44 protein-coding genes and 2 pseudogenes (2 of these 46 running past the window's edge) are annotated in these 57,671 nt (G+C 57.8%); 11 read left to right on the forward strand and 35 right to left on the reverse strand.

Features of this window, described 5'->3' with window-relative positions; translation table 11 throughout:
- On the reverse strand, nt 1-1,579 hold the 5' portion of the coding sequence (locus tag LJX92_RS12555; RefSeq protein WP_003191057.1) for an ABC-F family ATPase. It extends 8 nt beyond the left edge of the window; only the first 1,579 of its 1,587 coding nucleotides appear in the window; it begins with the start codon at nt 1,577-1,579; its stop codon lies beyond the left edge, outside the window.
- A 341-nt stretch (nt 1,580-1,920) separates the two neighbouring features.
- Between LJX92_RS12555 and LJX92_RS12560 the strand changes: the two genes are divergently transcribed.
- Nucleotides 1,921-3,630 (forward strand): polyurethanase, encoded by a 1,710-nt coding sequence (locus LJX92_RS12560; RefSeq protein WP_228309837.1) that lies wholly within the window; start codon nt 1,921-1,923, stop codon nt 3,628-3,630.
- 45 nt (nt 3,631-3,675) lie between these two features.
- Here LJX92_RS12560 and LJX92_RS12565 read toward each other — a convergent pair whose 3' ends face one another.
- Nucleotides 3,676-4,911: an MFS transporter gene (locus LJX92_RS12565; protein ID WP_228309838.1), complete on the reverse strand. Its 1,236-nt coding sequence runs from the start codon at nt 4,909-4,911 to the stop codon at nt 3,676-3,678.
- 154 nt (nt 4,912-5,065) lie between these two features.
- Between LJX92_RS12565 and LJX92_RS12570 the strand changes: the two genes are divergently transcribed.
- Entirely contained in the window at nt 5,066-5,878 is an 813-nt protein-coding gene (locus LJX92_RS12570) for a class I SAM-dependent methyltransferase (protein WP_228309839.1), read from the forward strand.
- 189 nt (nt 5,879-6,067) lie between these two features.
- On the opposite strand, the pseudogene LJX92_RS12575 reads toward LJX92_RS12570, so the two are convergent.
- From LJX92_RS12575 to LJX92_RS12600, 6 genes and pseudogenes are all read right to left on the reverse strand, one after another.
- Nucleotides 6,068-6,544 (reverse strand): annotated as a pseudogene (locus LJX92_RS12575) (NAD(P)-dependent oxidoreductase); the annotation flags it as partial.
- Nucleotides 6,545-6,560: 16 nt separating this feature from the next.
- Entirely contained in the window at nt 6,561-7,574 is a 1,014-nt protein-coding gene (locus LJX92_RS12580; protein ID WP_148854547.1) for an alpha/beta fold hydrolase, read from the reverse strand.
- A 248-nt stretch (nt 7,575-7,822) separates the two neighbouring features.
- Nucleotides 7,823-11,665, reverse strand: a complete 3,843-nt coding sequence (locus tag LJX92_RS12585; RefSeq protein ID WP_228309840.1) for an Ig-like domain-containing protein — start codon at nt 11,663-11,665, stop codon at nt 7,823-7,825.
- Nucleotides 11,666-11,774: 109 nt separating this feature from the next.
- Nucleotides 11,775-12,197 carry a YqaA family protein gene (locus LJX92_RS12590; protein ID WP_148854357.1) on the reverse strand — a complete coding sequence of 141 codons (423 nt, stop codon included), beginning with the start codon at nt 12,195-12,197 and terminating at the stop codon, nt 11,775-11,777.
- 211 nt (nt 12,198-12,408) lie between these two features.
- Nucleotides 12,409-12,666: pseudogene (locus tag LJX92_RS12595) on the reverse strand (IS110 family transposase); the annotation flags it as partial.
- A gap of 94 nt (nt 12,667-12,760) precedes the next feature.
- On the reverse strand, nt 12,761-13,147 hold the full coding sequence (locus tag LJX92_RS12600) for a TIGR03067 domain-containing protein (protein WP_228309841.1): 387 nt from the start codon (nt 13,145-13,147) through the stop codon (nt 12,761-12,763).
- A gap of 338 nt (nt 13,148-13,485) precedes the next feature.
- On the opposite strand from LJX92_RS12600, the gene LJX92_RS12605 reads away from it, so the two are divergent.
- Both LJX92_RS12605 and lpxO read left to right on the forward strand, forming a co-directional pair.
- A complete protein-coding gene (locus tag LJX92_RS12605) occupies nt 13,486-14,823 on the forward strand; it encodes a Wzz/FepE/Etk N-terminal domain-containing protein (RefSeq protein ID WP_103735219.1) in 1,338 nt (445 codons plus the stop codon).
- Between the two features lie 264 nt (nt 14,824-15,087).
- Nucleotides 15,088-15,987 (forward strand): lipid A hydroxylase LpxO, encoded by a 900-nt coding sequence (gene lpxO / locus LJX92_RS12610; protein ID WP_032875099.1) that lies wholly within the window; start codon nt 15,088-15,090, stop codon nt 15,985-15,987.
- A gap of 19 nt (nt 15,988-16,006) precedes the next feature.
- Here lpxO and ligD read toward each other — a convergent pair whose 3' ends face one another.
- Together ligD and LJX92_RS12620 are read right to left on the reverse strand one after the other, a co-directional pair.
- On the reverse strand, nt 16,007-18,526 hold the full coding sequence (gene ligD / locus LJX92_RS12615; RefSeq protein WP_228309842.1) for a DNA ligase D: 2,520 nt from the start codon (nt 18,524-18,526) through the stop codon (nt 16,007-16,009).
- A 24-nt stretch (nt 18,527-18,550) separates the two neighbouring features.
- The gene (locus tag LJX92_RS12620; protein WP_005788504.1) at nt 18,551-19,390 is read right to left on the reverse strand and encodes a Ku protein; all 840 of its coding nucleotides are present in this window, start codon (nt 19,388-19,390) and stop codon (nt 18,551-18,553) included.
- Between the two features lie 184 nt (nt 19,391-19,574).
- Here LJX92_RS12620 and LJX92_RS12625 point away from each other — a divergent pair, with 184 nt between their 5' ends.
- Entirely contained in the window at nt 19,575-19,889 is a 315-nt protein-coding gene (locus tag LJX92_RS12625) for a hypothetical protein (RefSeq protein ID WP_078821416.1), read from the forward strand.
- A gap of 12 nt (nt 19,890-19,901) precedes the next feature.
- Nucleotides 19,902-21,059, forward strand: a complete 1,158-nt coding sequence (locus LJX92_RS12630) for a PQQ-dependent sugar dehydrogenase (RefSeq protein WP_228309843.1) — start codon at nt 19,902-19,904, stop codon at nt 21,057-21,059.
- 62 nt (nt 21,060-21,121) lie between these two features.
- On the opposite strand, the gene LJX92_RS12635 is transcribed toward LJX92_RS12630, so the two are convergent.
- Both LJX92_RS12635 and LJX92_RS12640 read right to left on the reverse strand, forming a co-directional pair.
- Complete coding sequence (locus LJX92_RS12635; RefSeq protein WP_032875113.1) at nt 21,122-21,601, reverse strand: DUF1348 family protein; 480 nt, start codon at nt 21,599-21,601, stop codon at nt 21,122-21,124.
- A gap of 56 nt (nt 21,602-21,657) precedes the next feature.
- The gene (locus LJX92_RS12640) at nt 21,658-22,209 is read right to left on the reverse strand and encodes a TetR/AcrR family transcriptional regulator (RefSeq protein ID WP_005788500.1); all 552 of its coding nucleotides are present in this window, start codon (nt 22,207-22,209) and stop codon (nt 21,658-21,660) included.
- Between the two features lie 125 nt (nt 22,210-22,334).
- Here LJX92_RS12640 and pssA point away from each other — a divergent pair, with 125 nt between their 5' ends.
- The gene (gene pssA, locus LJX92_RS12645) at nt 22,335-23,678 is read left to right on the forward strand and encodes a CDP-diacylglycerol--serine O-phosphatidyltransferase (RefSeq protein ID WP_223018254.1); all 1,344 of its coding nucleotides are present in this window, start codon (nt 22,335-22,337) and stop codon (nt 23,676-23,678) included.
- A gap of 69 nt (nt 23,679-23,747) precedes the next feature.
- Here the strand turns inward: pssA and efeO (LJX92_RS12650) are convergent, their stop codons facing one another.
- The 4 genes from efeO (LJX92_RS12650) to efeU are packed head-to-tail and all read right to left on the reverse strand — an operon-like array spanning nt 23,748 to nt 27,967.
- Nucleotides 23,748-24,566, reverse strand: a complete 819-nt coding sequence (gene efeO / locus LJX92_RS12650) for an iron uptake system protein EfeO (RefSeq protein ID WP_078821413.1) — start codon at nt 24,564-24,566, stop codon at nt 23,748-23,750.
- Between the two features lie 24 nt (nt 24,567-24,590).
- Nucleotides 24,591-25,895, reverse strand: a complete 1,305-nt coding sequence (gene efeB, locus LJX92_RS12655) for an iron uptake transporter deferrochelatase/peroxidase subunit (RefSeq protein ID WP_228309844.1) — start codon at nt 25,893-25,895, stop codon at nt 24,591-24,593.
- 13 nt (nt 25,896-25,908) lie between these two features.
- A complete protein-coding gene (efeO, locus tag LJX92_RS12660; RefSeq protein WP_228309845.1) occupies nt 25,909-27,111 on the reverse strand; it encodes an iron uptake system protein EfeO in 1,203 nt (400 codons plus the stop codon).
- A gap of 10 nt (nt 27,112-27,121) precedes the next feature.
- Entirely contained in the window at nt 27,122-27,967 is an 846-nt protein-coding gene (gene efeU / locus LJX92_RS12665; RefSeq protein WP_032875131.1) for an iron uptake transporter permease EfeU, read from the reverse strand.
- 168 nt (nt 27,968-28,135) lie between these two features.
- Between efeU and LJX92_RS12670 the strand changes: the two genes are divergently transcribed.
- Entirely contained in the window at nt 28,136-29,155 is a 1,020-nt protein-coding gene (locus LJX92_RS12670) for an AraC family transcriptional regulator (RefSeq protein WP_228309846.1), read from the forward strand.
- A 725-nt stretch (nt 29,156-29,880) separates the two neighbouring features.
- On the opposite strand, the gene LJX92_RS12675 is transcribed toward LJX92_RS12670, so the two are convergent.
- From LJX92_RS12675 to LJX92_RS12750, 16 genes are all read right to left on the reverse strand, one after another.
- The gene (locus LJX92_RS12675) at nt 29,881-30,405 is read right to left on the reverse strand and encodes a hypothetical protein (protein WP_032875136.1); all 525 of its coding nucleotides are present in this window, start codon (nt 30,403-30,405) and stop codon (nt 29,881-29,883) included.
- Nucleotides 30,406-30,696: 291 nt separating this feature from the next.
- On the reverse strand, nt 30,697-32,112 hold the full coding sequence (locus LJX92_RS12680) for an efflux transporter outer membrane subunit (protein ID WP_122734224.1): 1,416 nt from the start codon (nt 32,110-32,112) through the stop codon (nt 30,697-30,699).
- A complete protein-coding gene (locus LJX92_RS12685; protein ID WP_148853190.1) occupies nt 32,109-35,288 on the reverse strand; it encodes an efflux RND transporter permease subunit in 3,180 nt (1,059 codons plus the stop codon). Before LJX92_RS12685 ends, LJX92_RS12680 begins: the two co-directional genes overlap by 4 nt.
- 15 nt (nt 35,289-35,303) lie before the next feature.
- Complete coding sequence (mexE, locus tag LJX92_RS12690) at nt 35,304-36,545, reverse strand: multidrug efflux RND transporter periplasmic adaptor subunit MexE (RefSeq protein WP_078821430.1); 1,242 nt, start codon at nt 36,543-36,545, stop codon at nt 35,304-35,306.
- Nucleotides 36,546-36,723: 178 nt separating this feature from the next.
- Complete coding sequence (locus tag LJX92_RS12695) at nt 36,724-37,620, reverse strand: LysR substrate-binding domain-containing protein (protein WP_032875145.1); 897 nt, start codon at nt 37,618-37,620, stop codon at nt 36,724-36,726.
- An 85-nt stretch (nt 37,621-37,705) separates the two neighbouring features.
- On the reverse strand, nt 37,706-39,049 hold the full coding sequence (locus LJX92_RS12700; protein ID WP_228309847.1) for a TolC family outer membrane protein: 1,344 nt from the start codon (nt 39,047-39,049) through the stop codon (nt 37,706-37,708).
- Nucleotides 39,050-39,071: 22 nt separating this feature from the next.
- Nucleotides 39,072-40,589 (reverse strand): DHA2 family efflux MFS transporter permease subunit, encoded by a 1,518-nt coding sequence (locus LJX92_RS12705; protein ID WP_228309848.1) that lies wholly within the window; start codon nt 40,587-40,589, stop codon nt 39,072-39,074.
- Nucleotides 40,586-41,653 (reverse strand): HlyD family secretion protein, encoded by a 1,068-nt coding sequence (locus LJX92_RS12710; RefSeq protein WP_032875154.1) that lies wholly within the window; start codon nt 41,651-41,653, stop codon nt 40,586-40,588. The genes LJX92_RS12705 and LJX92_RS12710 overlap by 4 nt, the downstream gene beginning before the upstream one ends.
- A 29-nt stretch (nt 41,654-41,682) precedes the next feature.
- The gene (locus LJX92_RS12715; protein WP_032875157.1) at nt 41,683-42,498 is read right to left on the reverse strand and encodes a DUF3050 domain-containing protein; all 816 of its coding nucleotides are present in this window, start codon (nt 42,496-42,498) and stop codon (nt 41,683-41,685) included.
- A 46-nt stretch (nt 42,499-42,544) separates the two neighbouring features.
- Nucleotides 42,545-43,504 carry a fatty acid desaturase family protein gene (locus LJX92_RS12720; protein ID WP_032875159.1) on the reverse strand — a complete coding sequence of 320 codons (960 nt, stop codon included), beginning with the start codon at nt 43,502-43,504 and terminating at the stop codon, nt 42,545-42,547.
- A gap of 10 nt (nt 43,505-43,514) precedes the next feature.
- Nucleotides 43,515-44,342 (reverse strand): SDR family NAD(P)-dependent oxidoreductase, encoded by an 828-nt coding sequence (locus LJX92_RS12725; RefSeq protein ID WP_032875162.1) that lies wholly within the window; start codon nt 44,340-44,342, stop codon nt 43,515-43,517.
- Nucleotides 44,339-45,481, reverse strand: a complete 1,143-nt coding sequence (locus tag LJX92_RS12730; protein ID WP_032875165.1) for an acyl-CoA dehydrogenase family protein — start codon at nt 45,479-45,481, stop codon at nt 44,339-44,341. Before LJX92_RS12730 ends, LJX92_RS12725 begins: the two co-directional genes overlap by 4 nt.
- Nucleotides 45,482-45,484: 3 nt before the next feature.
- Complete coding sequence (locus LJX92_RS12735; protein WP_032875168.1) at nt 45,485-45,928, reverse strand: type II toxin-antitoxin system RatA family toxin; 444 nt, start codon at nt 45,926-45,928, stop codon at nt 45,485-45,487.
- 15 nt (nt 45,929-45,943) lie between these two features.
- Nucleotides 45,944-47,203, reverse strand: a complete 1,260-nt coding sequence (locus LJX92_RS12740; protein ID WP_228309849.1) for an aspartate aminotransferase family protein — start codon at nt 47,201-47,203, stop codon at nt 45,944-45,946.
- Complete coding sequence (locus LJX92_RS12745; RefSeq protein ID WP_416309139.1) at nt 47,200-48,216, reverse strand: SDR family oxidoreductase; 1,017 nt, start codon at nt 48,214-48,216, stop codon at nt 47,200-47,202. Before LJX92_RS12745 ends, LJX92_RS12740 begins: the two co-directional genes overlap by 4 nt.
- Nucleotides 48,217-48,446: 230 nt before the next feature.
- Nucleotides 48,447-49,175 carry a helix-turn-helix domain-containing protein gene (locus LJX92_RS12750; protein WP_228309851.1) on the reverse strand — a complete coding sequence of 243 codons (729 nt, stop codon included), beginning with the start codon at nt 49,173-49,175 and terminating at the stop codon, nt 48,447-48,449.
- Nucleotides 49,176-49,848: 673 nt separating this feature from the next.
- On the opposite strand from LJX92_RS12750, the gene LJX92_RS12755 reads away from it, so the two are divergent.
- The 3 genes from LJX92_RS12755 (at nt 49,849) to LJX92_RS12765 (ending at nt 54,519) form a co-directional block, all read left to right on the forward strand.
- The gene (locus LJX92_RS12755; RefSeq protein WP_032875176.1) at nt 49,849-50,649 is read left to right on the forward strand and encodes a hypothetical protein; all 801 of its coding nucleotides are present in this window, start codon (nt 49,849-49,851) and stop codon (nt 50,647-50,649) included.
- A gap of 1 nt (nt 50,650) precedes the next feature.
- Complete coding sequence (locus LJX92_RS12760) at nt 50,651-53,116, forward strand: DEAD/DEAH box helicase (RefSeq protein ID WP_228309852.1); 2,466 nt, start codon at nt 50,651-50,653, stop codon at nt 53,114-53,116.
- Between the two features lie 203 nt (nt 53,117-53,319).
- Nucleotides 53,320-54,519, forward strand: coding sequence for a hypothetical protein (locus tag LJX92_RS12765; RefSeq protein WP_228309853.1), 1,200 nt, complete (start codon nt 53,320-53,322; stop codon nt 54,517-54,519).
- A 181-nt stretch (nt 54,520-54,700) separates the two neighbouring features.
- Here the strand turns inward: LJX92_RS12765 and LJX92_RS12770 are convergent, their stop codons facing one another.
- The 3 genes in view from LJX92_RS12770 to LJX92_RS12780 are tightly spaced (at most 53 nt apart) and all read right to left on the reverse strand, a layout consistent with a single transcriptional unit that may run on beyond the window.
- Nucleotides 54,701-56,434, reverse strand: coding sequence for an ATP-binding protein (locus LJX92_RS12770; RefSeq protein WP_032875185.1), 1,734 nt, complete (start codon nt 56,432-56,434; stop codon nt 54,701-54,703).
- A 9-nt stretch (nt 56,435-56,443) separates the two neighbouring features.
- Entirely contained in the window at nt 56,444-57,457 is a 1,014-nt protein-coding gene (locus LJX92_RS12775; protein WP_032875188.1) for an SIR2 family protein, read from the reverse strand.
- A gap of 53 nt (nt 57,458-57,510) precedes the next feature.
- Nucleotides 57,511-57,671, reverse strand: partial view of a hypothetical protein gene (locus LJX92_RS12780; RefSeq protein WP_032880944.1) — the final stretch only. The gene runs 172 nt beyond the window's last position; 161 of the gene's 333 nt are visible here — the last part of the coding sequence; the start codon falls outside the window, past its right edge — the gene reads right to left on this strand; it ends in the stop codon at nt 57,511-57,513.

Raw genomic sequence — 57,671 nt, forward strand, 5'->3', positions numbered from 1 at the left:
CCACACCCTGGCTACGCAGGTAGTCGTCATAGGTACCGCTGAAGTCGATCACGCCGCTTGGGCTCAACTCGATGATGCGGGTCGCCAGGGACGATACGAACTCGCGGTCGTGGCTGACGAAGATCAGCGTGCCCGGGTAGTTTTCCAGTGCCAGGTTCAGCGCCTCGATGGATTCCATGTCCAAGTGGTTGGTCGGTTCGTCCATGATCAGCACGTTCGGCTTTTGCAGGATCAGCTTGCCGAACAACATGCGGCCTTGCTCACCACCGGAGATCACTTTGACCGACTTCTGGATTTCGTCGTTGGAGAACAACATGCGGCCCAGGGTGCCACGGATCATTTGTTCGCCTTGGGTCCACTGGCCCATCCAGTCGAACAGGCTCACGTCGTCTTCGAAGTCGTGGGCGTGGTCCTGGGCGTAGTAGCCCAGTTCGGCGGCGTCGGTCCACTTGATGCTGCCGGCATCCGGGGTCAGTTCGTTGACCAGGGTGCGCAGCAGGGTGGTCTTGCCGATACCGTTCGGGCCGATGATTGCCACGCGCTCGCCAGCTTCAACCTGGAAGCTGAAGTCCTTGAACAGCGGCTTGCCGTCAAAGCCTTTGGCCATCTTTTCGACCATGACCGCCTGGCGGTGCAGCTTTTTGTTCTGCTCGAAACGGATGAACGGGCTCACACGACTCGACGGCTTGACTTCGGCCAGTTGGATCTTGTCGATCGCCTTGGCACGGGACGTGGCCTGCTTGGCTTTGGAGGCGTTGGCCGAGAAGCGGCTGACGAAGGATTGCAGTTCGGAGATCTGCGCTTTCTTCTTGGCGTTGTCCGACAGCAACTGCTCGCGGGACTGGGTCGCCACGGTCATGTACTCGTCGTAGTTGCCCGGGAACAGGCGCAGCTCGCCGTAGTCCAGGTCAGCCATGTGGGTGCACACGCTGTTCAGGAAGTGACGGTCGTGAGAGATGATGATCATCAGGCTGGAGCGCTGGGTGAGGATGTTTTCTAGCCAGCGGATGGTATTGATGTCCAGGTGGTTGGTCGGTTCGTCGAGCAACAGCACTTCAGGGTCCGAGAACAGCGCCTGAGCCAGCAATACACGCAGTTTCCAGCCTGGGGACACTTCGCTCATCGGGCCGAAATGCTGCTCCAGGGGAATCCCCAGGCCCAGCAACAACTCACCGGCGCGGGATTCGGCGGTGTAGCCGTCCATTTCGGCGAACTCGGTTTCCAGCTCGGCCACGGCCATGCCGTCTTCTTCGCTCATTTCCGGCAGCGAGTAGATACGGTCGCGCTCGGCCTTGACCTTCCACAGCTCTTCGTGGCCCATGATCACGGTGTCGAGCACGGTGAATTCTTCGTAGGCGAACTGGTCCTGGCGCAGTTTACCCAGGCGCACATTCGGCTCCAGCATGACCTGGCCGCCGGACGGGTCGAGGTCGCCACCGAGGATTTTCATGAAGGTCGACTTGCCGCAACCGTTGGCCCCGATCAAACCATAGCGGTTGCCGGCGCCGAACTTGACCGAGACGTTCTCGAAGAGCGGCTTGGCGCCGAACTGCATGGTGATGTTAGCTGTGGAGATCAATTACTTTACCTATCAATGGGTTGCGAGCGTGACGGCAGGTGCCTTCAGGCATGCGTCAACAGCGACATCAAGGCGCGAAACCCGGTCGCTGAGCGGAAAATTTGGGATGTGTGTTGGAATTTGGCGCGCATTGTCGCATATGTGAGGCGACAGTTGTATGGCAGTCGACGACGATGTTCCGCGCCTTGCGTGATTCGAAGCGCTGAAACCAAAGCTCGGGCCGGCGGGCAGGTATTCATTTTTTAGGTAACGATTGACAGTCCTTTCCCGTCCATCACCAATCTGTCCCGGCCATGGGCACTGAGGCCACATCAAAAGTCATCTGAAAAGGGGCAATGGGTATGGGGGTTTTCGATTACAAGAGCATGACGGGCCAGAAGGCCAAGGCGCTGCTGAACGACGCTTTGGCCTTGTCCGATTACGCTTATGACGCCAGCGGCCAACCGCTGACCGCTGGCGGCTGGGCGCCTATCGGTGCGCAAGCACTGGGGGTGACGCAGAAAGTCGACGAGTACGGCACCTTTTGGGGCGAGACGGTATTGGCTCCCTCCGCCAACGTCAAGATTGTGGGACAGTACGATGGCGTGGGTAAGCTGATCGCCATGGGGGTTGCCTTTCGTGGGACGTCCTTTGGCTTGTCCTGGGATGGATTGGGCGACGTCGCCAGCGATCTGGCTGCTGCCGCCGTTCCCGGATACGCCGCCAATTATGCTCAGTTCGCGTTCAGTGGCTTATTGGAGAACGTCGCCAGCTACGCCAGGAGCCAGGGCTTGACCGGCAAGGATATCCTGGTCACCGGCCATAGCCTCGGCGCACTCGGAGCCAACAGCTTGGCGACCTTGAGCCATGATCATTGGGGCGGTTTCTTCGAGGATGCCAACTACGTCACCTTTGCCTCACCCACACAATGTTCGGGTGACACTCGGATCTTGAATATCGGCTATGAGAATGACCTGGTGTTCAAGGCCATTGATGGCGAAGGCATCAATACATCGGCACTGCGCTGGGGTAACGATAGCGTTTGGGATTCGGCGGCCAATAACCTGGTCAGCTTTACCGATAACTACGCCTCAGCCTGGGCGCATTTACCCAATGCCCTCAACTGGGGAGTCGGCAAGGCTCACTTCCTGGACGGTTACATCCAAGGCATGAAGCGTATCGCGTCCTCGGATTTCTACGACCTGACCAGCAAAGACTCGACTATCGTACTCTCCAGCCTCAGCGAGGCCACGCGTGAAACCACCTGGGTGCAAGACCTGAACCGCTACGCCGAAAAACACACCGGCAATACCTTCATCTTCGGTACCGAGGGCAACGACCTGCTCAAGGGCGGAGCGGGCAATGACTTCCTGGAAGGTGGCGCAGGTGATGATCGTTTCCGCGATGACGGCGGCTACAACATCCTGCTGGGGGGGCAGGGCAGTAACGTCTTCGAACTGCAAAAGCCACTGGGCGCCTTCAGCTTTGCCAATGACGGCGATGGCACGTTGTATATCAACGACGCCTATGGCGGTATCAGTATGACCCGGGATATCGGCGCATTGGTCAGCAAAGAGAAGGCCTATATACCCTGGACTTCAATCCCTTGGGGCTCCAATGACATCACCTATAAGGTGACCGGCGATGGCCTGCTGGCCGGTAACGACCTTACGCACTACGCGGCCTCTACCAACGGCGATGCGCATGACAATGTCCTCACCGCTCATGCCACGGGTGATTGGCTGTTCGGCTTGGGTGGCGACGATCACCTGATCGGAGGCCCGGGTAATGACGTATTTGTCGGCGGCACCGGCAATGACCTGATGGTTGCAGGCGGTGGCAGTAATACCTTCCTGTTCGACGGCATCTTCGGCAACGACCGGATCCAGGGTTACCAGGCCAGCGATAAATTGGTGTTCATGGGTATGGCTGGCCTGGGTCAGGATTACGATTACCGCTCTTATGCCTCGACATTCGAGGACAACACCGTGCTGGCCTTTGGTGACAACTCGGTGATGTTAATGGGCGTGAACATGACTCAGTTGAATGGCGCAGGCATCTTTATTTCCTGAACGCGGGCGGGGCAGAGCACCTTGGATGACAGGGGGGGCTCTGCTTCAGCCCATTACCGGCACCTGCAGGCTGGGTTTTGCCAGGGTTTCCGGCATCGCCAGCCACAACAGCAGCAACGCCACGCCCGCCACGCCCGCCAAGGTCAGAAAGGCTGCGTTATAGCCGGCCTGTTGCACCACGAAGCCGGCCAGGCTGCTGCTTAGCGCCGCGCCGAGGCCGAACACAGTGGAAAGGGCGCCTAGACTGACATTGAAACGCCCGGTGCCTTGGGTCAGGTCCTTGACGATCACCGGGAACAACGCGCCGAAAATCCCCGCGCCGATACCGTCAAGCGTCTGCACCGCCACCAGCCAATACGGATCGCTGGACAGGGTATACAGCACGCCACGCAGCGGCAGTATCAGAAAGCCGGCCAGCAACAGCGGCTTGCGCCCCCAGATATCAGCCTTGAGCCCGACCAGCCAGGCGATCGGGACCATGACCAACTGTGCAGCGACAATGCAGGCTGAGGTCAGGGGCGTGGCCATCTGCAGGTTGATCTGCGCCAGTTTCTGGCTGACCAGTGGCAGCATCGCGGCATTGGCCAGGTGAAACAGCGCGCAGCACACGGCGAACAGCAGCAACGGGCGGTTGGCCAGCAAGACTGTCAGGCCCGATGGCTGCTCATGGTCACTGTGATGGGCGGGATCGAAGCCACGGGCCACGTCATGATCAATCGCCTTGCCAGAAACACAACTGACCGCAATGACACTGGCGACCGCCATAAACGCCATCAGGTAAAACACCACCACCGGCCCATACAGATACGCCAGGCCCCCGGCCAGCAGTGCGGCCACAGCGTTGCCGGCGTGGTTGAAGGTTTCGTTGCGCCCGGTACGCCGAGTGAAAGCACGGGGGCCGGTAATACCAAGGGAGATGGCAGAAATGGCCGGGGCGAATACCGATGCGGCAACGGCGCTGGCGGCTTGGGTCAGCGCCACCCAGCCAAATGAACTGACGAAGGGCAGTATCAGGCAACTGCCGGTGACCAGCAGCGCGGCAATCGCGATGACTGCACGCTTGCTGCGGGTTCGGTCGATCAGCGCACCCGCCGGGCCCTGGGTGATCAAGGCGGCGATACCGGCCAGGGTCATGACTACGCCGATACTGGCCGGGTCCCATTTATGGACCGCCAGCAGGTAGATCGCCAGGTACGGCCCGAGACCGTCGCGAACATCCGCGAGGAAGAAGTTCAGGCTGTCCAGGGAAAGGGCGGTACGCAGATCTGAATGATGGGCCACGGGGCGAACTTCAAGAGCGGCGTTCAAGGGCTGAACACGCGATGGCTTAATGACCGGTAGGCTTGGCCATAAGTTTCGCTGAGACTGCGGGTTTTATCTGGCAGATATTTGGCTTATGTTCCTAAGCCCGCTGTATTGACTTTCTGGAGACGCAATGGACATGCCCTCAGCGCAAGAGGCGATTGCCAGCAATAAAAACGCTTGGGACGAATCGGCCCGGTTGCACAAAGACACGGCGACCTGGAGGGAGCTACTGGCCTCGGTGGCCGAACCTGACTTTTCCTGCCTTGACCCCACTATCACCGCGTTGCTGCATGAGATAGGTGTGGTGGGCAAGGACGTGGTGCAATTGTGCTGCAACAACGGACGCGAAAGCCTTTCGTTGTATGGCTTGGGGGCCCGTTCGGTGGTGGGGGTTGATCAATCCCGGGCGTTTCTTGAACAGGCGCGGGAATTGGCCGAGGTCTCGCCACACAGCCCTGATTTCATTGAGACCGATATCCACCATTTGCCGGAGCGTTTGCAGGCACGGTTCGATATTGCCCTGGTGACCATTGGCGTGCTGGGTTGGATGCCGGATGTGGCGTTGTTCATGCGCCAGGTTGCCAGTGTGCTGAAGCCCGGCGGTACGTTGGTCATGTACGAAACCCATCCCTTTCTTGAGGTGTTTGACCCCTGTGGGGCCAACCCGATGCTGCCTGCCAGTTCTTACTTCCAGCGTGAACCCTTTGTGCTGCAGGAGGCAATTGTCTATGAAGGGAAGGACGAGCGGCCCGGGCCGACCTCCTATTGGTATGTACATACCCTGGGCAGTGTGGTCAGCGCGGCTATCGCAGCGCAGTTGCAGATCGCTCATTTGCAGGAATACCCGCATTCCAACCGGGAAGAACTCTACGATCAATATGAGCATCAGGCCGCGCAACTGCCCCTGTGCTTTACCATGACAGCGATCAGGCGTGATGGCTGATAAAGGTTTGCGCACGCAAAAAAAAGGCCCGCGAGGAGAGGGCGGGCCAAGTGATTCACTGGAGTAGGTAGGCCTGACCTTATAGGTCGAAAAGTGAAGGCCTTGTGAAAATGCCGTGATCAAATCGGATAATCACGTCTAATGCCGATCAGTGTAGGAGCGAGCAAGCTCGCTCCTATGTATGGACTCTTTCTGGCCGATACTGCCCAGGCCGAGCACGCCCAGGGTCTTGCCATGCAGGTCACCGCCCAGGCCCACCTGCCATCCGCCTGCGCGCAGCGAGTTGGCTTCGGCCAGCAGATTGCGCGCAGAGGCCATGATCAGCGCCCAGGTCAGTTCCGGCGCCGCGTGTTTATAGCTGTCGGTGCCGCACACCTGAATACCCAGGGCCTTGGCGGCGGCAATATCGATGGCAGCATTGCGCATACCGCCGGTGACCAGCAGTTTGAGCTTGGGCAACTCTCGCAGCAGGGCCTCGTCGAAGGTGGACCGTTCGCGCATGACGCAAATCACCTCGAAGCCCTTCAAGCGTTCAACCATTGTCGCCGTATCTGCGGGGTAGTCGTGGAGAAAATGTACCTGGCCCACGCCGTCCAGCGCCGACCAATCCACCACGTCACTGGCGACGTTCTGCCAGTCATCTATCACTGCGATCTGTATCGACATGCCATGGGCCTCGAAATCAAAGGGCATTCATACCCTGCAACAGCGCTTTATGAAACTGCTCCGGTTCTTCCATCTGTGGCGCGTGGCCCAGGCCGGGGAATTCCACCAGTGTGGCGTGGGGAATCAGCTTGGCCACCTGCTTGCCCAGCACCTGGTAATTGCCAATCCTGGCCTTGACTGCCGGCGGCGCCACATCTTTGCCGATGGCTGTGGTGTCGCTGGTGCCGATCAGCAGCAAGGTGGGCACCTTAAGGTCCTTGAATTCGTAGTACACCGGCTGGGTGAAGATCATGTCGTAAATCAATGCCGAGTTCCACGCGACTTGGGTATGCCCCGGGCCTTTGTTCAGGCCGGCGAGCATATCCACCCAGCGTTCGTATTCCGGCTTCCAGCGCCCGCCATAATAGGTGTCGCGTTCATATTTGCGCACCCCGTCGGCACTCATTTTCAGCTCGCGCTGGTACCACTGGTCGACGCTCTGGTAGGGCACACCGAGGGCTTTCCAGTCTTCCAGGCCGATAGGGTTCACCAGCCCAAGTTGTTCGGTTTGCTCGGGGTACATCAAGGCATAGCGGGTGGCAAGCATCCCGCCGGTGGAATGGCCGATCACCGTGGCCTTCTGGATGCCGAGTTTTTCCAGCAGTTGGTGGGTGTTGGCCGCCAATTGCTGGAAGCTGTACTGGTAGTGATCGGGCTTGCTGGAGGTGCAGAAGCCCACCTGGTCCGGCGCGATCACGCGGTAACCGGCGTCGCTCAAGGCCTTGATCGAACCTTCCCAGGTGGCACCGCAAAAGTTCTTGCCGTGCATCAGCACCACGCTGCGGCCGTTGGCTTTGCCTTTGGCAGGCACGTCCATGTAGCCCATTTGCAGGGATTTGCCTTGGGACTGGAAGGTGAAATGTTCAACGGGATGGGGGTATTGAAAACCCTGGAGTTCAGGGCCGTAGCTGGGCCCTTCAGTGGCAGCGAGCACAGGGGCGGTGTTGGCTGTGAGCAGGGCGGCAATGCAGATAATGCGGGCCAGGGGCATGGACGGAGCTCCGAGTAGGGTATTCGGATGCTGTTTGGATGGGATTAAGTGAGAATTAACATTTGTTCTGGAAAGCCCTTTTCAGGCGATATGTCAGGGCGACTACCTTCGGTTTTTCCATTGGCTTTAGATATATTTCCGCGACCTCTTTGAAGCGTTGTTAGTATTTGCTGAGTGCTGCCATTCACCCTGAAAAAAGGGACAGTCTACGGTTAAATAGAACTGCCCCCGTTCAAGCGGGTGTGCGGCTAGTTTTCTATTTTATTACTATTGACCGCTATCGAGTTAAAACGGTTGCTGTTGACGGTGGCGAACCATGCCGTTACTCCTGACGCCAAGTTAGTGGTCCAATAATAGTAAATCCCAAACTCAGTTTTGTAATGGGTGCGCGACCAATAGTAATTATTTGGCATCGGCCAACGACCGGCGTACTGCTGTTGCATAAGCTTCTGTTCATTAAGGGTGGGTAGGGTCATGTCCCGCTCTATCGCCCTTTCATACACTTCTTCGTGCGCGCCTACACCGTTGTTGTAAACCCAGATCACGTTGGTAACGTACACTCCGACGGTTACGGTCTGTGGCGGACTCGAAGAGTCCGTGATTCGGATGGTTGTTTGACCATTGCCCCGTGAGGAAACCGCTCCAGTTGTACTGACAGAAGCGATATAGCTTTTATCGGATGAGTAAGTATAAGGGCCGGTACCGCCGCCCACGCTCAGTTGCGTCGTATTGCCAGGGGTGTTGGCGGGGAGGAGGCTGGGGTAATCTCCCAGCATGAATGTAAATCCGGAGAGCTGGATATAAGTCGGCGTGACGTATAACGGAGTGCTGCGACTGATAGTGTATTGCGTACTGGGGAACTCAACTGCCCGGCTCTGATCGTCGATACCATTATAGGCCACGTAAAAACTCAACGTTACCTGGCTATTATTTGCCACCCTGTCCAACCAACTACGCAGCACAGCTTTATCTCTCAAACCATTGGCGGCCTCCGTGGCGCTGATCAGTTCGCCCTCCATCACCAGTAGATCTTCTATACCGTCGCTGCTGAGTATCATCCACCCTAGTTGGTCTTTGTCGCTCAAAGGCCACTTATCCACTGATGCCTTGGCGTCGCCGGTAAAACTACCCAGGTTCAGCGTGCCTCCATCAATAATACTGTTGATGAGTGGCTGCGGTAAGTCCGTGGCCGGAATCGTATTGACTTTCACCGTCTGCACCTGCGACGGGCGTGGGGCAGCCACGCCCCTGCTCACCACCGAATACTTCAAGCACACGGTACTGTTCACACTATGGTGCAAGACCTTGGCCGAGGTCAGGTTGAACACTACCGTGCCTCCATCCAGCCCATTCTGGCTGGTTGAATAAGAGGTGCCGTCGGCAAAAAACCAGTCAAGCGTGATGAAGTCTTGGCTACTCATACCGTCATAGCGAACCGTTGCCGTCGTATTGTGTTGAATGGGCAGCGGGTCCACTGTCACATTCGGCCCTGTATCGGTGGTGCCATTGATAAACGGGTGGGGAAGATCTCCTGATAATGCCTGAATGGTGTACGTGCGCCGACGGAAGTGCACTGCATTGGCTTTGTTGGTGCTACGATCGAAACTGGCCCAGAAATCGATGAACAGCGGCATTCCATCCTTGAGTCTGCGCAGATCCGGCGGCGTCGGTGGCATGATGCCCTGACTCTCGCCCTCAGGCGTTACCAGGTTCTCGCTGTAGGTATCCTCAATGTAATCCGCGCCATCGTCGTAGATACCTTCATATCGCATCCACATCCGCTGAAACCGGTGAATGAACGGCCAGATATTGATCAGGGTGCGCTCCCGGCCAGTAAGCTGGGAAATTACCAATACCGGGTTATCATGCCCTTCGATGGTGGGGATCGGTAGCGTGGTCAGGGGCAGTAACAGCAGATCCAGTATGGGCGACGGTATTCTCCGCGTGCCGCGCAGCACAAAGTACTGCACGGGAATCTGGCGGCCTTCGGAAAGAATGTTGGCGCCTACTACTTCGCTCGGTACGTCAAAGTGCACTGTTCTTGAGGTGTTGCCATTCTTGGTTTCTTCATAAGTGCCAATGCCCGGTACGCCGCTGAACACTGCCAGGATCCGGTCGCTGGGTGACATGTTCAGAAACGATACTTCAATCGTTGCTCCGGTCGTTGCGGACTCCGGCCTTAGTAGGTCTGGGTCTCGTGAGGCTTCAAGCACTTCCGGCCTCAACAGCTCACCTATTGCTTTACCGACCGTCACGTCAAGCGTCTCAGAGCGCAGTGTTGTGTTGCCGCGTATGAGGGAATAGCTCAAGCGAATGGAGCCGTTGTTATTCACGTCGACATAATTTCGATCTACCGGAAACGAAATCTCTCCTCCTACCACGACGTTAATCGTGTCGCCTGTGTTGCCACCCACCCCAGAGCCTACCCAGCGCCACACGACGGTGTCACCTCGTTGGAAGGTATAGGGGAGAGTGACATTGACCTGGAAGATCACATCGGCCGGATCGAGGTTGCCATTTTCATCTACTCCCTCAATGTGCGGCGCAGGCAGGTCGGCGCGACGTTCGCCTATTTCTACTATCAGGTGCTCGGATTCGCGCACCGTCAGCACATCGGCTTCCTGTATCGTGTTCACACCGTCATTGACGCGATAAAAGACGTCGATCGGCCCGAGCCCGACGAACTGTGCGAAATTTGCCGGCGTCACAATCCGAAAGCGTGTGGGTGGTGGTGGGTCGCCGGCCTGCTGGGTTTGTTCATAAAACACTAGGCCGCCGCCGGGTCGGTGCGCCTCAAAGCGCAAGGTGACGGGATAGTTCGGACTGTATGGCACGAAGGCCGGGAAGTTGACTTTGAGGTAGGGGACGGTCGGATCGATCAAGCCGCCTTCGTTTTCCTCGATTTCAACTGCAGGCATGTTGGAAACAGTACCAAAAACTGTGACAGACAGACTTTGGGAATAGCCAATCTCAGTGCCTAGCGGGAATTGCAGCGTATAGGAGATTTGCATCGAGCCGTTGATCAGGTCTTCGAGGATGCTGTTCTCGACGGTGGTATATGCCGAACGCCCGGGCCGGGCAGCAAACGCTGGCAATGGGATGGTGACTTTCGTTTTATCTTCGCGTGTACCCACGATGGTAGCTACGATCTGAGTGCCTGCTGGCGTTGGGGAGCCATTCGGGAGCCGTGTGGGCGCAACCACTTCGAGTTCGAAGTGACTCTCTGCGTACTGGTCGAAATCGACGTTATTATTGTCTGTTCCATCCACCAAAAAGTGGGGGCGCATGAGTGCGTCTGGATCCAGGTTACTGTTCAGGTTTACGACCTGAGACCACTGCTGCACTTCCCCTGAGAAGTTCAGCACCAAGTCGTAGATCCGGAACCGGATAGTCAACAGACCGCTACCGCCCAATTCGATGACCTCCCACGGGACGAACACCTCGATAGGCGTCAGTCCCTCGGCCTGATCCGCGTCCAACTGCAGCTCTACCAAACGACCGTTCCAATACAACTCGATGGTGTCCCCTACAAATGCATCTGGGTAGTGATCAATGGTAATGAGCACACCATCACGTGCGCGCTCGGGGTCGAGTACGGCATCTGAGCCACTCAAGTCCTCTGGCAGGTGAAGGACCAGCGCCGAATGGTAGGGGAGTCCCGGGTCCTGATCCACGCCCCCTGGCCGGGTATCTTTCAGGAACCAGGTTTCTTCCTCCGATGTACTTTCAGTGCCAGACCCGTTACGCCTGACCAGGCCATAGCAGGGGTGCACAATACCTAGCGGTACATGCTCGCGTAGTACCGAGAGTTGGTAGCGTCTTTGCGTTTCCTCGCCAGCAACAATTTCCCCCCAGGCGACCGGAAAACGCCGATCTCCCATATACCATTCGTAAGAATCGCCGACGTTCTTCGTGGTCCAGCTCTCGAAGGTAATCAGCAAACGGTTTTCGAGGCTGCGTATGCCAACCCCTACATCAGCCAGAAGTTCGGGAAGGGGACGTACAGTGTTGTCGTTGTAGGGCGGCGGCTCCAGGTCTGCGATGCGTGGTGGGTGCAGGATGGGTGGACTGTCTGTGCGTTTATCGGACATGGTGGTGACCCTTCAGGCTGATTTGAGAAACGTGCCAAACAGGGTCAGCAAATATGAGAGAGTGGTCACCGTCTAGCTGTGAGAAATGACAGTGGCGACGAGCGGTCAGCTACTGAATAATGAGTGTCAGCGCGCTATAACGCACGCCCTTGGCCAGGGTTACCAGCAGCAAAAAACGCCACAACGGCTCTCGCATCACCCCGGCCACCAAGGTCAGCGGGTCGCCGATGATAGGTACCCAACTGAGCAACAGCGTCCAATGCCCCCAACGCAGGTAATGCCCGCGGGCTCTATCCAGCTGCTTGGCACTCACCGGAAACCAGCGCCGTTCCTTGAAGCGCTCTACCGAACGCCCCAGCAGCCAATTGACCACCGACCCCAGCACGTTGCCCAACGTGGCGATACCCAGCAGCAGCCACAGGTTGTAATGCCCGCTGATCAGCAGGCCGACCAGCACGGCTTCAGATTGCAGGGGCAATAACGTTGCGGCGCCAAACGCCGCGACGAACAGCCCCAGGTAACCCGTCAGCACCGGTCAGTGGGCCGGGTAGTCGGCTATGTATGTATGGACTCGCCCCCACTTTCAACCCGCTTTTCAAACATTGGTACCCGGTTGCATCTATGTATCAGGCCTATCCGAGGAAGCTCCAAACAGCTTCTGGCCAACATTGGATCAGCTCGCGATCTGCCCATTACAAAAGGCTGCGCAAATACGCATCACCCTTCTTGCTCATCTTGCCGAAATTGCCCTGTGCTTGCAGTAATCGCGCCCATGCCTGAGCACCTGGCCCGGTTTCCACCAGCACCGTCACGCTTGCTGGAAGCTTAAGAAGAAAGGTTTGAAAGGCCTCTCGTGACTTAATCCGATCCTCGAATATCACCTGGCCGAGCGCATTCTCACCGGCCACCTGGAAGACCTTTTTGGCAAGGTCTACCGCGACGTTTACGCAAGTAGATACATCGGCTGACAAAGACTGATTGATCGTCGTATGCTTTTTCATGGGCTCGCCCTCGCTGTCGTTGGCTTCTATAAGAATGCCACCGTGGCGCATAGACGCCTCGGCTTGGGCGAGTCCATCTAATTACAGAGGTAACTCATGAGCGCCGCACGAAGGTGCGCATGGTTTGCCCAGGGCCGGTGCTGAATACGGTGGGCCTGGGAATGCCTTCATCCGCTGCGATAAATACGAAATCATCGCCGTCGAGCCGGTAACTGGCGGGAAGCTGCTTGCCCGCGTCATCGCCGATAGCGTCAATCCAGGTAATGCTTTTGGGCGTGGTACTGGCATCCAGGAAAAAACGGCCCGCCAGCAGTTGATCACCATTGACGGTGGTCACTTCGAAGCAATCGCCCGTGATGGTGGTAATAGCCCCTGGCGCACTGTGGGCGTCGGCGGGGTTGAGGATGCCACTGTCTTCAAGGGCAGTCTGCTCCCAGGTGCCTTGTAAGCCGCGTAAATCGAGAGTTGAAACAGACAGCATGCAAATTCCTTATTGCTGATCAGGGAAGCGCCCCGTTGCATCAGGTACGCAACCACGACGTAGGCGGATAAGTTTTTTCTTTAGAAGACAGCTATTTGACAGCATTTTGATGTTCTATTGACTATGCTTGCAAGCGCGCAAGTCCGACAATGCTGCGCCATTTGTACTACTCCTCGATATAAAACCGAAATAATCCTTGGAAATGTGGGATATTTCGGCTGGCTAAGTGGTCACATCGCCACCGGTCCGGCGTATCCAGGGCGTTGTCCCTGATTTTTGAAGCCATTTAGGTTTCTGAGAATGATGGCCTTTTAGTATTATTTTAAGGTGTTCTTATTTTGAATCGCACTTCCCCGCTCCCGCCCTCCGTAGCGTCTGATGAAATTGACTTGTTTGAATTGTTTCACGCCATCTGGCGACAAAAAAAGCTGGTAGTCGGATGTACGCTTCTGGTGGGCGTATTAGGGGCAGGGTACGCGTTCCTGGCACCCAAGACTTATGAAGTCAGCAGTGTGCTGCGGCCTGCGGCAATCAATGAACTGGATGCGTTGAACCGTTCGGAAGTCTATAAGTTGCCTCCCGCTGACGCCCTGATGAAAGTGGGAGCACAGTTAGACTCTTACGAGGCGCGCTTGGGATTTTTCAAGGAACACGAGGAATTGTTCAAGGCGTTCAAGAAGCCGGGGCAGAGCCTTGAGCAAAGCTTTGAGGCGTTCAATCGAAACTCTGTCAACCTGATCTTGCCGGATCCGAAGAAATCAGACTCGCTGAGCAGCTATATTCGCTTGGAACTGCAATACCCGACAGACGTTGATGGTGTCGCGATCCTCAACGGCTTTGTAGACTACGCCATCGCCGCCGAGCGTCAGCAGGTTGGCGCCGACCTCAAGGTGATCGTCAATAACCGCTTGAGCGAACTCAAAGGCAAGATCGACGCCGCCCGTGACAACTACGATACGGAAAAGGAATCCAAGATCGCCAAGTTGCTCGAGGCTGACCGACTCAAGCGTGCCCAGTTGCAGGATGAGCTCAGCGCGCTGCGCTTGCAGATGAAGATGGAGCGTACCAATCGCCTGGCCGAGCTGGCGGAAGCCATCGCCATTGCCAAGTCCATGGGCATCCGCACCCCGACGACACCATCTTCCATGGCGGACTCCACGCGCAGTGGGTCGAGCCAGGTCATGCGCACAGAGGTGAACAATCAGAAGATCCCGCTGTACTTCATGGGCACCGAGGCTCTGGAAGCCGAACGCGCTGCGCTGCAACAGCGCACCAGCGATGACTTCACCAACCCGCGAATTGCCGAGATCGGCAAGGATTTGCAACTGCTCGAAAGCAACCGCGAAGTCGAGGTGCTGCGCAAGCGCGGCAATGAGGACATATTCCTGCAGGACGTCGAGCCGCTTCGTGCTGAAGTTGCCAGGCTGCGTGGCTTGAACATCGACATGAGCAACCTCAAGCTGGTAACGGTCGACCGCCGCGCCCAAGAGCCTCTGGCGCCGATCAAACCGAAAAAATCGCTGATCATTGCTTTGAGTCTGGTGGGCGGCCTGTTGGTGGGACTCATGATCGCGCTGATTCGCTACTTCATCCGCAGCCGCAGCCAGGCCGTACCCTTTACGGCGTTGGGAGACGGCAGTTTGCCCCGCCGCGAGATTAAGGACACCCCGCAATAATTTCAGCAAAACCTTTAAGCAGGTGGGCGGGAACGCCCGCCTGTTCCCTTCCCCAGCACACTCAGTAGACAGCTTTTCACAATTCTTAGTTAACCTTTGGTTACAAAGTATGGCTAAATAACGGCCAATGGTTACACGCCGCAGGTCGCCCAGCCTGCCGTGTCACCTGTACGTGAATTGTGATTTCAGGTGCTGCATATCCATCCTCGGCCGTTGTGGGCCCGCAGGAGCAGCCTGTTCTCTCCCTGACTTGTGACGAATCCCTTGAAACTCATCATTGTTGCTCTCTACGTTGCCTCCATTGCGTATGTACACCTGCGTGGTCGGGTGCGACACAAGCTGGGTCGCCAGCTTAGCGATCACTCGACGTTCCTGGCGCCGATCAACTGTTTCCTGTACTTGTTCTCCAAGCAGCCCAGCCGTCCCTATCTGTCGCCCAGCGATTTTCCAGACCTGAGCCCCTTGCAGGAACATTGGCAAGAGATCCGCGAGGAAGGCCAGAACCTGATGCGGGCCGGGGAGATCAAACGTTCGGATCAGTACAACGACGTGGGTTTCAACTCGTTTTTCAAGTCGGGCTGGAAGCGCTTTTACCTCAAGTGGTATGGCGACAGCCACCCTTCGGCGATGAAGCTGTGCCCGCGCACCACCGAGTTGGTGCAAGGGATCGGCTCGATCAAGGCCGCGATGTTCGCCGAACTGCCGCCGGGCTCCAAGCTGGTGCGCCACCGTGACCCGTACGCGGGCTCCTATCGGTATCACCTGGGGCTCGATACGCCCAACGACCCGGGGTGCTACATCAATGTGGATGGCGAGAGCTATTACTGGCGCGACGGCGAGCCGGTGATGTTCGACGAGACCTACATTCACTACGCAGAAAACACCACCCAGCAGAACCGCATCATTCTGTTCTGCGATATTGAACGCCCGATGAAGTACCGCTGGGCGGCGGCATTCAACCGTTGGTTCAGCCGCAATGTAATGGCCGCTGCAGGCTCGCCCAATGATGATGGTGACAAGACCGGCGGCCTCAACCGCGCCTTTACCCGCTTGTACAAGATCCGCCTGCGCGGCAAAGAGCTCAAAAAGCGCAACCGCACACGCTACTACCTGGAAAAATGGGCGATCTTTGCCGGTCTGGCGCTGATCTTCATTCTTATCTGAACCCTGTGCCGGGCGCGAATCACTGCGGTGGTTTTGCGCCCAGCTTGTCCCACATCTTCTTGCCGATTTTCTGCCGATTGGCATAGCCGGCCCATGGGTCGCCCTTCAACCCCTGCAGACGCTCATGCAGGTTCGCCACCGTCCACTGCTGGGCCCCGCGCAATCCTTTCAATTCTTCCCGACTGACCGGCACCGATACCGGCAGACCCGGCCGCGCACGCACGGAGTATGCCGCCACAGTGCTGGCGCCACGGGCGTTGCGCAGGTAGTCGATAAAGATCTTGCCCACACGGTTTTTAGGGCCGCTGGTGGCGGTAAAGCGTTCGGACAGTTGCTGGCTCATAAATTGGGCGATGGCCTTGGCGAATGCCTTGACGGCGTCCCAGCCATCACGCCGGGCCAGCGGCACGATCAGGTGCAGACCTTTACCGCCGCTGGTCTTGACGAAGGCTTGCAAGCCCAGCTCATCCAGCACCGACAGGGTCAGTTCGGCCGCTTCCAACATGGATTTCCAGGGCAGGGCCGGGTCCGGGTCGAGGTCCAGGACGAACAGGTCAGGGGTTTCAATCTTGTCCGTAGTGGCGCCCCAGGTATGCAACTCGACAGTGCCCATTTGCACGGCGCCGGCCAGCGCCTCTGCGCTGTCTACCTCCATCAGGCGTGCATGACCGGGATCCAGGGCCTGATCCAGTTGCTTGATGTGGGGAATTGCCAGGCGTTCGGAGTGCTTCTGAAAAAACTGCTCCCCTTCGATGCCTTCGGGTGCGCGCAGCAGCGACACAGGACGACCGCGCAGGAACGGCAGGATCCATTCGCTGATGTCGGCGTAGAACTGCGCCAATTGCTGTTTTTGCGTGCCACTGTGCTTGTCGATAATGCGATCGGGGTGGGTGATTTTCACGTTCTTCACCGCTATGTCGGCTTTATCGGTTTTCTGCTTGTTCGAGGCATTGACCGACTTTGCCGCACGCGGCTGTTCATGAATGATCTGCGACGCAGGCTTATCAGTGCGCAGCCCCACAAAGGCCGCCTGGCGCACCACGCCTTCACGCGTCCATTCGGCGAATTGCACTTCACCCACCAGGCGCGGCTCGACCCAATGCACGCCACGGGCCTGGGTGCTGGTCAAAGGCTTTTGCAAGGGCGAGTCCTTGCGCTCCAATGGCGTGAGCTTGGCGTAGATGGATTTCAACGTGGCCTGATCAAATCCGGTGCCCACACGCCCGGCATATACCAGCCCGGTTTCATCGTTGACGGCCACCAGCAGCGCGCCAAACCCGCTGCGCGAACCCTGAGGGCGGGTGTAGCCAACAATCACAAACTCCTGGCGCAGGCGGCATTTGAGCTTGATCCAGTCAGCACTGCGGCGGGACACATAGGGGCTGCCTGCACGCTTGCCGATCACGCCTTCGAGCGCCAGGTCGCAGGCGCTTTCGAAAATATCGCGGTGGTTGGCGGCAAAGGCTTCGGAGAAACGCAGCAGTTTGCTTTTGCTGCCGGCGAGCGCAGCTTTAAGCGCAGCCCGACGCTCCTCGACCGGATCTTCGCGTTGATCACGGCCGTTCAGGAAGGGGGCATCAAACAGGTAATAGACGATGTCCAGGCTGCGGCCGATATCGAAGGCATTCTGCAACGCCTGGAAATCCGGCAACCCGTCGCCGTTGAGGCTGACCACTTCGCCATCCAGCCAGCTGTCCTTGAGCTTGAGGGCTTGCAAGGCTTTGGCCTGGCGCGGCAGGCGTTCGGTCCAGTCGTGGCCGTTGCGAGTGAACAGGCGCACTTCACCGTCATGGATGCGCGCGAGAATGCGATAACCGTCGAACTTGATCTCGTAGCTCCAATCGCCCTCGGGGGCGCGATCGACCAAGGTCGCCAATTGCGGGGCAAATTCTTCGGGTATGGCGCTCACTTGCGTGCGGGCCTTGGCCTTTGGCGCTGCCTTTTTTTTGACTGGGACCTTGGCCTTGGGCGTGCCGACCACCGCATCGCTGAGCACGCTGGCAGGCTCGGCGTCGACAATATCGTATTCAGAAGCGGGGCGTGCCTGCTGGTCTTTTTCCTTGATCAGTAGCCACTGCTCCTTGTCGCCACTGCCCTTGAGTCGGGTGCGTACCAGGGTCCAATCCCCAGCGAGTTTTTCGCCCACCAGCGTGAACTTGAGCTTGCCGGCCGCATAGGCTTTGCGCGGCTCGTCATGGGGCTGCCAGATACCTCGGTCCCACACAATCACATCGCCTGCGCCATATTGGCCGGCTGGGATGCTGCCCTCGAAACCGCCATAGCTCAGGGGGTGGTCTTCAACGTGGACCGCCAGGCGCTTCTGGCTTGGGTCCAGGCTCGGGCCCTTGGGCACCGCCCAGCTCAACAGCACGCCGTCGAGCTCCAGGCGAAAGTCATAATGCAGGTTGCGCGCATCATGCTTTTGAATCACGAAGCTCAGCGCCGAGGCTTTCCGCTTGCTGGCGGGTGAGCTGCCGGCGGGTTCGGCGGTGATCTTGAAATCGCGCTTGCGGTTGTATTCGCTCAGGGGCTTTGCCATGTCGCGCTCCAGTCAATGGCAGGCTCAAGAGGCCTTTTTGTTGGATTTCTTCGCGGCGGGCTTTTTCGCCGCGGGTTTGCCCGCCAGGCTGCGTTTAAGCAGTTCGGTCAGGTCGATAACGTCGGCGGATTTGCGCTCTTCGCTGTCTTGGCTCGACTCCACGTCTTCGATCTTGCCGGCCTTGGCCTTTTTCGCCACCAGCGCCATGATCTTGTCCTGGAAGCTGTCGCGGTACTCGTCGGGTTGCCAGTCTGCACTCATGTCTTCCACCAGGCGCTTGGCCATGTCCAATTCACCCTTGGCCAGGGTCGGTTTGGTTACATCGGCACCGAGTTCCAGCTCGTCCAGGCTGCGCACTTCTGCGGGCCAGCGCAGCATCACCAGTACCAGGGCCGATTCGAGCGGCATCAACGCGGCCAAGTGCTGTTTGGTATGCAGCACCACATTGGCCAGGGCGACCTTGCCGGTTTTCTTCAGGGTTTCGCGCAGCAGTGCATAGACCTTGCCGCCACGTTTGTCCGGCGCCAGGAAGTAGGGCGTGTCGATGTTTTGCAGGGGGATCTGGTCAGCGGCGACAAACGCGATGATCTCAATGGTCTGGGTCGATTTCGGATGGGCCGAGCGAATTTCATCTTCGCTGAGCACCACATAACGGCCCTTCTCAAAGGCGACGCCCTTGACGATATGTTCCTTGGTGACTTCCTTGCCCGTGGTTTTGTTGATGCGCTTGTAGCCGACCGGGTCCATGCTGCGTTTGTCCAGCCAGTCGAAATCAACGCCTTGGGAAGATGTCGCCGAGACCAGCGACACCGGGATATGAACCAGACCGAAACTGATAGCGCCTTTCCAGATTGCCCGTGGCATAACTCCGATTCCTTAAAAAGTGAGCCTGTTCTGGTGACTCGCAGGCCGCGGCAAAAGTTTCGGCGGGCAGATGCTCGGACAGATCGTGTTACACCTGATGAGAAACTATTTAGTGTCGCAAGCCGAACCCATGGCGTAGCGTGTTATCGAAAGCACGTAGTACTCGGCATAGAGAGGCTCCGTCATGAATGCTTATGTACGTTATCTTGCAGTACTTGCGCTGGGCCTGGCCCTGGCGCCTTGGGCCCAGGCGCAAAACCTGCCGGGCCAATACGACACCAATAACAGCCCGATTCACCGGGCCAACCCCAATAGCATGCAGGGCACTCAGCCCAATGCACCTGCGGCCGGCGGTATCCAGACTGCGCCCACCGGCCCTCGGCCGACCGTGGAAAACCGCGGAATCGGCAATACGTATCCCAAGCGCGACGTAGCTCCCAGTCGCCCGGCCACCGAAACCAAAGCACCCACCTATGATGCCAACGGCAATCGCCGGTAAGGACTTCGCCTTATGTTTCTACGCAAAACTCTGCTAGCGGCTGTCTGTGCCGCCACGCTGCTGCCGCTGACCACCGTTTATGCCGCCGATAGCCAGCAGTACCCCAGCGAGCAAGGCAGCATTACCGTCACGCCGATCGCCAAAGGCCTGGATCATCCATGGGCGCTGGCGTTTCTACCGGATCGGCAGGGCTTCCTGGTGACCGAGCTTCCCGGGCATCTGCGATTTGTCAGCCCCGACGGTAAGCTTTCCGCTCCGTTGAAGGGGGTGCCGCAAGTCTGGGCCAAGGGGCAGGGCGGGTTACTGGATGTGGTGTTGTCACCAGACTTCAAGCAGGACCGTATGGTCTACCTGTCGTACGCCGAAGGCGGCGGGCAGGATGGCAAAGCCGGAACCGCTGTGGGGCGCGGGCGCCTGTCTGCTGACATGAGCGGCCTGGAGGACTTCAAGGTGATCCTGCGCCAGGAGCCCAAGCTGTCTACCGGCAACCACTTCGGCTCGCGCCTGGCGTTCGATCGTGACGGCTATCTGTTCGTGACCCTGGGCGAGAACAACGACCGCCCGACCGCCCAGGACCTGGACAAGCTGCAAGGCAAAGTTGTGCGCATCTATCCAGATGGCCGCGTACCGGATGACAACCCCTTCGTCGGTCAACCCGGTGTACGTCCCGAGATCTGGTCCTACGGCCAGCGTAACCCACAGGGCCTGGCGCTGAACCCGTGGAGCGGCACGATCTGGGAAAACGAGCATGGGCCGCGTGGGGGCGATGAAGTGAACATCATCGAGCGCGGCAAGAACTACGGGTGGCCGCTGGCGACCCACGGCATCAACTACTCTCTGCTACCGATTCCCGAAGCCAAGGGCAAAACGGCAGAAGGCACGGTGCAGCCCCATCATGTCTGGGAGAAGTCCCCGGCCATCAGCGGCATGGCGTTCTATGACGCCGACCGGTTCAAGGTGTGGCAGCACAATCTGTTTATCGGTGCGCTGGGCACTCAGGAGTTGATTCGGTTGCAGTTCGAGGGTGACAGGGTCGTTCACGAGGAACGTTTGCTGGGCGAGTTGAAAGCGCGAATTCGTGACGTGCGGCAGGGGCCGGATGGGTTTCTGTATGTGCTGACGGATGAGGATAATGGAGTGTTGTATCGGGTCGGGCTGAATCAGGACTGATGCCTTTCGGTAATCGCTTTTTGTAGGAGCGAGCAAGCTCGCTCCTACAAAGGGTAAGAGAGCTACAGCCCTAGGTCTGACAAGCCCGGATGATCATCCGGGCGACGCCCCAGCGGCCAGTGGAACTTGCGTTCGCTTTCCTGGATCGGCTTATCGTTGATGCAGGCAAAGCGGTTGGCCATCAGGCCGTTCTCATCGAACTCCCAGTTTTCATTTCCGTAGGAACGAAACCAGTTGCCGGAGTCGTCATGCCACTCATAGGCATAGCGCACGGCGATGCGGTTGCCGGTGAACGCCCACAACTCCTTGATCAATCGATAATCCAGTTCCCTGGCCCATTTACGGCTCAGGAACTGCCTGGCTTCTTCGCGGTTGTGGGCGAATTCGGCGCGGTTACGCCACTGGGTGTCCAGGGTGTAGGCCAGGGAAACCCGTTCTGGGTCGCGGGAGTTCCAGCCGTCTTCGGCCAGCCGGACTTTTTCGATGGCTGACTCGCGAGTAAAGGGCGGTAGGGGCGGGCGGGCTTGTGCATTGGCTGACATGGGGTGGCTCCTTAAAACAATAGGGTTGAATGATAGAAGTTGCCAATTCCGAGAATTCAAAGTCCCAATAACGTTCGCGCCATGCATTGCGCATTATCGGCAGCTGTTGAATCACCCATGATCAGGGCAACGGTAATGGCGCCATCGATCAGGATCAGCAGTTGCGCGGCCTGCTGTTGCGGGTCGGGGGTGCCATGTGCTTGACACAGTTCAAGTGCGTACTCGAACAGTTTGTGTTTATGGGCCTTGGCCAGCAGGCGCACCGGATCTTGAGCGTTGCCGGTTTCGCCACTGGTGTTGATAAAAGCGCAGCCGCGAAAATCCGCGGAACCGAACCAGCTTTTCAGGGCGCTGAACAGCGCCAGCAAGCGCTCGCCGCTGTTGTCGCTGCGTTCTACTTCGCTGCGCAGCCACTGCATCCAGCGTTCGTCGCGACGCTGCAGGGCGGCAATCACCAACTCGTCCTTGTTGGCGAAATAGCGATAGATGCTTTTTCTCGATACGCCAGCGGTTTTTACCAGCAAGTCCATGCCGGTGGCGGCGATGCCATGGCGATAGATCAGCTTTTCGGTGACGTCGAGGATAATGTCGCGGGTTATGTCGTTCATGCTTACTACAGTAGAACGATCGTTCTTCTTGGTCAACCGGCTTTTTTCCATGCCGTACGGCGAGACCTGAGCAGCCCCATGGTGTAAGCTCTGGACCTCTTCGGATTCGACCCATTGCGAGCCCTATGCCGTCGTTCTTCAAACGCTCCCTGTTGCCCAAACTACGCGGTTTCCCGCTGTCCCCGGAGGCCATCGAGGTGCTGTCCGGCGCCGATGCCTATCGTCGCTGCCTGCTGGAAAAAATCTCCCAGGCGACGCGTCGCATCTACATCGTCGCCTTGTACTTGCAACACGACGAAGCGGGGCAGGAGATCTACGACGCGCTTCACGCTGCCAAGGCGGCACGGCCGGAGTTGGACATCGTGGTGATGGTCGACTGGTTGCGCGCCCAGCGTGGCTTGATTGGCGCCGGCAAGCAGCCGGGCAACAGCGCCTGGTACCAGGCCATGACGCAAAGCCACGCCAGCGAAGTGCCGGTGTATGGCGTGCCGGTGCAAACCCGCGAGCTGTTTGGCGTATTGCACCTCAAGGGCTTTGTGATCGATGACAGCGTGCTGTACAGCGGCGCCAGCCTCAACAATGTGTATTTGCACAAGTTCGACAAGTACCGCTTTGATCGTTACCACCTGATCCATAGCCAGGTGCTGGCCGATTCTATGCAACACCTGATCGAGCACGGCCTGGTGGCATCCAAGGCCGTGCACCGCCTGGACCTGCCCAACCCGCCGACCACCCGCAGCCTGCGCAACGATATCGGCGACCTGCGCAGCCGTCTCAAGCACGCGGCCTATGACACCACGGCCGGGCAGTTGCCCAATGGTCACCTCTCGGTGAGCCCGTTGCTCGGCGTTGGCAAGAACAACCCCCTGAGCCGGGTCATTCTGGAGCTGATCGCCAGCGCCCAGCAGCAGTTGACCATCTGCACCCCGTATTTCAACCTGCCGTTGCCGGTGACCCGCGAGATCAACCGCGCACTGGCGCGTGGAGTGAAGATCGACATCGTGGTCGGCGACAAGACGGCCAACGACTTCTATATTCCGCCCAGCGAGCCGTTCAAGGTGATCGCGGCCTTGCCTTATCTGTATGAGATCAGCCTGCGCCGCTTTGCCAAGCGTCACCAGCCGATGATCGACAGCGGCCAGTTGAACCTGCACCTGTGGCGCGATGGCGACAACACCTACCACCTTAAGGGCATGTGGGTTGACCAGCGCTATACCTTGCTGACCGGCAACAACCTCAACCCCAGGGCATTTCGCCTCGACCTGGAAAACGGCTTGCTGATCGACGACCCCAAGGGCCAATGGCTGGAGCCGCGACATACCGAGCTGGCGCAGATCTTCCAGCACACCACGCGTATCCAGGGCTACCAGCAATTGCAGACGTTGGTTGATTACCCGCCGGCAGTGGGTAAATTCCTGCGTCGGGTCAGCCGAGTGCGCATTGAGCGTTTGCTGTACCGCATTTTGTAGCCGTTATCCCGCAGGCAAAAAACACCCAGGCCCTCAACAGGGCCTGGATGTTTTTTTTGCCGGTAGCCTTTAATTCAAACCCAGCTTGCCGCGCAGCATCGACAAGTCTTCAGCCAGGGTGTTGACCGGGCCTACCAGGGCCTTGCGGTCGTTGTCCTTGACCTTGTCGTAGGTTTCAAAGCCGCCATCCTGGGTCTTGTACTTGGCCAGGATCTTGTCCACGGTGGCGAAGTTTTTATCGACCTTGGCCAGGAACGCCTGGTCCTGCTGCCCGATCTGGCCACGGAACAGATCGACGATTTTCTTTGCACCGTCGATGTTGCCCTGGAAGTCATACAGGTCGGTATGGCTGTAGCGGTCTTCTTCGCCGGAGATCTTGGTGGCGGCGACTTCCTCCAACAGCGCCGCAGCGCCGCCGACGACTTTTTCCGGCGGGAAGGTCAGGCCATCGACCCGCGTCTTGAGATCGTTCACATCGGTATTGAGCTTGGCGGTCAGTGCTTCCAGGCCCTTGGTCGAGTTTTGCGCGAACAGCGCGTATTCAATCCGGTGAAAGCCGGTGAAGTCTTCGGCCGTCACACCTTTTTCATGGTCATCGACACGCGAATCGATGGACGCGTCGAGGTCGCTGAACAGCTCGGCGATCGGCTCGATGGCCTCATAGTGCACGCGGGTCGGCGCATAGAGCTTCTTGGCGGTGGCCAGGTCACCTTTATTGATGGCGTTGGTAAACGCCTGGGTCTGGGTGACCAGTTCGCCGATTTCCTCGGTAACGTAGATCTTGTAGTCCGATACCGGGCCTACCAGGTCGAGCGGCGCGGTAGCGGCGAAGGCAGCCAGCGGCGCAAGGCTCATTAACAACGACAACGCGATAGACGACTTCTTCATGGGGGCATTCCGCTCTGGTGTGTTTCAGGTCTTGGCAGGGGGGGTTGAGTGGGTTGCAGCAAGCAGCGTGCGCCCGATGAAATCCTCAGGGCCGGTGACCCCTGGCAAAGTGAAAAAATACCCGCCGCCGACCGGCTTGAGGTATTCCTCCAGAGGCTCGCCGTTGAGCCGCGTTTGCACGCTGATAAAGCCTTTCTCCAGGTCAGCCTGATAGCAGATGAACAACAGGCCCATGTCCAGCTGACCGTTTTTGTTGACGCCGTTGGAGTAGTTGAACGGCCGCCGCAGGATCAGGTTGGCCTGGGTCTGCGGGGTGCGCGGGTTGGCCAGGCGGATGTGCGCATCAAGCTTGGTCAACTTGCCATGCGGGTCTTTGCTGTAGTCCGGCACCTGGGTTTCATGCTGGCCATCCATGGGGGCGCCGGTGGGTTTGACGCGGCCGATGATGCTTTCCTGTTCTTGCAGTGGGGTGCGATCCCAGCGCTCGACAAAGTTGCGGATGATACGCACGGCCTGGTAACTGCCATGGGCCGCCCAGGCGGGTTCGTCGCTGCTCGGTTGCACCCAGACGATCTGGTCCATGGCCTTGGCATCGTTGGAGTCGGGGTTGGCCGAACCGTCGCGAAAACCCAGGAAGTTACGCGCACTCTGCGCCGGTTCGCCGGGCTTGGCCGGGGCCTGGGGCGGCACGCTGCCTTCTTGTTTCCAGCGCACCAGCAGCAAGTCAGGCAGGTTTTTCACGATATCGCGCAGGGCGTGGATGTTGGTATCGGGCGTGTTGGAACTGAACTGCAGGCTCAGGTCGCCGTGGCACTGCGCCGGCTCCAGTGCATCGTTGGGGAAACCCACCATGCGGATCAGGCGCTTGGGCTTGACGGCACTGAGGCCGAAGCGCTCATCGAACAACGATTCGCCGATCGACACGGTGATGGTCAGGTTATCTGGGGTAACCACCGGGCCAAGGATGCCGGAGTCGGTGGGTGGCAGTTTCGGGTCGACCTGCGGCACGGTGCCGCCGCTCATCAGGAACGCGATACGCTCGTTCAGGGTGCGGAACAAACGTTCGAGGTCCTCGCGGTCGCTGGCCAGTACGTCGAAGGCCACCACCATGCCGCAGGCCGGGCGCGGGGTGACAATGCCGCTCTGATGCTGACCGAAAAAAGCCTGGTGGTCGTGGGTCTTGTCGCTGCGCGGAGCGCTGGTGACTTGCTCGGCCGCTGCGGCCATGGCCGGGCAGGTCAAGGTGCTGCCGGCGATGACCGCGCCGGTGGCCGCCATGCCCAGCAGGACGCGGCGACGCGCAAGGTTTAGCTGTTCTGAATCACTCATGTATGCGTTCGTCTCACTGCAGGCCGGAAAGGCCAAGGGCGGGGTCGATTCCATCGAGTGCGGCGGCCAGTGCCTTGGCCTTGTCGGCGATCTGCTGGCGCTGATCGGCGGTGATGCTGTCGTACGTGCTGTAGGTATTGCCGACTTTGAATGCAGCGAGTTCGGCGTCGAAGGCATTCAGCGCGCTGTCGATATCGGTCAGCAAGCCGGCTGCGGACTTGCCCAGCAGCGGGCGCATCAAGTCGACCACTTTACGAGCGACGTCCAGGTTGGCGGCAAAGCCGTTCAGATCGATATGGCTGTAGCGCTCCTCTTCACCACTGCGGGCACGTACATCCGCCAGGCTGTTGAGGTTGCGTACCACAATGCTCACCAGTTGCTCTGGGGGCAGCGATTGCGCCAGCAACTGTTGCTTGAGCTTGGTGACGTCGGCCACCAGGCGTTGCGCGACCGGCGCCAGGCCGTCGAGACTGTGTTGCTGGAACAGGCTGTATTCGAGGCGATGGAAGCCGCTGAAGGCCGGGTCCTGCTCGCGCTTTTCAAAGTAGTCGGCGCGGGCGTTGATTGCGTTATCCAATTCGGCCAGGCGTTGAGAGGCAGGCGCCAGGCGCTGATACGCCTCACGGGCCGGCACATACAGGGCCTGCGCCTGGGCCAGATCACCGGCGTCGATAGCCTGTTGCAGCGCCGTCACCGCCTTGATCAGTGCACCGCTCTGGCCGCTCAAGTACACACGGAACTCCGACAACGGGCCGATAAACGCCACCATCGACGGCTTGGCCTTGGCCTGGGCGTCGGACTCCGTGGTGGGGGTGACATGCAAGGTGCCACGCGGGTTGCTCAACAGGCCACAGGTGATGGCGTAGTCACCGGGCAACAGGTTGGCGTTGATCACCTGGCTCAGGCCAGGGGCAATGTTTTCCCGTTCCTCGACCACCAGCACACCGTCGAGGATTTCCCACTCCACCGCACGGTCGGAGCGGTTGATGATACGAAAGCTTGCGCGCCCGGCCGGCACGGTGAGGGCGCTGGGCTCGCAGGCGTGGCTGTGAATCGTGACTGCGATTTCATTGTGGTTGGTCTGGCGCTTGGTCGCGGCCAATTGCGAGGCGTAGTAGAACAGGCCACCGGCGGCGATCATCACCACCACCGAGCCGGCCACACCCCAGCGCAAGGCGCGGGATGGCGGGGCCGATTGAGGGGTTGGGTTGGACAAGAGACGGTCCTTACTGGCTGGAAACGGAAGAAGTCGTGGCGACAGGCTTGGCGGGGGCCGAGGGCAGGAAGAACATCACCAGGGCCACCACCAGGTAAATCACATAGGCACCCAGGGTGCTGACGGTCGGCGCCTCCTGATAACCGAACATGCCGGCCAGTACCGAGCCCAACGGGCTATCCATGGGCAGCGCAGCGCTGAAATCGAACAGCACGGTTTGCCAGTGGTTCCACACACCGGCCTCATGCAGGGCTTGCACCGAATTGGCGAGAATGCCGGCCGCCACTACAAGGATGAACAGGCCGGTCCAGCGGAAAAACGCGCCGAGGTTCAGGCGCATGCTGCCGGAATAGATGAGGAAACCGACGACGATGGCCAGGATCAGGCCGAGCAGGGCACCTATCGGCGCGCCCATACCTTCGCTCTGCTGAAACACCGCCAGCAGAAAGAACACCGTCTCCAGCCCTTCGCGGGCCACGGCAAAAAACACCATGGCGATCAGCGCAAATACCTGGTGCCTGGAGCCGGTCAGGGCATGGTCGAGGGACTCATGCAGAGCGTGTTTGATTGACCGCGCCACTTTGCGCATCCAGAACACCATGGAACTGAGGATGCCCACTGCGACAAGCCCTACGATCCCTTCGAACAATTCCTGCTGCTTTTGCGGAAATTCAGCGCTGACCAACTCAAGGCCGCCACCGACCAGCAAGGCCAGGGCAGCGGCAAGGAATACGCCGATCCACACGGCGGGCATCCATTGACCACGCCCGGTCTGTTGCAAGTAACTGGCGATGATGCCAACGATCAAGGCGGCTTCAATGCCTTCGCGCAGCATGATTAAAAAAGGAACGAGCATCGGGCACCAGGGCGTAACTAGTTAGGAAGCTAAGTTGTAACATAATGATACTCATTGCTAAACAAGAAATATTGACCTTTGCTGAACGAGGGCTGAACAGTGGTGGCGAAGCGCGACCGCCCTTATGATGCAGGCCACCTGGTTTTCAGTCGGATAACTCAACATCCCATGTCGGAAAAAGACACCATCTCCATCCACCTTGTGCGCGAAGCGCTGTTGCAGAGCTGTGCGCCTGGTGCGGCCACTGTCGAGGCATTGAGCAAAGTCGGGATTGACCCTGCGTTGCTTGAGCAGCCCAATGCCCGTGTCCCGGCCACGGCCTATGCGCGCCTTTGGCGTTTGCTGGCGCGGCGCAGGGATGACGAGTTTTTTGGCATGGACCCGCGCGCACTCAAATCCGGTAGCCTGGCGTTTCTGTGTCGCGCCGCCATGGCGCAACCGAGTCTGGCGGCGGGCCTGGAAACCGGCCTGGGGTTTCTGTCGTTGATGCTGGAGCACATGCCGGCACAGTTGGTTCGCCAACAGAGCCTGGCGGAGATCGTCCTGCTCGAACCCGATGAGCCCAAGCGTGCGTTCACGTATTTCACTTATTGGATGATCGTCCACGGCGTTGCGTGCTGGCTGGCGGGGCGTCGCATCCCGATCCTGGCCATTGAGCTGCGTTGCGCGCAGCCGGACTTCTGTGACGATTACCAGGTAATGTTTTCCGACAACCTGCGCTTTGATCGACCTCGTACCCGCATGATCTTTTCTGCCGACTGCCTGGACCTGCCGATCAAACGCAGTCAGCAGGAGCTCCAACGTTTTCTGGCCCATGCACCCGCTAACATCCTGGTCAAATACCGCGACCCTGAAAGCCTCGCCACGCGCATCAAGCACGACCTTCGGCAGATGCCTCCCGACACCTGGCCGGAAACGGAGGGCCTTGCCGCCAGGCTATGTATTTCTGCGTCCACCCTGCGTCGGCGCCTGGCGGAAGAGGGGCAGACTTATCAGGGCCTCAAAGACAGTGTGCGCAAAGAACTGGCGATTGTGTGGTTGGCTGAACCGCAGATCAGCTTTGCCGAGATTGCCACGCGGCTGGGGTTTGCCGATGCGAGTTCGTTCTACAAGGCGTTTCGCAAGTGGGCGGGGTCGAATCCGGGGCATTATCGGAGTTTGATTTTGAGCGACTCGAGTCGGTTCTAACCTTCGTTATGCGCAAGTAAGACATTTCTTACTCATTCCTTCACCCCAGTATGACAGAACGCTCCTTCGATATTTTAGGACGCGGCCGGCATATTTGGCGCTTGATTTCGTGCACTGTAAGCAACGTGTTCCTACCCGCATTAGTGGGTGCTTGATATCTGCTGGGCTGATATCGAGTGTCATGTGCTGGCAGCCGTTGCTTAACTGCGAGGTGCGCTTATGGGGAAATAAAAGATCAGATATTTCGAGTGGGTATTTATTTACTATTTTCTGATTTGAGGTGAGATCATGAAAGGTCTTATTGCGTTGCCGTGTCTCGCGTTAATGCTTTTGTCTGCTCAGGTGTCGGCCTTGTGTCTGTATATAAGTGATAGCTATAGCGGGCTTTTGCCACCTGGTGTCGAAACGACTGTGTATGGCCCGTTCATAATAACTTCCGCGAATGGATGTGCGGGTGCGACTATTGATGCCTCAGCTTCCACGGGAGGAGGGCGGGCGCCACAGTTGATTATCCAAAAGCAGTTGGGAGCCTCTTGGCAATCTGTTGCGACAAGCTTTGGGAGCAGCGCTTCATACTCTGGATCGTTTGGTACCTATCGAGTCGCTATGTTCAATTCCGACCCTGATGTGAAATCCTACTCAGGCACCGCCAAATACGGCCGCTGAAGGCCTGCAATGGCAGTGCGTTAAGATCCTCCTTAGCGCACTGCCCAAACGACTTGGATTCAAGCTTGCTCATGAATCTTTAAATCACTTCTGGAAGAGTTGACGAAGTAGGTCAATGCGCCTATCGCGTGATTGGCATCTATCATCCCACGCCGCCACCTCAAAGTATCTTCTTTCACGTCTGCAGGATTATTTTCAAGGAAATCATTGTAGTCCTCAAGCCGCTCATTAAACAAAGCGATGGCGTTGAATTTGACGTCTGTTTCTGTAGGAAGACCATCTGCACCACTCGCCAAATTGCCTTCGGCGAATATTACAAATGCATGTATATCTATCATTTCATCGTCGAATAATCGTCGTGCTACTTTTCTGAGGTCATCTGAGCTTATGGCTGTCATGTCAAAGCCCTTTAAATATTCTTTCAGGTCGGCGATTTTTTTTGTTTCACCAAGATTTAGTGTGTCAGCTGCTACGGACTCCTCAGTGATTGTGAATTTATTCGTTATTTGTTCAGGATTTTTAATAACGTAAGCGTTGGTTGCCTTGGTATGCCTCATCTGCTCAGCAGTCAACATGATAGCCATGTCGCCTTCCTCCATTAGTAAGTGGCACTTGGTTGTCGACACGTGCGCCAATTACTTTAACGTGGGTGTACCGCTTGCCTACATGAAAATGCACTGTTGTTTCTGAAGTATTAAAACCTGGAAGCCAGGTATAGCGCAGTACTAGGACATTACCTACGAAGGACTTCTTAATTGGCTTACAGAAATAACGTTCAATATTTTAGGAAGTCCTGACAAAAAAAAGCCCCGCGACCGAATGGAACGCAGGGCTAAAAATTGGCTGGATGCGACCAACCAAAGGAGCTCTTTACATCACTTGTTGCTGGCCACCACTGCATCCGGTTGCCAGCCACCACCCAACGCCTTGTAGATCGCCACAATGCCGCGATACAGATCCACTTCGGCCTGGGCCTGGGAGTCCTCTGCGGCCAGGCGTTCGCGTTGGGCGTCGAGCAGTACCAGGAAGTCCACGGTGCCTTCGCGGTAGCGGATCGCGGCGAGGTCGGCGGCGGCGCGGCTGGATTCGCTTTGGCGGATCAGAGACACCAGGCGTTGCTGACGCTTGCCGTAATCGCTGAAGGCGTTCTCGGACTCTTCCAGGGCCAGCAGCACTTGCTGCTCGTAGGTTGCCAGGGCGCCGTCGGCCTCGGCATTCGCACCGCGCAAACGCGCACGCACACTGCCCAGGTCAAACGCGGCCCAGGTAATGCTTGGGCCCAGGGACCAGGCATTCGCTGCAGCCGAGCCGATCTGCGAACCACGTCCGGCGGTAAAGCCGAGGAAGCCGCTGAGGCTGACCCGTGGGAACAGGTCGGCCTTGGCCACGCCGATACGCGCGGTGGCGGCGGCCAGCTTGCGTTCGGCGCTGAGGATGTCCGGGCGCCGTTGCAGCAATTGCCCCGGGTCGCCAATCGGCAGGGCCTTGGCGATTGCCGGCAGGTCTTTGGGGCTAAGGTCCACGCTCAGTTTGTCGGGGCGCTGGCCGAGGAGGGTGGCGATGCGATTGCGCTCGCGCACTTGTTCGGCTTGCAGCTGCGGCACGCTGGCTTCCACCGCCGCCAGGCGTGCGTCGGCACGCTCGACGTCGAGTTGATCACCCACGCCGGCATCGCGCAGGCTGACGGTGATGGTGCGTGATTCCTGCTGGTTCTTCAGGTTGTCCAGGGCGATGCGTTCACGCAGTTGCGCCCCGCGCAGTTGGCCATAGGCATCCACCAGTTCAGCGATCATGGTGACTTGCAGTTGGTACAGGTCGGCTTCGGCCACCTGTTGGTCAGCGTCGCTGGCTTCCAGGTTGCGGCGGATGCGCCCGAACAAATCCACTTCCCAGGCCATGTCCAGGCCCAGGTCATAGCGCTCGCTGTTGACACGCTTGGTAGTCTGGCCGGGAATCTGGCCCTTGCCCACATCGCTGCTGGCGCGGGAGGTGACCACTGGCATGATGTCGTTGGCCGCGTCGTCACGGATAGCCCGTGCTGCCCGCAGGCGGGCAAAGGCTACGCGCAAATCACGGTTGCCGCTCAGCGACTGGGTTACCAGCTGGTTGAGCGTCGGGTCTTCGAACTGCTGCCACCAGATGCCTTCGTACTTGGCATGGTCGTAGCTTTTGCTGTCGGCGGCGGCCGTGATGTTGGCCGCCTCCAGTTGCTGGGTCTTGTAGTCCGGGCCTACGGCACAGGCGGCGAGCGCCAGTACCAGCAAGCTCGGCAGGAATACTTTCACACTCATTGCTGTGTCTCCAGCTTCAAGGCCTTGGCCGCTTTGCGCGCTTCCTGGCGCTCAACATAGCGACGGATCAGTACGTAGAACACTGGCGTCAGCAACAGACCGAAGAAGGTCACACCAATCATCCCGGAGAACACCGCCACACCCATGGCATGGCGCATCTCGGCACCCGCACCGCTGGACAATACCAACGGCACCACACCCATGATGAACGCGAACGAGGTCATCAGGATCGGCCGCAGACGCAGGCGGCAGGCTTCCAGTACCGCGGCCAGCGGGTCGAGGCCCTCCGCTTGTTTATCCTTGGCAAACTCGACGATCAGGATCGCGTTCTTGCAGGCCAGGCCCACCAGTACGATCAGGCCGATCTGGGTGAAGATGTTGTTGTCGCCGCCCGAGATGATCACACCGGTAATGGCCGACAGCAGCGTCATCGGTACGATCAGGATCACCGCCAGCGGCAGGCTCCAGCTTTCGTATTGGGCGGCCAGTACCAGGAATGCCAGCAGCACGCAGAGCGGGAACACGAACAGCGCGGTATTGCCCGAGAGGATTTGCTGATAGGTCAGGTCAGTCCACTCATAGGTCATGCCGTTGGGCAGTTCATCCTTCAACAGCTTTTCAATCGCAGCCTGGGCCTGGCCGGAGCTGTAGCCCGGTGCGGCGTTGCCGTTGATTTCAGCGGTGATAAAGCCGTTGTAGTGCATCACGCGGTCCGGGCCCGAGGTGTCGCTGACCTTGATAAAGGTCGCCAGGGGGATCATCTCGCCTTTGTTGTTGCGCACTTTCAGCTGGCCGATCTGGTCGGAGTCCTGACGGAACTGCTGCTCGGCCTGCACGTTGACCTGGTAGGTACGCCCGAAGCGGTTGAAGTCGTTGGCATACAACGAACCCAGGTAGACCTGCAGCGTGTCGAAGATGTCGCTGATCGCCACGCCGTGGGTCTTGGCCTTTTCGCGGTCGATGGCGGCGTCGACTTGCGGCACGTTCACTGTGTAGCTGGTGAACAGGCCGAACAGTTCAGGCACGCTGTGACTCTTGGCAATGACGTTCTGGACTTCTTTGTACAGCTCGTCGTAGCCGAGGTTGCTACGGTCTTCGATCTGCAGGCGAAACCCGCCGATGGTGCCCAGGCCCTGTACCGGTGGCGGCGGGAAGATCGCCATGTACGCTTCTTCAATGTTGGCGTATTGGCCATTCAACGCCCCGGCAATCGCCCCGGCCGACATGCTCGCGTCTTTACGCTCATCGAAGGGCTTCAAGGTCACAAACACGATGCCGCTGTTCGGGCTGTTGGTGAAGCCGTTGATCGACAGGCCCGGGAAGGCAATCGCGGCCTCCACGCCGGGCTGTTTAAGGGCGATCTCCGACATGCGCTTCATCACGTTTTCGGTGCGGTCCAGGCTTGCAGCGTCGGGCAGTTGGGCGAAGGCCACCAGGTATTGCTTGTCCTGGGCCGGTACGAAACCGGTCGGGGTGTGAGCAAACCCGAAGAACGTCAGCACCATCAGCCCGGCGTATACGAACAGGGCGATACCACTGCCGCGAATCACTCGGCGTACGGTACCCACGTAGCCATGGCTGGCCTTTTCGAAAAAGCGGTTGAAGGGACGGAATAGCCAGCCACCGAAGAGCTTGTCGAGGAACTTCGAGAAGCGATCCTTCGGCGCATCGTGACCGCGCAACAACACGGCGGCCAGGGCAGGGGACAGCGTCAGCGAGTTAAACGCCGAGATCACGGTCGAGATCGCGATGGTCAACGCGAACTGCTTGTAGAACTGCCCGGTCAAGCCACTGATAAAAGCGGCTGGAATGAATACCGCACACAGCACCAGCGCTGTAGCGATGATCGGGCCGGTAACTTCGCTCATGGCTTTTTCGGTGGCCGGGAACGGCTCCAGGCCCAGTTCGATATTGCGCTCGACGTTCTCCACCACCACGATCGCGTCATCCACCACGATACCGATGGCCAGTACCAGGCCGAACAATGACAGGGCGTTGAGCGAGAATCCGAACAGGTGCATCACCGCAAACGTACCGATCAAGGATACCGGCACCGCCACCAACGGAATGATCGAGGCGCGCCAGGTCTGCAGGAACAGAATCACCACCAGCACCACAAGGATCAGCGCTTCGAACAGTGTGTGCACCACCGCTTCGATAGAGCCGCGTACAAAAATGGTCGGGTCATAGGCAATGCGGTAATCCATGCCCGCCGGGAAACTCTTTTTCAGCTCGGCCATCTTGCTGCGCACATCGTTGGAGATGTCGATGGCATTGGAGCCGGGGCGCTGGAAGATCGGAATCGCAACGGCCGGCTGGTTATCGATCAACGAGCGCAGCGCGTATTGGCTGGAGCCCAGCTCGACCCGGGCGATGTCTTTGAGGCGCGTGATTTCACCGTTGGCGCCGGCACGAATCACGATGTTCTCGAACTCTTCCTCGGTGACCAGGCGGCCTTGGGTATTGACCGACAACTGGAAGCTGGTGTCACTCGGCGCAGGCTGAGCGCCCAGGGCACCGGCAGCCACCTGGCGGTTCTGCTCGCGGATCGCCGTGACCACATCGGTGGCGGTCAGGTTGCGCGAGGCGGTCTTGTTCGGATCCAGCCATACGCGCAGGGAGTAGTCACCCATGCCGAACAGCTGCACATCGCCGACGCCACCCAAACGGGCCAGTTCGTCCTTGATGTTGAGGATCGCGTAGTTGGACAGGTACAGCATGTCGTAACGCTGATCCGGGGAGGTCAAGTGCACCACCATGGTCAGGTCGGGGGAAGCCTTGTCCACGGTGATACCGATGCGTGTCACTTCCTCAGGCAGCTTTGGCTGAGTCCGCGTCACACGGTTTTGCACTTGCACCTGCGCGTTGTCCAGGTCGGTGCCCAGGGCGAAGGTGATAGTCAGGGTCAGCTTACCGTCGGCGGTGGACTGCGAGGACATGTACAGCATGTTCTCGACACCCGTGATGGCCTGCTCCAGCGGTGCGGCCACGGTTTCGCCGATGACTTTGGGGTTGGCACCCGGGAAGTTGGCGCGTACCACCACAGTCGGCGGCACTACTTCCGGGTATTCGCTGATCGGCAGTTGGAACAGCGAGATTGCACCCGCGATCAGGATCAACAGCGACAGCACCGCTGCGAAGATCGGCCGCGAAATGAAGAACTTGGAAAAATTCATCTTGAGTCTTATCCCTTAACCGCGTGGAGTCGCAGTGCTGGCGAGCTTGGGCGCGGTCGTTTCCGGCGCCACTTGCTCCAGGTTGCTGGCTTCAAGCGCTTGTCGTTGTTGGGCCAAGGCGGCGAGGGTTTCCTTGCTGGCCATCGGAATGGTTTCCGGCGCGACCGGTGAGCCGGGGCGCACACGCTGCAGGCCCTTGACGATCACGGTGTCGTCCTTGGTCAGGCCGCTGCGTACGATGCGCAAGCCTTCGATCTTGGGCCCCAATTCCACCGCGCGGTAAGCCGGCTTGTCGCCGTCCATCACCAGCACAAACTTCTTGCCCAGGTCGGTACCGACGGCTTCATCGTTGATCAGCACGGCGGAGTAGGTGCCGCTGCCGACCAGCTTCAAGCGCGCATACAGGCCAGGGGTGTATTCGCCCTTGCTGTTGTCAAACACCGCACGGCCACGGATGGTGCCGGTGGACGGGTTGACCTGGTTGTCGACGAAGTTCATCTGGCCCAGGTGCGGGTTGCCGGTTTCGTTGGACAGGCCCAGATACACCGGGGTGGTTGCGCCGCGACGGCCTTCACGGGCCAGTTCGGTGTACTTGAGGAACACACGCTCGTCGGCGTCGAAGTAGGCGTAGACCTTGTCGGTGGACACCACACTGGTCAGCGCAGTGGTGTCGGCGGTCACCAGGTTGCCGGCGGTGATTTCGGCACGGCTGACGCGGCCGCTGATCGGTGAAGTGACACGGGTAAAGCTCAAGTTCAGGCGGGCCAGGTCCAACTGCGCCTGGATCCCGGCCATGGCGGCGCGGGCCTCCTGGGCGGCGGTGGTGCGCGAGTCGGCCAGTTCAGCGGAGATCGCATTGCTCTGGCGCAGGCGTTCGCCGCGTTGCGCTTCGTTTTCGCTGCGGGTGGCGGCGGCTTTGGTCTGTGCAAGCTGGGCTTCCAGGCGGCGCACTTCGGCCTGGAACGGGCGCGGGTCGATCTGGAACAGCAGGTCGCCTTTCTTGACCAAAGCGCCTTCAGTAAAAGCGACCTGGTCAATCTGGCCGGACACCCGAGGACGAATTTGCACGGTTTCCGGGGCTTCCAGCCGTCCGGTAAATTCGTCCCACTCGTTGACCGGCTGTTCCAGTACCTTGGCCACGCTGACCTTGGCTGGGGGCATGGCGGCCGCTTGTTCGGGAGACTTGCCGCACGCGCTCATCACCACCACGGCCAGAATCGCCAGGGGGAAGCGCAAAAGTTTGAGTGACTGTTCCATGAGGTGCATCCGCCAATGTATTTGAGATGGGCGGATCATGCGCGGCGGGGTGCTATGTCACGAATCGAATGAAGCAAAGGTAACTATCATTAGGAATGATATAAGAGGGGAGCCAGCCCTCTAGCATGGGGGTTTCGTTAGGGAGCTATCAATAGCCTTGATGACAAAAGACTGTTGCCTAAGGTGCATCGAATGCTTCACCCAGAAAATCGATCAAGGCGCGCACCGACGGCATCAGCCCGCGCCGGGATGGAAATACCGCCGTGATAACGCCTTGCACGGGCTGCCACTCAGGCAGCAAGACAACCAGACGCCCCTCGGCGACATCCTCCTTGACCACCACCCATGGCAGGTTGGCGATGCCTACTCCCGCCAGTGTCGCGTTTTTCAAAGTCGGCACATCATCGCTGACCAGGCGCGGCGTGTGCTGGATCTGCGTCGTCGCGCCATCCTGGCCGGTCAGCTCCCACACGTACTGAATCATCAGGTTGCCCCAGTGCACGGTGGGCAGCCCGGCAAGGTCGGCGGGTTGCGAGGGCAGGGCATAGTCCTGCAAAAAAGCCGCGCTCGCCACCAGCACCTGAGTACTTTTACCGAGCAGTTTCATCACCAGTTCACTGCTTTCCAGGGGTGGGAAACACAGGCTCAAGGCAAGGTCATAACCCTCGGCAATCACATCGACCTTACGGTTGAAGCTCTTCACATTCAGTTCGACGTTGCCGCATTGCGCCATGAATTGAGCCAGCATCGGCGCCACCCAATAGTTGAGCAGCGCGGTGGTGCAACTCAGGCGAATCAAGCCGCGAGGTTCTGATTTGTTGAAGGCCACCACATCTTCTGCCGACTCGGCCTCGGCAATCATCGCCACACAATGTCGATAATAAGCCTGGCCGATATCGGTAACCTGGAACTGGCGCGTCGAACGCTGTATCAGCCGCGCTCCAAGCCTTGCCTCAAGCTGACCGACCCTGCGACTCAGGGTCGACTTGGGCAGGTTCAACGCTCGACCCGCCGCCGCAAAGCCGCCGTGCTCGACCACCTTGGCGTAAAGGAAGAGTTCGTTCAGGTCGAACATGGGCAGTGTTCCATTTTTGAGATGCCCCCAGCTTAATCCAACTCAGGCCCTACGTTGAGCGAATGTCAGCGCTTTCATCCGTGCGTCAGTTCAGTGTACGGCTGACCTCACGCAGGCGCGCGTCGCTCAGGTTGCCGGTGGACGCCAACAGGTGCAACTGGGCCATCAGGATCGCATAGCGTTGTTGGGCCAGGCGTTGTTGGGTATCGGTGACTTTCTGTTGGGCATCCAGTACGTCGGTGTTGATGCGGGAACCGGCTTCGAAGCCGTGGGTCACGGCGGCGAGGTTGATCTGGCTGGAGTTCAAGGCCTGCTTGAGTGCCTGATATTGGCTCATGCCGTTGGTGACTTGCAGGTAGGCCTGACGGGCCTTCATCCCGGCGTTGCGGCGTGCGTCTTCGACTTCGTCCGCTGCCTTGCTTTGCAATGCATGGGCTTCGCGCACGCGACTGCTGGTGCGGCCACCGCTGTAGAGCGGAACGCTCAGTTTGACCCCGACCACGGTCTGGTTATAGCGATTTTCCGGTAACGTAACATCGTATACATCACCGCCGACAGAGGCGAAGCGGCCATGGGCGGCGATCAGATCAAGGGTGGGCAAATGGCCGGCCCGTTCCTTGTCGATGTCCATTTCGGCCAGGCGCTGGGCAATCTGCGCCGCCTGTACGGCGAGGTTGCCTTGTTGCGCGGTCGTGGCCCAATCATCGATGACAGCGGGCACCGGGGCACTGAACTGCGGCTCTTTGCCTGACCACGGCCCCACCTGTGCGGCAGTCAATTGGGTGAGTGTTTCGTTGGCGATGTCCAATGCACCACGGGCGGCAATCTGTTCGGCGAATGCCTGGTCGTATTTGGCCTGAACCTGCGCGAGCGCGTTAGCGGTGGTAGCCCCGTCGGCCAGCAGTCGCTGGCTACGCGTCTGGCTCTGGCGCAGGGTTTGTAGCTGTTGTGTGCGGGTGCTCAACAGTTCCTGATTGAGCAGCACGTCGAAATAAGCGCGGGCAACGCGCAGCATCAGCGCTTGGCGCGCCTGTTCAGTGTGCAGTTCACTGGCACTGATCAACAGTTTGCTTTGGTCGTGGGCGATCACATTCTGCCAACGCAGCAGCGGCTGTGTGAGGACCACCGCGTAGGCGTTGGTGTTATTGCGATTGCGATGATAATCGGAAGAGTCCTCGGCATCGACCCAGGCCGCGCCGCCGGTGACAGACAGGTCTGGCAGCAGGTTGGCACGGCTTTGCGGTTCCTTTTCTGCCGTGGCCAATTGCTGGGCCTGTGCGGCGGCGAACTGCATGTCGTGGGTCAGTGCCTTCTGGTACAGGTGGTACAAGTCATTTGCCGATACCTGGGTGGGCGCGCAGGCGAGTGCCAGCCAATACAGAGGCATGAGCAGGGGGGCGGTGTTGAGATGCAGGCCTGGAATACGCAAGGGGTGTGCTCCACTTAAAGATTTATCGACTGATGTGGCTTCTGCGCATCATCAGCACCATGGGAATACCAATGGCCATTACCGCTCCCAAGGTGCCGAACAGCATGCTGAACGCCAGCATTTGCCCTTGTTCGCGTGTTTGCATGTAGGGCATCAGGGCCAGGGCTTGTTGATGGCTCGCCAGGCCCAGGGAAAGAAACAGCGGGTCGGTTTCCACACCTCCCCAGCCACTGGCAACCAGACTCGATTCGGTGACATGTTCGGAAAGCAGGCGGTAGCGTTCCCACGAGAACCGTGTGAGCAGGGTGGCTGCGATGGCGATACCCACGCTGCCCCCCAACTGGCGCATCAGGTTGAGTACGCCCGAAGCACCGGAGATCAATGTCAGCGGCAGGCGGCGCATCGCCAGGTTGGTCAGCGGCACGAAGATCATGCCCAGGCCCAGGCCGCGGATCACCAAGGGCCAGTACAGCGTGTCCGGGTTGCTGTCGAGGGTGAACTGGGTGTGCAGGAACATGGCATAGCAGTACATGACAATGCCCAGCGTGACGAACACGCGCTCGTCGATCTTGTTTTCCTGGGACAGCTTGCCGATCACCAAGGTGCTGATGGCGCTGGCCACTGCCCCGGGGAAAATCACCAGCCCGCTCTGGTAAGCGCTCTGCGCCAGTAAGGTCTGCAAGAACAGCGGCACCATGAACAACGTGCTGTACAGCCCGAAGCCCACACAAAATGCACAGATGCATCCCATCAGGAACTCGCGATTCTGGAACAGTGCGACGTTGACGATTGGGTTGGCCACACGCCGCTCCCACCAGAAGAAGCCCACCAGGCTGAAGCTGCTGAGCAACAGGCAGGCTACGGTCCAGTTGGACGCCATCCAGTCCCAGTGTTCGCCGCGCTCCAGCAGGATCTGCAGGCTGCCGACGCCCAGAGCCAGCAAGCAGAAGCCGCTGTAGTCGACGCTGGAAGGTTTTTGTTCGTTGGGCGAGTCGTTGATACACAGCCAGCACAGCAACAAGGCCACGGCACCGATCGGCAAGTTGATCAAGAAGATCCAGTGCCACGACAAGGTGTCGATCAGGTAGCCGCCGACGGTCGGGCCGAGGGTTGGCCCCATCATCACCCCCACGCCGTACAACGCCATGCCGCTGCTGACTTTTTCCTTGGGGAACACGTCGTAGATGATGGCCTGGGAAATGCCCAGCAACCCGCCGCCCGCCAGGCCTTGCAGCACCCGAAACGCGACCAGTTGCCAGAGTTCGGCAGACATCGCGCAACCCAACGATGCCAGTACGAACAGCGCAGTAGAGACCAGGTAATAAGTACGCCGGCCGAACCACGCCGATAGCCAGCCACTGACCGGAAGAATCACCACGTTGGCCACCACATAACCGGTGGAGACCCAGGAGATTTCATCCACCGACGCCCCGTAGGTGCCCATCAGACTGGGAATCGCGACGTTGACGATGGTGACATCGAGCAGCTCCATCATCGAGACCAGCGTGACGGTAAACGCAATCAGGTAGGGCGACCTCATAGCGTCTGGCCGGCGTCGTCAGGTGCGGCCACTTCGACGAACGCGCTCATGCCCGGGCTCAACAGCGACTTGTAGTCATCCGGCACAGCGTTGAGCGCGATGCGCACCTGCACGCGCTGCACCACTTTGGTGAAGTTGCCCGTGGCATTCTCCTGGGGCAGCAATGAGAACTTCGCCCCGGTAGCCGGTGCCAGGCTTTCGACGACGCCGTCGAAGGCGTGCCCGGGGAAGGCGTCCACGGTAACTCGGGCATTCTGGCCGACGCGCACGCGGCCGACCTGGGTCTCCTTGAAGTTGGCGGTAATCCACAGCGGTTCGGTGGCGATCAGGCTCATGAGCTTTTGGCCGGCGACCACAAACTGGCCAGGCTCCACTTCTTTTTTCGAGACAATGCTGCGCAACGGCGCGGTCTGGCGGGTGTCGTTGAGCTGGATCCTGGATTGTTCCAGCTCAGCTTGCGCGGCCGCGATCCGATAGTCCTGCACCTTGAGTTCGGCCTTGTTGGCCAAGGTGCTTTGGGCCGCGGCCTGGGCGTTGCTGCGCGCTACCCCCTGGGCATGGCTGAGGGCATCGAAACGCGCCTTGGCCACTTCCTGGTCCTGGGTGCTCAGCACGCCTTGAGCGCCGAGGCGACGGGCACGCTGGTAGTCGTTACGCGCTTGCTCAAGGTTGGCGCTCGCTTGAGCCAGGGCCGCTTGCGCGGCCTCGCGCATGGCCACTGCACCGAGCACCTGGCTGTCCAGCGCCCCCGGCACGCCTGCGCGCCCGGCGGCGGCGAGCAGCGCTTGCCACTGTGCTTCGCGCTGCTGCAGCTGGTAGCGGTATTCACTGTCGCGGATCTGAAACAGCAGGTCGCCGCTTTGTACCGTGACGTTGTCCACCACCGGCACACTGATCACCACGCCCGAGAGCTTGGCCCGTACCGGGATGATCACCCCGTCGAGTTCGGCGTTGTCGGTACTCACGTAGGTGCTGGAATACTGCCAGCGCTGCCAGCCCAGTATCAGCAACCCGCCGACCACGACGCCGCACAGCGTCAGTTTTATCAACTTGCCTTTGGTCATGTGGTACTCCCTGTCGATGCACGTTGAGGTCAAGCAGGCTCAGAAACGGTGTGGACCTCCCGCGCAGGACGGCTCACCGTCGGCTGAGCCTTGTCCAGCAGGAACTGATGCACGCCATTCCACAGGTCAATCCGTGAGTTGATTGCGGTTTTCGCACTCTCGACCATGTGCAGGTGTTGCGCGGGGCTGGTGACGATTTCGGCGATGATGCGTTTGGCCGCCGGGCCGTGATCGTCACCATCCATCTCGATGTGGCGCTTCAAGTAATACGTGAGCATCGGTACCTCGCTTTCACTGACCGACCATTGCGACAGCAGGCGACCAAACATGTCGGGGATAATGTCTTCACGCCCGAAGAAGAAGTACGCCAGGACCGCTTCGGTGCTGCCGTGTTGCGCAATATCGAGGGTCTGGCACATGAACACTTTGGCCGCCGTTGGAATCTCTCCGTGGTTGAGCGCCTTGGCCAGCGGAACCTTGGCCTGGATAGCGGCCAGGAAGCGGCGGAATACGCTGCTGTCGGCGCCGATTTCATCCATGGCCGCGAGGTACAGGTCCAGGTGGCTGATAAAACCGCCCTCGGGATGCTCGTCGGTCTCTTCACCGACCACGATTTCGTTGATCAGGCGGGCGGCGGTGATGTGTACCGGCGGTACCCAGGGCAACTCCACGCAGGTGAGGTCGCGCTGGATACGCTTGAGCAAGGTCATGAAGTCCCAGACGGCGAACACGTGAAATTCCATCAGGGTGCGCACGTCTTCTACGGTGCGGATACTGGCGAACAAGGGGTGACTGAACAGCTGCTCGCGCTCGGTTTCAATGTGGCTATCGATATCAAAAGGCATGCGTGCTCCTGCGGCCTGAAGGGTCAGGCAGAAAATCCAGCGGAAATTAAGGGTGTGTGTCGTTTACCGTGTTTGTACGGTAGGGGTGGCGCCCGGTGGCATACCGGAAAGACCGCACGAAGTGCTTTTCCAGCAGGTATTGCCGGTTTTCGTACCACCCCGCGTCCAGCAGTTGACGGTGTACCTTGGGCAGTCGCCAGCAAGGCACCGCGGGGTAAAAATGATGTTCCAGGTGAAAGTTCGAACCCGCGTGCAGCCAGGTGTTGAGGCGCGAAGTGCGTGAACGCGCTGGCGGCAAGTGCGGGCCTGCGTCGAAAGCATGTTCTTGATAGGCATTGACCGCCGACAGCATGAACGCCACCGCCAGGCTCAAGGAAAACCCCAGCAGCAACCCGTCGATGAGCCACATGGCCAGCCCATAAAGGCTGAGCCATACAACCTGACAGGCGATATTGCAGCGCGCCAGCCATTGCACCTGGGCTGAACTCAACGGCAGCGCCGAGGGATTGCCCAATGGCCCGAACGCCAGGCGCCAGGTGGTCTGCAGATAACGCAGGGTGGCGATCAAGCGCGACAGGGTGATGCGGCTTACCAGTGTGTGGTAACGCGAAAAGAGCCGGTAGTCCGGGTCCTTCGTGCTGTTGCTGTAACGGTGGTGTTGCCAATGGTCTACAAAGTAACCGGTCACACAGAACCCCGGCAGCAGCGAACTGGTGGCAATGCCCAGGTAGCAACTGCGCATGGGGTTCGCACTCAGGTTGAAGTGGAAACCTTCATGCCCAAGGATCGCTTGCAGAAATAACCCGTATCCCGCCAATACCACCAACGGCAAACACACCAGCGTCCACAGGGTGGAAGCTGTGGTCGTCACCCACACAAACAGTGCCAGTGGCAACAGGTACAGGCTCAAGGCGTAGGCGATGATCAGCAAGGACTCCCTCGGCCGGGCCTTGAACAAGGCACGGTCGAGACGGACCTGGGGCTTGGGGTGCAGGTGGCTGGCCATTGGCGACGGCTTACTCGATCAGTTCAGGGTTGAGCACCAGGTGGCCGCCGCGCGTGAGCGTGCGCAGGCGCATGGCGATAAAGCCATCCACCACGCTCGGCACGCTGCGTGCGGTATACATGGCCAGCGTGCCCATGAACGTCAGCCCCCGGTTGCGCAGGCCATTTTTCTGGCAGGCACGTACCAGGCCGTTCGCGGCGGCATCCAGCTTTTCTTCGAGGGACAGCAGGGTCTTGTCACCCCATTTGAAGGTCACCAGGCGTTTGACCGACAGGCCCACACGCTGCGCGGGCAAGTGGATCGCCGTGTCGATGAACCCCGGGTACACCGTGACCACGTCAAGTTCCCCGCGATACTGCATACGCAGCACATCCGAATAAGCGCTCAGCGCACGTTTGCTCGCAGCATAGGCGGCCACGTAGGGTGCATTCACCAGCGCGAACAGTGAGGACACGTTGACCACTTTGCCGCGCTTTCGCAGCAACCCCGGCAGGAACCCCGAAGTCAGTTGCCAAGGCGCGAACAGGTTGACATCCACCGCGCGGGTCACCTCATCGGTGACGCCGGTTTCGCCGCGTTCCAGCGTCAGGGTGCCGGCGTTATTGACCAGAATGTCGATGTCGCCGAAATCGGTGCTGATGGCGCTGATCACGTTGGCCACGGCGTGGCGGTCGCACAGGTCGACTTGATAAAACGCGTCCAGCAGACTGCTGTCTTGCGGTGCGAGGATGTCAAGGCCAATCACGGTGGCGCCCAGTTGCTTGAGTTTGCAGGCCGCTGCGAAACCCAGGCCGCGCGCGGTGCCGGTGATAACAATGGTTTTTCCGAGCAGGTTCATGAGTGCGCTCCGGTCATGCTGAAGGTTGATGCGGACAAGTAGGTGTCAAGGTTGGTCGCCATCGAGATCCTGGCCGGTGGATGAAATTGCAGACCGCGGCAGGCCATCAACCCGTTGGAGCTCAGGTTGCTGGTGATGAACGCCATCCCGCCCAACATGGCGTGAGCCTGGTCGGAGAGCTGGGCAAGGCGTTGCTCGATGCCGTAACGCACCAGCAGCAGACGGGCCAGCACGTTAGGCAAGTCCTGTGGGTTGCGCTCGATATCCAGGGCCGCGCCTTCCAGCGCGCTGATCGCCAATTGCAGGTCGGCTGCCAGGTCCACGCGGTGATGCGCGGTCCAGCGGGCGGCGTCTGTGACCGACTCGATCAGGCCGGCGCAGGCACCCACATAGGATGCGCAAATCAACAGTTCGAACCAGATAAAACCCACGGTTTGCACGTCGCCCAGCTGGTGGGTGTAACCGGCGGAAAACACCATGCGCTCGGGCACCAGCACTTCGTTGAGGCGCACTTCGATGCTTTCAGCGCCGGCCAAGGCGCTGTTCTGCCAGAAGGGATTACGGCTGATGCCCGGCGCAGTGGCCGGAATCAATGCGACCATCAGCTCTTCGCCGCCAGGGGTTTGGCGGATATAGCTGGCGGTGAGCAAGTCCATCGACTGTCCGAGGCAGCAGGGCTTCTTGCTGCCGCTGAGTAACACCCCCTCTGGGGTGTGCACCGCTTGCATGGCCGAGTCGAGAATGCCCGCTCCGCTGGTGCCCTCGGCAAACCCCGAAGACAGCAACAAGCGTTTTTGTGCGACGGCAGCCAGCAACAGGCCTTCGGCGCCGCCACCGTTCTGCGTGAGTGCCAATAAGCTCGCCACGGAAAACTGGTGCATGGTGCTGGCCACTGCCAGCGAGGGCGAGCGGGCCCCCAGGGCGATCTGCACATGCACCGCGTCGAGGATATTCGCGCCCAGCCCGCCGGCTTCGCGGTTGACCAGCAAACCCACCGGGCCATGTTGCTTGAACAGGGCGATGACCTCGCTCTGTGGCGCCTCACGCTGGGCCGGAGGAATGGCCGCCAGACGCTCGTCAAAACCAGGGGCGTAGCGTTGAAGCAGATCGCGTGAGCGATTCAGTAACGACAGTGACATGGTTCAGGCCTTCAAGTAGCTCGCCGGAAACAGGCCGGTGATGATCGAGTGAATGTTGTCCCGGATGGCTTGTTTGGCCACAGGGTCGAGCATGTCCGCGAGCATCGGCAGGCCCAGGTCGAAGCGCGATTTGAAGGAGATGATCGCGTCCTTGCCGTCCGGCAAGACGTGCCAGGTGCCGGAGAAGTGATCGACGTCGCCGGCCATCTGCTCGAAATGAATTTCCCGGGTGTCGGCATTGAAGGTGTCACGCTCCTGCCACTTGAGAATGCCGCTGTGGAAGTTGACCTCCCAGGACGTAAACGACACCTGGTCGCTGACCTTGTTGATGCTGATATCGCGCACCGACTCGCAGAGCTCGACGTAATTGCTGAAATCGCTGATCACCGCAAATACTTCATCAGCGCAGGCATGGGGAATATGGGCCTGCACGTTGACTTCTTGCATGGGGGAAAACTCCATTTAAAGGGATGGCATCGAAGTGGTCAGTGCCTGGGTGAAGCCTTCGATCAACCAGTTGCAATCCTGGGCCGTCAGCAATGGCGACGGCGTCAGCCTTATCACCCGGTGATCATTGAGCGAGTGGCACACAATGATGCGTTGCTCGATCAGGGCCATGACCATGTTGGCGGCAATTGAGGCCTCGGCGAACTCAAAGCCCAACAGCAAACCCGCACTGCGCAGTTGCACACGTTCGGCCCAACCTCTTTGTTGCAACAGCGCGCTGAAGCGGGCGTGCAGGTCCTGGCCCAGTAACCGGGCACGCGCGACCAGGTCTTCTTGCACCATCACTTGCAGCGTGGCCTGCACGGCCGCCATGGCCAGCGGGTTGGCGCCGAAGGTCGAGGTGTGGACCGTAGGGTTGCGATTGAACGGCGCATAGATCGTGGCGCTGGCGACCATGACGCTCACCGGTACGCAACCGCCGGACAGGCTTTTACCTACCAGCATGATGTCGGGCACCACCTGTTCCTGGTCACAGCCCCACCAATAGCCGGTGCGGCCCAGGCCAGATTGGATCTCGTCGATAATCAGCACGGCGCCATACTGATTGCACAGCTCGCGCACACGCCTGAGGTAACCCGATGGCGGCAGAATGACTCCCGCTTCGGCCTGGATCGGTTCGAGGATCACGCAGGCCTTGTCCGGCGATGCGCGTAGTTGCTGCTCAAGTGCGACGCTGTCGCCAAACGGCACGAACTCGCTGTCGCTGAGCAACCCATTGAAGGGTTCTCGGTAGCTCTCGCGGCCGGTGACGGCGAGGGCGCCGAGGGTCTTGCCGTGGAACCCCCCGAAGGTCGACAGCGTACGACGGCAACCGTTGAGGCGCGCGAGCTTCAAGCCGGCTTCGGTGGCCTCGGCGCCTGAATTGCAAAAGAACACATAGTCCAGGTCGCCCGGGCACTGCGCTGCCAGGGCACGTGCTGCAAAGGCCTGTTGCGGGTTGAGCAACAACTTGCTGGCCAAAGCGTTTTGCTGCAGTTGCCGGGTAACCGCTTCCACGACGACCGGGTGGCCATGGCCGAGGAAAAACACGCCATAGCCGCCTGCATCCAGGTATTGACGGCCTTGCTCGTCGTAGATGTAGACGCCACGGCTGGACTGCTCGATCGGCAGGTTCATCAGCGAGGCGAGGCGTGCGTAGCCCGAGTTGACGTGCTGGCGCAGGTATTGGTCGACCTGTGCAGCGTCGAGAGTAGGTTCGATAACAGTGTGGTTCATGCCACGCTCGCTTCTGTGGACGTTGTCACCGGCTGCTTGAGCATGCGCGTCAGAGCCCCCAGCTTGGGTGCCAGGTGGTTGAGCGACAGCAGCAACTCGCGGCCAACATCACGCTGGCTGAACGCCGGCTCGCCGAGTAACTGCGGCAATGAAGTGGGCAGTGGCGTGCGCAGGCAGGCATAGCGGCACAACTGGGTGGCACGGGTCAGGGCAGCCTGGATATTGCCGCTCAGCGCCGGCAGAAATACCGGGCGGATCAACCGTTCGTAAATATCCGGCGCCATGCAGCGTGGCCGTGTGAAGGGTTGCATCTGGGCTTCCATGGATTGGCACATCAGGTCCAGCAGCCCCGTCAGATCCAGAGCCTGTGGGCCGCTGGTGAGAAAGTAGTCGTCGCCGATCAAACGCTGGTGCAGCGCGTTGGCAATCGCTCGGGCCGCGACGTCACGGGCGATCAGGTCCACATAGCCAGCAGGCGGGCAGGGTACGATGGGCAGTACGCCAGACATCATCAGCCCCATGGTCATATGGAAACCCTGAAAGTTGGGCATATGCCCGGTGCTGGCGTCACCGATAATGATGGATGGACGAAAGATCGACACATCGATGCCAGCCGAGCGCACCAGGGTTTCGGCCTGGCGCTTGGCGACTTCGTATGGCGTTTCCGGTTGCACGCCTTCGTAATAGTCGCAAGGGTGGGTAAAGGCGGTGCTGATGTGATACAGCGGCACCTTGGCTTGCTGCACGAAGGCCACGACGTTTTCGGTGCCAAGGTAGTTCACCGAAAAGATCTGATCGATATCACCGTCCAGGCGCGTCACCGCCGCGGCGTGGATCACCCAGTCGACACGCTCAACCAGCGCCGCATAAACGTCGCTGGCCAAGCCCAGGTCAACGCTGCAAATATCACCCTTGAGCACTTCCACTCGGGGATCGCGGATACGGCTCTTGCGCGCCAGGCAGACCAGGTGAAAGTCCTCTGCCAGGCAGTCGATCAGTGACTCACCGAGCACCCCTGAGCCTCCAGTGAGAAGGACGGTTAGTTTTTGCTGTGCTGACATGTAGGGCGCATCCTGCGGATTCATCGAAAGAATTCATGGTGCGTTTCGCCGAATTGCAGGCACAGGTGCCCCGGGCGAACACTCTTCTATTCACTTTCGGTGGCGCTGAGGTGCTCTGGGAGGAGGTGATCAGCGCTTAACGTTGTCGCGAATAAGATGCGATCGATATTGGCGTTTTGATATCAGTGCGTCTTGAACGAAACGCTTGTCTTACGCAAAACCTCAGCGGCGGTGCGCGGCGTCATGCCAATCATGCGGCGCATCATGCGAGCCAGATGCGCCTGGTCGGAGAAACCGCCGTCGGCGGCGGCGTCCGATAAAGTCGAACCGCCGGCCAGGGATTTGGAGGCCCGTTCCAATTTGTTCCAGATGATCCACTGGGAGAGGGAAACCCCCATCTGGTGGGCGGCGACGCAGCGCAACCGGGGGCTGGACAACCCCACCGCCTGGGCAGCGCGACTGACGCAACCTGGGCCGTCGCGGTCCAGGCGCAAAATATTCAGGGCTTTGTGGAGCCTGTGGTCGATCGGCGGGGTAATTGCCAGCAAACGCGAGAGGGCATCGACAAAGTGCGACAGGGATGTACTACGGCGAAAGCACGTCAGCAGTTCATCACTGGCCAGGGCGATGCCATCGTCCTGGAGCAACGCATTGAGTGCACGGCCCAACGCCGTGTCCGGGCTGACATATAAAAACGCTACCGGATGACTCTCCGCCACGGCACGGTGTTCGACGTTGGGACCGATGATCACACCTGCCGCACGGAGCACCCTTCCGGGCAACTCAAGGGTGGCGGGGTGACCTACGCCGATGCACAGTTGGATGGCGACATGGGAATGAGCAGTGTTTTGATCCGCACGGCCAATGTAGCCGGCCCACGAGTCGCCAAAGGTAACGCTGCCATCCCACATTTGAAGTCTTCCTTGACGTGTTGGGTGATTGTTCGACGCGTGCAGGGTAGGCCTGCACAGGTCTGGATTCAAGCGTGACGCTGGGTCGCTGTCTTTTCGTTGCACAGCGAGTGCATATCAAGCCGACTCTTGCTAGAGGCTATCCGGATCCCCGAAAAACATTTTGACTGGGCTCTAGGACGGTATTTTCAGGCGGAAAAAATTCAAATGTGCCCCCAGTTTTGCCCCCAGTGCATCAGGTTCGCGAATGGCGATCTCCGGCAGAGCCAGATGGATTCAGATGGCTTTCAGTAGTTCATAAGTGAAGGGAGGGGGGCTCGCATTGCCTACCTCTCAGTCGGGAATTACCAGCGACGTCGGATAGAGCTGTCTACGGTGCTGCGAATCTTTCAGTCCGACGCTGATTGATCTGCGAACATCTGGATACTTATACAGCCATTGCGCAACCTCCGACGATTTGCACCAAAAATTGTCTCCGTTGTTGTTTACCGCTCCCGTCAATCACGCTAACTTGCGGTAACGCTGGCAGAGTGCTGCTATCGGTCATCCCTGACCAGATCTCACTCGCGCGCACAGCTGCTCAGCTGGTGCCTACCCTTAATCAGGGCGGGATCATTGATCGCGCGCAGCAACCGCAAGAGGATTCTGCGGTTTAGTGTTTGTAGGAAGTGTTATGGATGGCGTGAGCTTCAAGCAGGTAGATCAGTATGCCCTGTGTTGTGTCGAGAATTTTTCTGATGAGCTTAAGCTCGCGCTGAGGGAAAACCTCACCCGTATCTGCCATGGTGCTGATCAGGCCAGCAAGGACAGGGCGATCTACAAATACCCTGCGACGATTAAGCACTTCTGGAACGAGCGCTATTCCAAGAAAACTTGGGAAACCCGGATTGGTATGCTGGGTGAGCTCCTGTCTCACGTCATCATTCTGAAGCTCTTCCCCAACTTCGATGTGGTCTCCCCGTTCTTCAATATGGAAGAGAAGAGTATCCGGAAGGGCTTCGATCTCCTCCTATACGAGACCTCAACCAACAACGTCTGGATCACCGAGGTCAAGTCGGGCGGCAGAGGGGCGGACAAGACTTCTTGCTCGGCCACAAGTGCTCAATTGCGTTTGGCTCGGGATGACCTCAAGAGGCGTTTGGCTGAGCCGGAGCTCAATCACTGGCTCAATGCGATAAATGCCGCGAAAAATGCGATCCACAACAAAGCTAATTACCGGGACTCGGTTATTGAGATCTTGGAGATGGAAGGTGATTTGGCTGAAGAAGACGGGGCGAGTGCTTCGGACAACAATGTGTTTCTGGTCTCTGCCCTGTTCAGCGAAGTGTCCCAGGCTATCGCCGAAAATACCGTGTCAAATTTCACCACCAAGCTGGTAGCTGAAGCTGTGTTCAAAACGGTGTGGGTGCTGTCCCTCCACAAAGGCACCATGGAAAAGCTGGAAGAGTTTTTGAGGCAGGAGGCGGAGCAGTAGCATGGAAGAGCTGACTATCAGGAAACTGGGCAACACCAAGTTCAAGGATCTGTATTTCCAACTCCTCAAGGGAGACGAACTGGGTAACACAGAGATTGTGAAACTTTTGGCGATCGCCGTGCTGCTCCTTAACCACAAGACCCTCGAAATTCGACGTCTCGGCTACCGCATTATCCTGTTTTACGGTAACGCTTCGGGTCAGTACCAGGCGCTGTACGATGTAGCACTCAACAGTGGTCTTCACCCTGTCTCAGCAGTAATCAGCAGCTACTTTTCCGAGGATGATCACCGCAGCGAGTCGTTCATCCGAAACATCGTGGGCAGCTACATCGATACCTTCCGTGATCAAGGCATCGTGCTGACTGAGCAACAGGATGCCCTGCGGACATTTGTTCAGTCGGAGTACCGTAAGTCGTCAGTCGTGGTTGCTCCGACCAGTTACGGTAAATCTGAGCTCATCATCCAATCGGTGAGGGAAAATCCAGGGCAGCGCATCCTGATCCTTGTGCCTTCTAAGGCTCTGCTGGCCCAGACGAAAAAGCGGTTGATCTACGCGGACATTGAGGGGTTGGGCAAGGTGGTGACCCATCCCGAGATGTATTCGGTTGAGCGAAAGAACAGGGCATTTGTCCTGACCCAGGAGCGGCTCAACAGGCTCTTGAACGAGAACGCCGGGCTGAGCTTCGATATGGTCTTCGTCGACGAGGCCCACAACCTGCTGCAGAGCGACCGCAGAAGTGAGTTACTGGCTGCCATGCTGTGCATCCTGGGTGCTCGTAATCCGGAAACATCATTCAAGTTCCTGACTCCCTTCCTATGCGATGAACTCAACGTCCGTGTGCGCTTCCTGGACATGATCCCGAGCGGATTCAAGATCGACGAGTACATCAAGTCTGAGCGCTTCTACATCAGGGATTTTAGGGGAGGGAGGGGCCAGACGAAGCTCAAGCTCTATGACCATTTCCTGAATGACTGGATGGAGTTCGATCGGAGGTATGCAAACTGCTTCGAGCTCATCAAAGGCGAAGCACTGTCCAAAAACATTGTTTACGGCAACAGGAAGAAAAGCATTGAGTCATTTGCGGTTGAACTGGCAGCCGTGCTGCCGCCCGTAGATTGTCCGCTGATCCAGACGGCCTGTGCCGAGCTAGGAGAGCTTTTTGACCGACGCTACAAACTGATCGGCTGCCTGCGCAAAGGCGTTATGTACCACCATGGTTCGATCCCTGACACCATCCGTCTTTACTTGGAGAACCTCTTCAGTAGCTCCAAGCAGATGAGGTTTCTGGTCTGCAACTCCACGCTTCTGGAAGGGGTGAACCTGCCGATCGAACGACTCTTCGTTTTTGATTTTTTCAAAGGGAAGCAAAAGCTGACACCATCTCAATTCAAGAACCTGGTCGGACGCGTCAATCGGTTCAGTGAGGTCTTTGCGCCTGGAGCTAAGGCTGCGTTGAGAAAGCTGGAGTCCAGCATCTACCTGTTGGGCGTAAATGGCTACACACGCGAAAATGCAGCGCTTGAGACTTTCTACGATAAATCCGTCAACGTCTCAAAGGTGGTCAAGGACACTGTCAGCAACGTTCTGCTTGAAGCCACCAAGATCATCGATGGGAAGGTGTCGGTTCTCTATGACGACGCCGTGGCTCGTCTAGAGAATCTGCATCCTGGCGTGGTTAAAGATCGAGAGTGTCGTTACGTTACTACTCAGGTGGGCAAGCTCCTCATCGCGAACAGTGTCAGTGAAATTGACGTGTTCTCAGAGGAGCAGGCTATTGAACGGAAGATCAGGCGAGGCATCGAGGCGAACGGCGTCATCAATACCGTTGACAGGCTGATGCTTGCGATCTCCAAATCGTTCGTCGATCACTTCGACGACAGCCGAGAGTACAGCGACCTGGTGCGTCTCAAGCAAGAGCCTGCCCGGAATTTTTACGCCATGATCCTGGATTGGAAGCTGAAGAAACTCAGCGTCAAGCAGACGATCCGACAGACGCTCGCGTACTGGAAAAAGCTGGTCGAGACTAGCCATAGCGATCACGTATTCGTGGGTAAATGGGGTGATACCAAATATCGCGACAGCAAGTACGAGAACTGGGTAAGAATCTCCCAAAAGGATGACGGCGAGCGTATTAACCTGGCAATCGTCCGTCTCAAGGACGAGAACGATTTCTTCGACAACAAGATTTTCAAGTTCGTCGAGGTGCTGAATGGGGTTGGTGCCCTGGATCCAGGCTTCTACAAACTCATCAAATACGGTACTGCGGATGACACCAAGATCAAGCTCATCCGCGATGGCTACAGCCATGGCCTGGCGGATCTGATGCTCGAACGGTACCCCGAAACTGTGCGTGCGACGCTCGGCGGCGAGATCGAAGTGAGCCCTCGCCTAGTGAACATGATGATTAACAACGAGGAAAGCGATCTGCTGATTTTTGAAGCCAAGATGAACCTCAAACCCATCTGATCGGGAAGACTAAGATGTGATGAGCGGACGTAGAAATTGAGTAATTTGCATCGACCCATTGGCTTTGCGAATCGCCACTGATCTTTATATGAATCGATACAAGGATGTTTGTTGCTTTGGGCTTGATGAGGCTGCGTGCGCATTGCTTGTGATTGGAATTATACTGTTGGCTAAAATTCTTTGGTTTTCACTGGTGAAAAATAGTGCAGCTGATATTCATATTTTTTAAGCCGTATTTTTTCTTCGCATACATAGCGGCATACGGCATATCTCAAAATCTTGAGGGTGTTGGTCTATTTGGCTTATTGAATAATATCCATGATCCGGATTTCCCGCTACCCATACTTAATTTAAGTCCGGTTGCGGGAGTGAAAATAATCGCAGGGCTGTTGTTTGTATTGCTTGCTCCTCTCGTGCTCATGCTTGTTAGAGGTGGATTTATTCTCGGGAAAACGGCGGGAATAACCATGCTCGCAATCGTACTCCTGCCAGGCGTTTTGTCGTTGCTGGGTATATCTATGCCGCTGGTTTTTTTCATCCCGAATGAGTTTCATTTGGGGGCGGGTTATATTGGAGGGTTTTGGAGTAATGGTGCAAGCTTTCTAATTGCATTTATGTGGGGGTGGGCCGCTATTATGATGGTGGCAAATATTTTTAAAAGCCAAAAATTCAAACACGCTTACGATCATTTATGGTGTCTCTTAACACTTGTAGGGTGTATGTATTTGGTTGTGGATTCACAGGCGAAATCTCATGAGGAAAGCAAGGTCCGAACCAATGCAATCATTGGTAAGTATCTAGATTTCTATAATGACAGATATACGGTTTTGAATTCGCTTTGTGAGGCTAACTTGGCGCTTGCTATGCAAGAAAAAAATATTTGCGAAAGGGCGCGGAGTATTTTTAATACATTGCCTCCTGAGATAACGCAGTCGGAACCTGAATTTAGACGATACGGTGACTCTTGGTTGGCGAATATTCCTAGCAAGGATGATATTGAACGTTTGAATTCAAGCGTCTGTTCGCATCGCGATGGCTCGAAGATTTGTCAGGAAACGCCTGTTGAGCTTCTGATAAATAGCCAAGAGCTTGGCGATAAGATACTCATTCCAACGTCTGGACAAACTGAAAGGCTGAGGAGATTATACGGCAAACTTAACTCCGAAGTGGAGAATGTTACTCGCTCAAAAGAACATACGCATTTAAAATATTTTCTATTCTGTGTGATCTGTTTTATTGCTGGAGGTAAGTCTGCAACCTCCTCGATTTCATTTGTTGGTGAGAATAATATGAAGTCGCGGTCTTGGAGTCGAAAGATTGCATTCTCAATATTTTTTAATATTTGGTTTTTTGTCTGGCTCATAAGGGGGAGCTTTGGCCAACCTTCAGCTAGTAAGTTATAGTCTATTTCTGAAACGACATAGCCAAGAGCGGTTAGGCAGAGATTCTGGCGTTGGCAGTATTTCAAAGCCTTGGATGAATACTGGTGGGGGTTAAAATCTATATCCTTCCTGTGCAGGAAGAAGCATACTCAGTTCGAATAATAAAACCTCAAGGGGCAGATGCTCCTTGAGGTTTTATTTATTACTGGATGTTCTGCTTGCGCCAGTTTTCTACAGCAGTCGAGAGGCGGTTATCTTTGGCATTTTTTTGCCATTCATCCCAGAAATTTACCGTACCGCTATTAGGTTTGTTTGCGGGCTCGTCGATCCTGATCCTGCTCGGTAACAAGCTAGCATCACCTACGACCAGGGCTTCACCCGTATCAAGAGTCGGAAGAATGTCGCTGAAGCCGCCAAGGCTGTCAGGAAGCAGACGCTTGATAACACTTTGGTCCTCTGCGTTCGTCAGCCTCATGGAGACGAAGTTACTGCACTGACTGAGCATCGTCTTGTTGACTTCAGACGGGCGCTGGCTGATCACCACCAGGCTTACACCGTATTTTCGACCTTCCTTGGCGATACGTTCAAAGATATCCAGGGAGATATCATCGGCAGAATCGGCCATGTTGCGTTGCGGCATGTAGAGATGCGCTTCGTCACAAAGGAGCGCAATAGGATGACGCATCTCAGAAGGAGTCCACTGCTGAACGGAGAACGTGACTCGCGCAACAAGGGATACGATCAGCGGCAGAACGTCCGACGGCACCTCCGAGAAGTCGATAATCTTAATGCCAGCCTTACCGTTCTCACCAGTGCTGCCGAGCACGGCGCTGGCGAATTTTTCAAGCCAGGTGAAATCCAGAACGTCTCCACCGCCGTTGAACATAAAGCCCAAGCGTCTATCGGAGATCTTGTTTTCAAGCCGAGAGATCATTCGAGCAAGCTTGCCAAAGAAATCGCCCTGCTTTTCACTGCCAGCCTTAGCGCCAGGGACCATCTCGATGTTGATCTCATTCAGTCTGCCCATCAGGAAATCGAGATCAAATGGAACCGGGCTGTCCACTGTGAAGTGTTTCAGCACATCTGTTTGGTCGTTGTCCTCAAGGTACTTTCTTTTCGCCTGGTTAATTTCACGCGCCATGATCATGGCCTGGTTAGGCGCGTTTTGGTCGCTCCGGTCGACAAACATGGAAACGAGCGCTTCGTACGACAGTAGCCAATACGGTAGGTAAAGCACACCTTTATCAAGGGTGCGTCCAGCCTCAACGTCTGCGGGGCCCGCCACTTTGAAGTGCTGAATACCGGCACCAACCAAAGGCAAATATTCGCCATGCAGATCGAAGACAATCGCGTTAGCAGAAGCCAGCCCCGACATCTGCTCAATGATTTTGGCGGTCGTCCAAGACTTTCCGGAGCCGGTGCTTCCGCCAATGAATGCATGGCGCTGGAAGAATTTGTTGCCGTTAAGATAGGCAACAGCATGCTCATCCAAAGTGTATTTGCCGAGTGTCAGGGCGTTACCACCTGCGGCTACGTTAGAGAGTGTGCGCATGAACCCGGTAAGATTGTCACCCTCCAGCGAAAAGCAATTGGCATCAATTTCTGGAACGCTTTCCAGCGTACGGCGAAAAACATTCTCACGTTCTCCATCGCGGTCAAGCATGGTGCCAATTAGAGAGATACGGCACAGGTTCAACTCAGAAGGTTGATCATTGATCCCATCAATTACGAGATCGCCGATGGCCCGCTTCCGTGTCACCTGTGTAATGAGACCGATAAGGTGTTGGCCGATCCTGCTGCTTTGCAGAACGGCCAGATGATTCACCTGCAGGCGCTTGAGCTGGTGGACATTCTCCACTTCCACCATGACAGTTGCGGTATCGACGGAGGCCACTTTGCCAAGCGCTTCTTCATCCTTAAAATTAAAGATCGGCATATTGTTTTCCTACATTATGAGTGACAGATAACCTTCAAGACTCCAGATATTCCTTTCTACCGTCACTGGGGTATCACTCAGAGAGGAGTAGACAATTGATTGGTCGTTTGTTGCGCCGCGCTCGATTGCCAGATAGTTTTGGGCCTTGCCTTCAAGAATTAGTCTTTTGGCAGACTCGGAAAGCGCAAAGGTTATAATTGTGACTGGCGCTTTCTGGCGAAGGCATTTCGCCATGAGCTTCGGCTGGATGTGTTCGTCATTGAAACCGTAGCCAATGCACAGATATGAGCCTGCCTCATTAATGGCCGTATCGGCGTTGTTGATGATGGAACGGAATGGCTCAAGGTGAGTTTTCTGATATTTCTGGCTGCCAGGGGTTACGATCTGAGGCTCATATTTATCAGGTACATCCTGAGTGACCGAGAAGGCAACGGTATCGTTAAGAGGGGACTGGAACCAATCAAGGGATCCATGCACCTTCCAGATATTTACGCGGCGCGCAGCGTTTATTTCCGTCGCAGCTGCAAGCTGGCGGAAATAACCATGCGTGAACCCGGTGTAGTGGTGAATCCGACCCTGATCGCAGGCGTACTCTGCCAACCGATCATAATTCGTAGTCACGATGTTAATAATTTTCAGACTGCTCATGAACATATGTTCAAGCAGCCGACTCAGGGGGAACATCGAATTGTTCTGGAGGCTATCCTGAAAGATTTTGCTGTCTTCAGAGTTTATCAGCGCCCAAGTTGACTTGATGATTCTTGCCGTGAGCGTGTTAGAAGCATCGATCTGGTGCAGGGCTGCCTCCAAGTCGACATTATCCTTCAGCAACTGACAGAATTTGGCCCACGCGTCGATCTCGGCAGTGTTCAATCCTGAAATGTCCGTATTTTCGACCAAGTGGTTCGCCAATGCCCACATTCCAGACACGCCATGTGCAGCGGACGCGCCGCTGCCCAGAATGATGACGGGGGCCTTACCATAGTAGTCCTGCGCCTGTTTTTGATAATTTAGGTCTGACAAGGCTCTGTCCCTTGCTGTCTGCAACAGCCCAAATGAAAATTTCTACTTTTGCTTCAATAATGAAGACTGCCCGGTTTATTTTCGGCTCTGTAACGAGCCGCTTGGCAAAGTGGGCCGGCTTTTTCGTACGTATGGTTGGAGCTGACTTCCACAGCTTGTGCTTGTCCGAAATAATTGTTACCAGCGAGGTAGTCCAACGTTTGCTGGAAAGCTG

The organism is Pseudomonas sp. HN8-3 (assembly GCF_020790195.1).
Classification (GTDB): Bacteria; Pseudomonadota; Gammaproteobacteria; order Pseudomonadales; family Pseudomonadaceae; genus Aquipseudomonas; species Aquipseudomonas synxantha_A.

Coding starts and splice junctions, on each gene's coding strand:
- LJX92_RS12560 (WP_228309837.1), top strand. CDS start 1,921: ATGGGGGTTTTCGATTACAAGAGCATGACGGGCCAGAAGGCCAAGGCG.
- LJX92_RS12570 (WP_228309839.1), top strand. CDS start 5,066: ATGGACATGCCCTCAGCGCAAGAGGCGATTGCCAGCAATAAAAACGCT.
- LJX92_RS12580 (WP_148854547.1), bottom strand. CDS start 7,574: ATGCCCCTGGCCCGCATTATCTGCATTGCCGCCCTGCTCACAGCCAAC.
- LJX92_RS12585 (WP_228309840.1), bottom strand. CDS start 11,665: ATGTCCGATAAACGCACAGACAGTCCACCCATCCTGCACCCACCACGC.
- LJX92_RS12600 (WP_228309841.1), bottom strand. CDS start 13,147: ATGCTGTCTGTTTCAACTCTCGATTTACGCGGCTTACAAGGCACCTGG.
- ligD (WP_228309842.1), bottom strand. CDS start 18,526: ATGGCAAAGCCCCTGAGCGAATACAACCGCAAGCGCGATTTCAAGATC.
- LJX92_RS12620 (WP_005788504.1), bottom strand. CDS start 19,390: ATGCCACGGGCAATCTGGAAAGGCGCTATCAGTTTCGGTCTGGTTCAT.
- LJX92_RS12625 (WP_078821416.1), top strand. CDS start 19,575: ATGAATGCTTATGTACGTTATCTTGCAGTACTTGCGCTGGGCCTGGCC.
- LJX92_RS12630 (WP_228309843.1), top strand. CDS start 19,902: ATGTTTCTACGCAAAACTCTGCTAGCGGCTGTCTGTGCCGCCACGCTG.
- LJX92_RS12635 (WP_032875113.1), bottom strand. CDS start 21,601: ATGTCAGCCAATGCACAAGCCCGCCCGCCCCTACCGCCCTTTACTCGC.
- LJX92_RS12640 (WP_005788500.1), bottom strand. CDS start 22,209: ATGAACGACATAACCCGCGACATTATCCTCGACGTCACCGAAAAGCTG.
- pssA (WP_223018254.1), top strand. CDS start 22,335: ATGCCGTCGTTCTTCAAACGCTCCCTGTTGCCCAAACTACGCGGTTTC.
- efeO (WP_078821413.1), bottom strand. CDS start 24,566: ATGAAGAAGTCGTCTATCGCGTTGTCGTTGTTAATGAGCCTTGCGCCG.
- efeB (WP_228309844.1), bottom strand. CDS start 25,895: ATGAGTGATTCAGAACAGCTAAACCTTGCGCGTCGCCGCGTCCTGCTG.
- efeU (WP_032875131.1), bottom strand. CDS start 27,967: ATGCTCGTTCCTTTTTTAATCATGCTGCGCGAAGGCATTGAAGCCGCC.
- LJX92_RS12670 (WP_228309846.1), top strand. CDS start 28,136: ATGTCGGAAAAAGACACCATCTCCATCCACCTTGTGCGCGAAGCGCTG.
- LJX92_RS12675 (WP_032875136.1), bottom strand. CDS start 30,405: ATGGCTATCATGTTGACTGCTGAGCAGATGAGGCATACCAAGGCAACC.
- LJX92_RS12680 (WP_122734224.1), bottom strand. CDS start 32,112: ATGAGTGTGAAAGTATTCCTGCCGAGCTTGCTGGTACTGGCGCTCGCC.
- LJX92_RS12685 (WP_148853190.1), bottom strand. CDS start 35,288: ATGAATTTTTCCAAGTTCTTCATTTCGCGGCCGATCTTCGCAGCGGTG.
- mexE (WP_078821430.1), bottom strand. CDS start 36,545: ATGGAACAGTCACTCAAACTTTTGCGCTTCCCCCTGGCGATTCTGGCC.
- LJX92_RS12695 (WP_032875145.1), bottom strand. CDS start 37,620: ATGTTCGACCTGAACGAACTCTTCCTTTACGCCAAGGTGGTCGAGCAC.
- LJX92_RS12705 (WP_228309848.1), bottom strand. CDS start 40,589: ATGAGGTCGCCCTACCTGATTGCGTTTACCGTCACGCTGGTCTCGATG.
- LJX92_RS12710 (WP_032875154.1), bottom strand. CDS start 41,653: ATGACCAAAGGCAAGTTGATAAAACTGACGCTGTGCGGCGTCGTGGTC.
- LJX92_RS12715 (WP_032875157.1), bottom strand. CDS start 42,498: ATGCCTTTTGATATCGATAGCCACATTGAAACCGAGCGCGAGCAGCTG.
- LJX92_RS12720 (WP_032875159.1), bottom strand. CDS start 43,504: ATGGCCAGCCACCTGCACCCCAAGCCCCAGGTCCGTCTCGACCGTGCC.
- LJX92_RS12725 (WP_032875162.1), bottom strand. CDS start 44,342: ATGAACCTGCTCGGAAAAACCATTGTTATCACCGGCACCGCGCGCGGC.
- LJX92_RS12730 (WP_032875165.1), bottom strand. CDS start 45,481: ATGTCACTGTCGTTACTGAATCGCTCACGCGATCTGCTTCAACGCTAC.
- LJX92_RS12735 (WP_032875168.1), bottom strand. CDS start 45,928: ATGCAAGAAGTCAACGTGCAGGCCCATATTCCCCATGCCTGCGCTGAT.
- LJX92_RS12740 (WP_228309849.1), bottom strand. CDS start 47,203: ATGAACCACACTGTTATCGAACCTACTCTCGACGCTGCACAGGTCGAC.
- LJX92_RS12750 (WP_228309851.1), bottom strand. CDS start 49,175: ATGTGGGATGGCAGCGTTACCTTTGGCGACTCGTGGGCCGGCTACATT.
- LJX92_RS12755 (WP_032875176.1), top strand. CDS start 49,849: ATGGATGGCGTGAGCTTCAAGCAGGTAGATCAGTATGCCCTGTGTTGT.
- LJX92_RS12760 (WP_228309852.1), top strand. CDS start 50,651: ATGGAAGAGCTGACTATCAGGAAACTGGGCAACACCAAGTTCAAGGAT.
- LJX92_RS12770 (WP_032875185.1), bottom strand. CDS start 56,434: ATGCCGATCTTTAATTTTAAGGATGAAGAAGCGCTTGGCAAAGTGGCC.